Origin of the sequence: Faecalibacterium sp. OF04-11AC (assembly GCF_003460645.1) — a bacterium.
Classification (GTDB): domain Bacteria; phylum Bacillota; class Clostridia; order Oscillospirales; family Ruminococcaceae; genus Faecalibacterium; species Faecalibacterium prausnitzii_I.
This window is the reverse complement of sequence record NZ_QTVP01000004.1, coordinates 56,972-113,374: the sequence shown is the minus strand read 5'-3', so window position 1 is coordinate 113,374 and position 56,403 is coordinate 56,972. Positions and strand designations below refer to the sequence as shown.

Sequence of the window (56,403 nt, the reverse complement as noted above, 5' to 3'; positions counted from 1 at the left end):
AGATCATTGAAGTAGCCCCGCTGGCCTATATGCGCGGCCGGACGCTGGATGATTCGTTCATCATTCTGGATGAGGCACAGAACACCACCCCGGAGCAGATGAAGATGTTTCTGACCCGTATGGGTGTGGGTTCCAAGGTGGTGGTCACCGGCGATGTAACTCAGATCGACCTGCCGGACCGGACCCGCAGCGGCCTTGTGGACGCGCTGCAGGTGCTGAAAGGCGTGGGCGGCATTGCGCAATGTTATTTTACAGAAAAAGATGTCGTGCGCCATCGTCTGGTACAGGAGATCATCAAAGCCTATGAGGCGGCAGCACATCCAGCAAAGCGCTGAGCGTTTGCCTCTCAAAAAGGCAGCATAAAAAGAAAGGAGAGGACGAGTTATGTCCAATAAAGTTTTAATCACAAATTCTCAAAAAGCAGTCAAGGTGCCCTCTGGCCTCCGAATTTTGATCCGCCGTGCCTGCAACGCCGTGCTGGAGTACGAGCACTTTGATGCTCCGGCAGAGATCAGCGTCACGTTTGTAGACAACGCTGCCATTGCAGAGCTGAACAACCAGTATCGCAACAAGCCCATGCCTACGGATGTTCTCAGCTTCCCTCTGGGCGAGAACGGCGTCTACGATGTGGATGAGAACAACGGCTGCAAGATGCTGGGCGATATCGTCATCAGCATGGAGCGTGCACAGGAGCAGGCAACACTGTACGGCCACCCGCTGCAGCGCGAAGTGGCATTCCTGACGGTACATTCCATGCTGCATCTGCTGGGCTATGACCATGAGAACGGCGGCTTGGAAGCGATGCGGATGCGGGAAAAAGAGGAAGCTGTCCTGACCCAGCTGGGCCTGCCCCGCACCGTCAGCTATACGGAATAATGCAAAATAAGACAGGAGTGCTATTTTGAAAAAGGAAACACCCATCCAGGGACATTATGATACTTCGTCCGTCTTTGTGGCGGTCATTGGCCGCCCCAATGTGGGCAAATCCAGCCTGACCAACCTGCTGGTAGGGGAGAAAGTGGCCATTGTGACCTCTAAGCCCCAGACCACCCGCACCCGCATTACGGGTGTTATCACCCGCGGCCCGCTGCAGTATGTCCTGCTGGATACCCCTGGCGTGCACAAGGCACACAATAAGCTGGGCAAGCGGATGGACAAGACTGCCAGCGATTCCATCGCGGATGTGGATGTGTCCATGATGCTGTTTGAGCCCTACGGTGCCCTCAATGAGCCGGAAATGGTGCTGGTGGAGGCGCTGAAAAAGAGCGGCGGCCCTGCCATTGCCGTGATCAACAAGACCGATCTCGTCAAGGCACCGGAAGATCTGGAGGCTCGCAAGGCCGAGCTGAAAGACCTGGGGGTGTTTGACGATATTTATACGGTCAGCGTTAGGCAGAATGACCACTGTGAGGAGCTGTTTGATGCCCTGAGCCGTTACGCGGTGGAGGGTCCTCACTACTTTGATGACGATGCTTATACGGACATGCCGGAAAAAGAGCTGGTGGCAGAGGTCATCCGCGAGAAAGCGCTGCTGTTTATGCGGGACGAGATCCCGCATGGCATTGCCGTGGTGGTCGAACGGTTCAAAGAGCGCCCGGGTACCGACCTTGTGGACATTGACGTCAATATTTACTGCGAGCGGGAGAGCCACAAGGGCATGGTCATTGGCAAGGGCGGTGCCATGCTGAAAAAAATCGCCAGTGCGGCCCGTGCCGACTGCGAGGAATTTCTTGGCTGCCGGGTCAACCTGCAGTGCTGGGTCAAGGTCAAGGCCGATTGGCGGGACAATGAATTTCTGCTGAACAACTTCGGCTTCAAGCAGAACCCGAACAACCGCTGAGAAAGTTTTGCTTTGGGAGGAGGACCTGCCAATGGAACCCATTGTAACGCCGGGACTTGTCCTCAAAGAGACCCGATACAAAGAATCGGACCGGATCATCACAATTTTAACGCCGGGGCTGGGGGTCATCTCCGCCTCGGCACAGAGCAGCCTGCGGCTGAAAAACAAATTGTTCAGCGCCTGCGGGCTTTTTTGCTACTCAGAATTTGTGCTGCTGCCGGGCCGGAATATGTACACTGTCCGGGAAGCGGAAAGTAAAAACGTTTTCCACGGCATCGCTTCCAGCATTGAGGGAATGAGTCTTGCCATGTATATGGCTGAGATGGCCGCAGCCCTTTCCCCAACGGGAGAAGAAGCGGAAAAAGAGCTGCGGCTGCTGCTCAACTGCCTTTATATGCTCAGCGAGAAAAAAGCAGACCTCCGGGTCATCAAGGCCGTGTTTGAGCTGCGCACCATGAGCGAGTGCGGCTTTTTGCCGCAGCTGGTATATTGCAGGGGCTGCGGCACTTACGACGGCCCGGCCTTTTATCTGGACCCGCAGGAGGGCTGTCTGCTTTGTGCCGCCTGTGCACAAAAAGCAGGGAAGACCTGCAATCTGGATGCCGGGGCATTGTTTGCCCTGCGGCATATCTGCCTTGTGGAAGACAAGAAAATTTTTGCATTTAAAATTTCGGTCGGGAGCCTTGCAAAGCTTGCCATTGCAGCGGAGCAGTATGCCCTGACCCATCTGGACAAACCGTTGAAGAGTTACGACTTTTTAAAATCGGTATTACCATAAACAAAGGAATCTACTATGGAAACAAGCTATTTAAAAACACTGGAGCTTGACAAGATCATTGCACGGGCGGCGGAGGGCTGTGTGTGCAAGGAAGCCCGGGAAAAAATGCTGGAACTGGAGCCCCAGTGTGACCCGGATGAGGTTCGCTATGCATTGGAGCAGACGGATGCGATCAACACCCTGCTCATCAAAAACGGTTCGCCCCGGTTTGGTGGGGTAGAGGGTGTCAGCCAGCTGACCACGCGTGCGGTCAAGGGCGGCGTGCTCTCCATGGGCGAACTGCTGATGGTGGCAGGTGCACTGCGTAATTTCCAGAATCTGAGCAGCTGGTACGGCTCCTCGGACCATGACGCACTGCCGACCGATGACCTGTTCTATGCGCTGGCCCCGGAACCAGGCCTGGAACAGCAGATCTCCAGTGCCATTCTGGCTCCGGATGCGATGGCGGATACGGCTTCCCGCACCTTGAACGAGCTGCGCAAGAAGATCCGTGCAACCGAAAACAGCATCCGTGACCGGCTGGAAAGCATGGTCCGCAACATGGATACTTCTAAATACCTGCAGGAGAGCGTGGTTTCCATGCGCAATGGCCGCTACGTTGTCCCGGTCAAGAGCGAGTACCGCGGCGAGGTCAGCGGCGTTATCCATGATGTTTCGTCCACGGGTGCAACTGTCTTTGTGGAGCCGCAGGCAGTCGTGGAAGCCAACGCCCGCATTTTGCAGTACCGTGCCCAGGAAGCACAGGAAATCGAGCGCATTCTGGTGGCCTTTACGGCCCAGGTGGCGGCCATTGAGCCGCAGTTCCAGTACAGCTATCAGGCAATGTTAGACATTGACGTTCTGCTGGCAAAGGCCCGCCTGGCGCTGGATATGAAAGCCTTTAAACCGGCTGTCCGTACGGATACGTCATTCTCCCTTGTCCGGGCGCGGCACCCGCTCATTGACCCGAAAAAATGTGTCCCGGTGGACATTGCGCTGGGTAAGGAGTATGATTCGCTCATCATTACCGGCCCCAATACGGGCGGTAAGACGGTCACGCTGAAAACAGCAGGCCTTTTGTGTGCCATGGCGCAGTGCGGCTTCCTTATCCCGGCTGATGAGCGGAGCGAGGTCTGTGTTTTTGATGAGTTCCTTGTGGACATTGGCGATGAGCAGAGCATTGAGCAGAGCCTTTCCACATTCTCTGGCCACATGAAAAAAATCACCGGCATTCTGGAGCTGGCTATGCCTCACACGCTGGTCCTGCTGGATGAGCTGGGTGCCGGTACGGACCCGGCCGAGGGAGCCGCGTTGGCAGTGGCCATCATTGAAGAGCTGCGCCGCCGTGGTGTGCTCCTGATGGCTACCACCCACTATGCAGAGCTCAAGGTCTTTGCGCTGGAAACGAAAGGCGTTGTCAATGCAAGCTGCGAGTTTGATCTGGAAACGCTGCGCCCCACCTATAAACTGAGCGTTGGCGTGCCGGGCAAATCCAACGCGTTCCTCATCAGTGAAAAGCTGGGCATCCCGGAGCGGGTCATTGAAGCTGCCCAGCAGCATCTTTCGGCGGAGGATAAGCGTCTGGATGCCGTTCTGGGCCAGCTGGACGATTTGAAGCTCCAGCTCAAAGAAAGCCAGAATGAGGTGGAGGAGCTGAAAAATGAGGCTGCCCACCAGCTGGACGCCGCCCGCAAAAAACGCGATGAGCTGATCCAGCAGGGCGAAAACGAGCTGGAAGCAGCCCGTGCCAAAGCCCGCAGACTGGCACAGGACGTGGAAAGCAAAGCCTACGCCCTGACCGACGAGCTGCGCCAGATTCAGAAAGATGAGCGGATGAGCACCCAGCAGAAAGCCCAGCGTGCCCGGGAAATCGCTAAAAAAGAATCGGAAAAGCTGCTGGTCGGCTCTGAGGTGGTGCACAATCCTGTCAAGGAGTTTGTGCCGCTGAAAGAGGTCAAGGTAGGGCAGGAGGTCTGCATTGCAGAGCTGAATCAGCTGGCAACTGTGCTGGCGCTGCCGGACAAGAACAGCGATGTGCTGGTCCGTGCCGGTATCATTAAAACGAAAGTGCCGCTCAAGGGTCTGAAGCAGCCGGAAAAATTGGTCAAGGAGGCAAAGCCCATGACCAAAGCTCAGCAGCGTTACTCGCGCCTGACGGGCGATGCCAACCGCCCCAATGGCCGGGTCGAGCGGGTACAGCGCACCGCAAAAATGGAATGCAATCTGCTGGGCCTGACCGTGGACGAAGCGCTGCCGGAAGTGGATTCGTTCATCGACCGCGCGATTCTGAACGGCCAGACCGTTGTTTATCTGATCCATGGCAACGGTACCGGTGCGCTGCGCACAGCCATCCACAAGCACCTGCGCGGCAACCGGATGGTCAAGAGCTTCCGCCTGGGCCGCTATGGCGAGGGTGAAAGCGGTGTGACTGTAGTAGAGCTCAAGTGACCGGCGATGACAGGACGTTCAAAACATGCCGCTCCGCACAGGCGGAAGAAGAACCGCAAGGGCCTTTCTATTGGGACGGTCGTTTCGCTTCTGGTTTGTCTGCTCTGTTTCAGCGCGGCGTTTTTCCTCTGGAAAGCAGCACTGGCAGGCCCAAAACTGAACCGTGAGGCAGGGGAGGAAGAAGACTTCCGCCCAGTGGTTGGTGACCCGCCGTACCGGATCGCTGTAGATGCGGGCCATGGAGGATCAGACCCGGGCGCACAGGGCATTGTGACCGAAAGCGAAATGACAGCTCAAACAGCGCAGGATCTGCTGGCATGGCTGGAAGCGGACTCAAACTATATTCCGCTGATATCCCGTGAAAGCTACGGTGTAACGGCCAAGCCCAGCGAACGGGCTGCGGCCATCCATGCGCAAAATCCAGACCTGATGTTATCCATTCATGGAAACTCTGCGCCGGAGGGTTCGACTGCTTCCGGATTTGAGTGCTATCCGTCTGTTCCTGGAAGAACCTGGCACAAAGAAAGCTATTACTTTGCCAGACAGCTGGCCGAAAAAATGCAGCAGGCGGGAGCAACGCTGCGCGGCCATGGCGGCATCCGGTACATTTATTATCAGGGCGAGGCGAAACAGCTGGTGGAATCGAACCACACCGAGGTACGGGAAGAACGGAGCTTTACATTGCTGGAAGATGTTGATTGTCCGGCCGTCTTGGCAGAACAGTGCTTTGTGACCAGCGAGGAAGACGTGGCGCAGTTTGGCAGTGAAACAGGCTGCAAGAAAACTGCACGGGCCTACTATGAAGCCATCTGTGCCTATTTTGATACAGAGCCTTTACCGGAAGCATTTGAAACCCGGCACAACGGATAAATAAAACCAAACATGAGTCCCAGGACAAATTGCTGTACTGCAAAACTGTCGTGGGATTTTTTATTATTGCAAAACGGAAGATGCTATATTGAATTTATTTTAGAAACACAGCCAGACTTTTGAAGCTGAGATACAGAAGAAGAGAGAGGAGTGCCCGATTTTTGTTTGATAAAGTTTCGTATAATGCACGTTATATGAAAATTAGGGGAGTGAAAAATGCCTCTTTTCCGGGTTTTGGGCCTTTCAGGCTCCAGCGTCCAGTTTTCGCCAGTTCAGTCTGCTTGGTGTGCATTTGCGTGTTGTTGTGTTTTACACCTGTTTCATGCGTTTATTTTTATCTGGTTTTATTTTCTCTGGCTGCTGTTTGTGTTTGCTTTTTATTCTTATATTGCAGCTAAATCAAAAAGCGTTCCATCGGCTTGCAGTGGCTTTCCGTTGGAACGCTTTTCGTCTATTTAATACAAGTTAAATACTTGTATCTTAACTTTAATGCTGCAATCATTTACAGCTTATTACGGACACATGATTGCCGGATTTGAGTTTGCTGCTCTGGAAACCGCTTGTTTTTCAAGCCGTCCTGGTAAACCCGCTAACATGGTCTTTGTTGGTGTTGGACCATGGGTTCAGTCATTCTCCGGTTTATCCAGCATCCCGGAAACATCCACCCGGAAACCATCCTGCGCGGCTCCGTCAAAGGCTTCCATTGGGCCGGAGGGCATCTCTGCAGAGTCTTCTTCTGGAGGCAAAGTTTCCCTGTTCTCCCCTGTTTTTGCTTCTGTTGTATCCAACGTTTTCTTTTTCGGCTCCACATTGCCGAGCGGATTCTGCTCAATGGCGGCACGCACCTGAAATTCTTGTAGATGCGTGTAAATTTGAGTAGTGCCAACACTGCTATGGCCCAAAAGCTGCTTGAGGGTCAGAATATCCACATTCCCGGTCTGATACATCAGCGTGGCAGCAGTATGGCGCAATTTATGGGTGGAAAAGCCCTTGAGCCCGGCCGCTTTCATGGCTCCGGTGATGAGCTGCTCTACCCTGCGGTTGGAGATGCGTTCTTTGCGCCGCCGGGTGATGAACACGGCACGTTCTTTGGGGCTCAGGCCCTCCATTGTATTGCGCTTGCTTAAATAGAGCTGCAAGGCCTCAATGCAGGCATCATTCAAGTAGACCATCCGCTCTTTATGGCCCTTGCCGAAAAGCCGGATCTGACGCTGTTCCAGATCAATGTCATCCAGATCCATCCCGACAAGCTCGGCCAGACGCATTCCGCAGTTCAAAAATAGAACAGTCATGCAGTAATCCCGTTCCGGGAAATCGCTCTGGGTCTGGGTGCTTTCCAACAGGTCCATGGACTGTTCTGCTGTCAGATATTTGGGCAAAACTTTATCCTGTTTTGGTGGGCGGATGGCTGCTGTGGGGTCCTGTGTGATCTTGTTGACCTGATTGACAAGGTAATCATAGAAGCCGTGCAGACTGGCCAGCCGCCGGGCAGTAGAAGACTTTTTGTTTCCGCATTCCCGGTTTAAAAAATACAGATATTCGTAAATATCTTCTTTGGTCACGCTGGCCCAGAAAGTGGTATCCAACCCCTTTGGGTCAATTTCTTTGATCTCAGCGTCTTCCGGGACAAGTGCGCGGCGGCGCTTCATAAAGCGGCTGAAATTGCGCAGATCACAATAATAATTGAATGCCGTATGGGGCTTTTGCCTGCAATGACTTCCAGATACCGCACATACTCCACGATATCCTGCGAGGCATCATCGAAAGGTTTGTGCTTTTCGGGGTTCTTTTCGTTCAAATAAATGGACATTGGCTTCCTCTTTTATAAGCGGTCAGATTTCAGTGCATGGATGGCATCCGAGATATAAGCGACACCAACCAGTTTCATGCCGGGATAATCAGCGGCGTTCAGGTGAGGCAGACTGTGCTTTGGGATGACAGCCCGCTCAAAACCGATGCGTTCCGCTTCCCGCAGACGCTGTTCGAGATTGGGAACACTGCGAACCTCACCGCCGAGTCCGACTTCCCCAATGGCAATCAGCTTATCGCTGACCGGGCAGTCCAGCAGAGACGATACCATGCTTAGACAGACAGCCAGGTCGCAGGCAGTGTCCCGCAGGGCAATGCCGCCTACGATGTTGATATAAACGTCCAGATTGCCGAAGAAATACCCGGCACGTTTTTCCAGCACGGCGATCAGCAGATTCATGCGGTTATAGTCGTAGCCGCTGCAGGCACGGCGCGGAGCCGGAAAATTTGTTTTGGTGGCAAGGGCTTGAATCTCGCTCAGGATGGGACGGCTGCCCTCCATGGTACATGCTACACAGTTGCCGGAAACGCCCAGCGGACGGCCCTCCAGCAGCATCTGCGAGGGGTTTTCGATCTCTTCCAGCCCCTGCCCGGTCATATCAAACATGCCGAGCTCATTGGTAGAGCCATAACGGTTTTTGGCTGCCCGCAGGATACGGTACGGGAGCATCTTGTCCCCCTCAAAGTAGAGCACGGTATCCACAATGTGCTCCATGACTTTAGGGCCTGCAATGGCACCGTCCTTGTTGACGTGGCCAACGATGAACATGGGAATCTCCTGCTTTTTGGCCACCGCCAGCAGCCGGGCGGCACTCTCTTTTACCTGGCTGACCGTGCCGGAAGAAGAAGAGATATCCATGCAACGCATGGTTTGAATGGAATCGATGACGACCAATTCCGGCTTTTCTTTCTCGATCAGGCCGCAGATCTCATCCACGTCGTTTTCTGCGGCGAGATAAATATTTTCCTGGGGTACTTTCAGGCGGGCTGCCCGCAGTTTGACTTGGCGCACGGATTCCTCGCCGGTAATATACAGCACGGTGTGCTGGTTGGAGATGGCACCGCAGAGCTGCAGCAGCATGGTGGACTTGCCGACACCCGGCTCACCACTCAGCAGAACCACGCCGCCCAGTACGATACCGCCGCCCAGCACCCGATCAAGCTCTGAAATGCCGGTCAGGATACGGCTTTTCTCTTCCGTTGTGCTGATATCCGCCAGCCGCTTTGCCGTCAGCGAGGTGACACCCTCCTGCCGGGCAGGTGCGGCGCTTTTTCCGCCGGAAAGCCCGGCTTTGGGTGTTTCGGCAACCACATCTTCGTTCATGGTATTCCAGCTGCCGCAGCTGGGGCAGCGCCCCATCCAGCGGGGGCTTGTCTCCCCGCAGTTGGAACAGACATATACCGTTTTCAACTTCGGTTCTTTCATAAGAAGACTCCTGTGATTTCATTCGAGATACTTTGCATTTATCATACCACATTGCGCCGGTGCCTGCAAGGAACCGTTACGGAAATGCGGCCAGCTGACTGCCCAAATAAGCAAGACAGGTAGCGGCTCCGCAGAGCGGAAGCATCGCTGCGGCGGTCAGTGCAAATTGTCCCAATAGCAGCTGGGCATGGGCAGAGGGGCTCCTCCCCCGCCCAAGAGAAAAAGCATGGAGTCTTCCGCTGACTTCCAGTGCGCAGGAGCCAAACCAGCAAAGTGCACCTGCAGCCAGTGCCGCCGGGATGCTGGAAATAAAAAGAAAGAACAACGCCTGCGGAAGTGGCATGCCGGAAAACAGCTGGAATGTCAATAGCCCTGCTCCAGCGCCATACAGCATGGTAAAAAGATAGATGGGCACAGGCCCGATGGCGGATAACCCCAACAGCAACAGAACGCAGAGGACTCCCAAAATCGTAAGCAGTTCGGTGCCGAACAGCTGTGCAATCTGTGAAGCGCTCTGGACAGCAAACAGGCCGCGCCAACAGCGCAGGTAATAGGAAAGCATGTCCATCTCTGCTGTATCCAGAAGCGCCTGCAGAATTCCCGCTGTAAAGGCTCCTGAGAGATAAGAACCCGCAAGAAGCACGCATCCCTGATGAGGTGCAGAACGCTCTCTGTGGGACGCGGGAGCCGTTCTGGAAAGCACTTCTGTTTCTGGAATGTGTGGAACCGTTGTTTCCGGTGTGCTTTGGACGATAGCGGGCAGCGGTTCTTGTTCCGGAACGGGTGGCAGTGATGGAGGTGGTGTTATGGGGCCTTTTTCGATTGGTTGTATTTCAGGTTCCTGATAAACCCACATAAGGCTGTCCCTCCTTTGAAAGATAAAAGCAGGTGCACCGAGCGATGCACCCGATTTTCAGGAAAAGCTCAGACTCTGCGTTTCCGCTCCGAGCGCAGCATCCCGAGGACGCCGCCGATGCAGCCGAATAGCAGCGTGACCCCGAACCGGACCAGCTGCATTTCCTGCAAAGGACTGCCGGAAAGCAGACCGAAGCAAAGCAGCAGAAAAACGAATAGAGCCCCCTGTACTACCCCACAGAGCAGCCCGCGGCTTTTCTGCCAGAAAGCCATCAGCCAGCCGCTGAACAGGCTGCCCGCACTGACCGCACAGGTCGCCATGGGCCAGGCCGCATTCTGCGAAAGGCCCTGCTGTGCCATCAATGCGGCGAGGCCCGCCATACAGGCCCCGGTGACACAGCAGCCCGCGCCAAATGAGACCAGTGCCCGGCCCGCCGGGAATTTTGCCGGAGAATTACCATTGCCAGACATAAAAACGCGCCTCCCTGCACTTACTGTATGCAGAAAGGCGCGTAAAAAATTCTTGCAGGCTGAAAAATCACTTCTTGGAGGAAGCAGCGTTGTCCATGTTCAGCTTCTCGACAGAGCTGATGGCATTCTTAATGAAGCGGATCTTCACACGGTCAGCGCCAGTCTCCAGAACGAACGTGTCGTCCTTGATGGCAACCACGCGGCCGACAATGCCGCCGATGGTAGTGACCTGATCGCCAATTTCCAGAGCAGCACGCATGGCGGCGTCTTTCTTCTCCTGCTTCTTCTGGGGACGATAGATCATAAAATACAGCAGGACGAGCATCAGCGCCAGCGTGAAGAAGAGGCTGATATAGCTTTCGGTGGTAGTGGTCAGAAAATTCATCGGGAAAATCTCCTCTCAAATTCATATAGGAATATTATATACGTTTATTCGCCCCGTTGCAAGGGGAATTGCTCAAATTCTTGTATCAAGCAGCTTGACATAGTGGTCGTGGAAAGCCGTAAACGTGCCAGCGTCCAGTTCATCGCGGATCCGCTCCATCAGATGGTTGTAGAACCACAGGTTATGCATGACTGCCAGACGCATTCCCAGCAGCTCCTCCGCCTTGAACAGGTGGCGAATATAGGCGCGGGAATAGTTGCGGCAGGCCGGGCAGCCGCAGGTGGGGTCAATGGGGCGCTCATCCCGCTCGTACTTGGCATTTTTGATGTTGATGATGCCGCCCCAGGTGTTCAGGTGGCCGTGGCGGGCATTCCGGCTGGGCATCACGCAGTCAAACAGATCGACACCACGGGCAACCGCCTCAATGATGTTGCCTGGGGTGCCAACGCCCATCAGGTAACGGATCTTATCCTTGGGCATATAGGGCTCTACTTCGCTGATCATCTCGTACATGACCTCGGTGGGCTCACCCACGGCCAGGCCGCCGATGGCATAACCGTCCAGATTCATTTCTGCGATCTGCTTCATATGCTCTACACGCAGGTCCGCATAGGTGCAGCCCTGGTTGATGCCGAACAGAAGCTGGTCAGGATTGGTTGCCTTGCCCTCGTGCTTCAGGCGGGCCAGCTCTTTCTGGCAGCGTGCCAGCCAGCGCACGGTGCGCTCACAGCTTGCTTTGGAATAATCGTGCTGGGCTGGGTTCTCCACGCACTCGTCAAAGGCCATGGCAATGGTAGACCCGAGGTTTGCCTGAATCTGCATACTCTCTTCCGGGCCCATGAAGATGCGGTGGCCGTCCAGATGAGAGGCGAACGTCACGCCCTCTTCGGTGATCTTCCGGAGCTTGGCCAGGCTGAACACCTGGAATCCGCCGCTGTCGGTCAGGATGGGGCCGTTCCAACGGGTAAACTTGTGCAGGCCGCCCATTTCAGCCACCAGCTTATCGCCCGGGCGGAGATGCAGATGGTAGGTGTTGCAAAGCATTACCTGGGTGCCGATCTCCCGCAGATCCTGTGCGGAGAGGCCGCCCTTGATAGCGCCTGCCGTGGCTACATTCTGGAATGCCGGGGTCTGCACCGTGCCGTGCACGGTTTTAAACTCGCCCCGCCGGGCATTGTGCTCCTGCTTGAGGAGCTTGTAGGTCGTCAAAGAAGGCATAAACGTTTCCTTTCTGTGCACGGAAAACAGCCGTGCTCCCTGTGCCGCATGGTGGGCGGCAGTGTGCAGAATATATAAACGTTTCTTGAGTTTTTGATTTCTACAGATTCAATTTTGTTACAGAATCAGCATGGCATCGCCAAAACTAAAGAAACGATATTTTTCTTCTACGGCCACTTTATAGGCCGCCATGGTCTTTTCGTAGCCGTACAGCGCGGACACCAGCATGATGAGGGTGCTCTCCGGCAGGTGGAAGTTGGTGATGAGGCCGTCGATGCAGTTGAACTTGACACCCGGGTACAGGAAGATGGAGGTGTTGCCGCTGCAGGCTTTGATCTCGCCATACTTGGCGGCAACGGCTTCCAGGGTGCGGCAGCTGGTAGTTCCAACCGCAATGACGCGGTGCCCGGCGGCCTTGGTCTCCCGGATGCGCTGGGCGGTTTCCTCGCTGATGGAGTACCATTCGCTGTGCATCTTGTGTCCGTGATCTCGTCTTCCATCACGGGGCGGAATGTGCCCAGACCCACATGGAGGGTCACTTCAGCAATGCCGACCCCCTTGGCCCGGATGGTGTCCATCAGCTCCGGAGTGAAATGCAGGCCGGCTGTGGGCGCTGCGGCACTGCCAAGCTCCTTGGCATACACCGTCTGGTACTGGCTCTGGTCTTCCAGCTGTTTGGTGATATAGGGCGGCAGCGGCATTTTGCCAAACTCATCCAGTTTTTCATAAAGGGTCTCTGTGTCATAATAGAATGTAACGTACTTGTTGCCATCCTCCATGGTTTCATCCACCACAGCGGTCAGGGTGCCGTCACCAAAGCTGACCTTGGTGCCGGGCTGCATCCGCTTGCCGGGCTTTGCCAGGCACTCCCACTGGTCGCCTTTGACCTGACGGAGGAGCAGCAGCTCACAGACAGCGCCGGTGGGCTGCTTGACGCCAACGATGCGGGCAGGCAGGACCTTGGAATTGTTGACGACGAGCAGGTCGCCCGGCTCCAGATATTCGGGCAGGTCGTGGAAGATCCGGTGCTGGATGCTGTCGTCTTTCTGGCTCAGAACCATCAGCCGTGCAGAGTCGCGGGGGTCTGCGGGCTCCTGTGCAATGAGCTCTTTGGGTAAATCATACCAAAAATCTTTTTTTAACATGAATGCATTTGCCTTTCCGATGATTGACACGAATGCCGTATCAATGTTATCATAAAATCTGTATAGACAGTCTTTATTATATTGCATTCGTGTCTGCTTTGCAAGCGGCGCTTGTGTAAATTTGTCTTTTTGAAAGGAAAGGTACTGGAAATGGAAAAACAGTATAGAGTGGGCATTGTTGGTGCAACGGGTATGGTCGGTCAGCGTTTTGTTACGCTGCTGGAGAATCACCCCTGGTTCAAACTGACCACGCTGGCCGCTTCCGGCCGCAGTGCAGGCAAAACCTATGAAGATGCAGTCGGTCCCCGCTGGGCTATGACCAGCCCGATGCCGGAGAGCGTGAAGAAGATGGTGGTGCTGGATGCTTCCAACGTGGAAGAAGTCGCCTCTCAGGTCGATTTTATCTTCTGCGCCGTTAACATGCCCAAAGCCGAGATCAAGGCGCTGGAAGAGGCCTATGCCAAGGCAGAGTGCCCGGTGGTCTCCAACAACAGTGCAAACCGCTTTACCCCGGATGTTCCGATGGTCGTGCCGGAGATCAACGCTGACCATATTGAGATCATCCCGGCACAGCGCAAACGTCTGGGTACCAAGCGCGGTTTTATCGCGGTCAAGTCCAACTGCAGCCTGCAGAGCTATGTGCCTGCCCTGCATCCCCTGATGAAAGACTTTGGCGTCAACAAGGCGCTGGTCTGCACCTATCAGGCCATTTCCGGCGCAGGCAAGACCTTTGACCGGATGCCAGAGATCATCGACAATGTCATCCCCTATATCGGTGGTGAGGAAGAGAAGAGTGAGCGCGAGCCGCTGAAGCTGTGGGGCCACATTGAGGGCAATGAGATCGTCAATGCAGAGAAGCCCACCATCACGGCGCAGTGCTTCCGCGTGCCGGTCTCCGATGGCCACACCGCTGCCGTGTTTGTGAGCTTTGATAAAAAGCCCACCAAAGAGCAGATGCTCGAGGCCTGGGCAAATTTCCGCGGCCCCGCACAGGAGCTCAACCTGCCCAGCGCTCCCAAACAGTTCCTGCACTACTTTGAGGAAGCGGACCGTCCGCAGCCCAAGCTGGACCGCAATACCGAGAACGGTATGGCTGTCTGCATTGGCCGCCTGCGGGAGGACACCCTGTTTGATTACAAGTTTGCCTGCATGAGCCACAACACCCTGCGCGGTGCTGCAGGCGGCGCTGTCCTGCTGGCAGAGCTGCTGGCTGCCAAGGGCTATTTTGACTAATCTGCGCACAATGCGCTGCAAAGGAGTTTTTTAGCATGAAGAATCCTGTCTTTACGGGTGCGGCTGTCGCCATTATCACCCCGATGTATGAGGACGGCAGTGTCAATTTTGACGAGCTGGGCCGTATCATTGAGGATCAGATCGCACGGGGAACGGACGCCGTTGTCATCTGCGGCACCACCGGCGAGTGCTCTACCATGACCGATGAGGAGCAGCTGGCTGCCATCAAATTCACGGTCGATACGGTCAACCACCGCGTCCCCGTCGTGGCAGGTGCAGGTTCCAACGATACCGATCACGGCTGTGCACTGGCGGCAAAATCTGCTGCCTGCGGCGCGGATGCCCTGCTGCTGGTGACCCCGTATTACAACAAGACCAGCCAAGCGGGTTTGGTGGCTCACTTTACCTCCATGGCCGAAGCCGGAGGCATCCCGGTCATCCTGTACAACGTGCCCTCCCGCACGGGCCTGAACATTGCGCCGGAAACGGCTCTGGAGCTGAGCAAGCATCCGCTCATCAACGGCCTGAAAGAGGCTTCCGGCAACATTTCTCAGGTGGCAAAGATCGCGCAGCTCTGCGGCGATGACCTGAACCTCTATTCCGGCAATGATGATCAGGTGGTTCCCCTGCTGTCTCTGGGCGGCAAGGGCGTTATCAGCGTGGTCTCCAACGTCAAGCCGGAGCTGGTACACAACTGCTGCAAGGCATGGTTTGAGGGAGATACGGCAAGGGCCTGCGCCCTGCAGCTGGAAATGCTGCCCCTGTGCGAGGCTCTGTTCTGCGAGGTGAACCCCATCCCGGTCAAGTACGCTATGAATGTACTGGGCTGGAACGCAGGCGAGTGCCGCCTGCCGCTGGTGGAGCCCAGCGATGAGCACAAGACCAAGATCGAACAGGCTCTGGTGGAAGCCGGTCTGATCAAAGAATAACACACGTTGGCAGATGCCCGGCGAGAGGATTCTTCCGGGCATTTTGCCGTATTCTGCATTGCAGGAAAAAGAGGTAAAAACCATGACGGATATTATCATTCAGGGGATTGGCGGCCGGATGGGCCATGTGCTGTGCGACCTGATCGCCCAGAGGGAGGACTGCCGCGTCATTGCCGGCATTGATGTGAAAGACGGCGAGCAGAACGGCATTCCCGTGTATGACAGTCTGGACAAGCTGGAGGGCAAGGGCGATGTCATCATCGATTTCAGCTCCCCTGCTGCCGTGGAAAAGGCCCTGCCTTACTGTGAGGCTCACAAGCTGCCCATCGTGGTCTGCACCACGGGCCTTTCCGAAGAGCTGCAGCTCAAGGTGGTGCAGCTGTCCCGCAGCATCCCGGTGTTCAAGAGCGCCAACATGTCCATGGGCATCAATGTCCTGTCGGAGCTGTGCAAGCGTGCTTCGGCCATCCTGGGCGTGAATTACGACGTGGAGATCGTGGAACAGCATCACCACAACAAGCTGGATGCCCCCAGCGGCACGGCCCTGATGCTGGCAGACGCGATCAATGAGGAGAACGATGGCGCTTACCACTACGTCTATGACCGTTCCTCTGTGCGCCAGAAGCGTGACCCGAAAGAGATCGGCATCAGCTCGGTGCGCGGCGGCAGCATCGTGGGCGACCACGAGGTACTGTTCTGCGGCCCGGACGAGGTCATCACCCTCAAGCACACCGCCTATTCCCGCAGTATTTTTGCAAATGGAGCCATCAATGCGGCTGTTTATCTTGCGAAAAAGGAGCCGGGGCTGTACAATATGAGTGATATGATCGCGGAAATGTGAGCCAGATGTCACATGTTTCTCCGCTGAGGCCCGCAAGGGCAGAATGGAGGGTTTTCTTATGTACGGTGTTTCCAAAATCAGCATCGAGCCAAGCCTCATGATGATCAGCGTGCAGGATGTCGAGTTCAAAGGCAACAGCCTGGCACGCTATTTGCAGATCTTTGCCGACACAGGCGTTGTGGTGGATATGATCAGTCAGAGTGCTCCCCATGGCACCACGATGGATTTCAGCTTTACGGCATCCAGCAGTGACCTGCCGTTGGTGATGAAAGCCATTTCGGCAGCCAATCTGGATAAGGACGCTAAAGCGGCTCCCCTCATCAGCGTGGGCTATTCTAAGCTGAACCTGTTTGGCGAAGAGATGGTCACCAGCTGCGGTGTGGCCGCCCGTGCTCTGAATGCCCTTGCCATGGCAGGCATTGAGGTGCTGCTGATCACCACCAGCGATCTGGATATCTCCCTGCTGGTGCGGGCGGAGAACGAAGATGCCGCCTATGAAGCCCTGAAGAAAGCATACGAACTGTAACTTCCCGGATCTGCTTCATTAAAAATTTTACAGGCAAAAAGAAAGCCCGGAACGGCTTCTCCGTACACGAGAAAACCGTTCCGGGCTTTTTACGATCAAATCGACAGGCCTTGCGGGGCTTATTACAGCGTCACTTTGTGGTAGACCTTTTTCCCCTTTTTGATGACGATGCCCTTTGCCAGCTGTTCAGCGGTAAAGCTGGCCGTGGGAGCCGAAACTTTTTCGCCATCCACCAGGACGCCTCCCTGGGTGACGAGGCGGCGGGCCTCACCGTTGGAGGCAGCTAGACCGGCCTTGACCATCAAGGTCAGGATGCCGATGGAGCCATCGTTCAGGTCCGCGTCCGTCAGCTGGGTGGTGGGCATGTGCTCGGTGTCAGCCTCGCCGCTGAACAGAGCACGGGCGGCGTTCTGGGCCTTGACAGCCTCTTCCTCGCCGTGGACCATCTTGGTCAGCTCATAGGCCAGGATCTCCTTAGCCTCATTCAGGCGCTCGTCTTTCCAGGTGCTCATCTCGTCGATCTGCTCCAGAGGCAGGAACGTCAGCATCCGGATGCACTTCATGACATCGGCATCGCCGACATTGCGCCAGTACTGGTAGAACTCGAACGGGCTGGTCTTGTTGGGGTCGAGCCAGACAGCGTTGCCAGCGGTCTTGCCCATCTTCTTGCCCTGAGAATCGGTCAGCAGGGTGATGGTCATAGCGTAGGCATCTTTCCCCAGCTTACGGCGGATAAGCTCCGTACCGCCCAGCATATTGCTCCACTGATCGTCGCCGCCAAACTGCATATTGCAGCCGTAGTGCTGGAACATGTAGTAGAAGTCGTAGCTCTGCATGATCATGTAGTTGAACTCGAGGAACGACAGGCCTTTCTCCATGCGCTGTTTGTAGCACTCGGCACGGAGCATGTTGTTAACGGAGAAGCAGGCACCCACTTCACGCAGCAGCTCCACGTAGTTCAGGTTCAGCAGCCAGTCGGCGTTGTTCAGCATCAGAGCCTTGCCCTCAGAGAAGTCAATGAAATGTTCCATCTGCTTTTTGAAGCAGGCAGCATTGTGGGCAATGTCCTCCTTGGTGAGCATCTTGCGCATGTCGGTACGGCCGGAGGGGTCGCCGATCATGGTGGTGCCGCCGCCAATCAGGGCGATGGGGCGGTTGCCGGCCATCTGCAGCCGCTTCATCAGGGTCAGGGCCATAAAATGGCCGGCGGTCAGGCTGTCAGCGGTGCAGTCAAAGCCGATGTAGAATGTTGCCTTGCCGTTGTTGATGAGGTCAATGATCTCTTCGTCAGTGATCTGCGCCACCAGGCCGCGGGCTTTGAGTTCTTCGTACAAAGTCATAGAAAAATCCTCCTGTTTCTGGGGCAGAGGGAAAAGAAAACGCCCTCTGCCAAACGTGAAATTTGGCAGAGGGCGAGAAAAATCGCGGTACCACCTCTGTTTGCCGCTCCCTCACGGAAACGGCCTCACGAGTGCACTCCTCAGAGACGGAGAACACTCCTGCGTTTGTAACGCTCGCACGCGGCGCAACCTACTGGAAAATTCGTTCAGCCTGCAGCTCCGGGAGGTATTTCGCCTGCTGTTCTGCACGTCCCTTGCACCAACCGGGGCCTCTCTGGGCAGAACCGTTCAGGGTACTTATTCCCGTCATCGCTTTTCACAAGGGTTAGTTTATCACACGAAAAGCGGGTTGTCAACGCCCATTCCGGGTCTGTTCCAGCATTTCGCGGGCATTGGCACGAGAAAGCTCCGTCACATGGTCGCCGGAGATGAGATGCGCCAGTGCATCCACGCGGCCGTCTTCATCCAGCGGATGGATCTCGGTATAGGTCCGCTCATTGGCGATGTTTTTCTGGATCAGCAGGTGGCAGTCCGCCAGAGCCGCGATCTGTGCCGTGTGGGTGATGCACAGAATCTGATGTCCCTCTGCACTCTGGCGCAGTACCTCACCAATGCGGCTGGCTGCTTTGCCCGAAACGCCGCTGTCGATCTCATCGTAAATGACGGTCGGCACAGCGTCTTTGTCTGCCATGGCGTTTTTGATGGCCAGCGTGATGCGGCTCAGCTCACCGCCCGAGGCGATTTTCGCCAGCGGTTTGGGCGCTTCGCCGGGGTTTGTGGAGATATAAAACTCGATGCTGTCCTGCCCGTGGCTGGCCAGAGGCCCGCGGGCGTGGTGCAGAGTCATCCGCACACCGGGCATGTTAAGGAAGTCCAGTGTCCCAGAGATTCGTTTGTTCAGCTCTTCAAAGGCTTTCAGGCGGGTCTGCGTCAGTGTCTCTGCCTTTTCCCGAGCCAGAACGTACAGCCGATGCTGCTCTGCCTGCAGATGTTCTACCCGCTCCTGGGAAGACTGGATCAGTTCCAGCTCCTCCCGGGCTTTCTGCCCGAACGCGATGATATCCTCGACCGTATCACCATACTTCCGTTTGAGTTTATAAATGAGATCAATGCGCTGCTCGATCTCATCCAGTTCGGCGTCATTGGTCTCATAGGCGTCCAGACGGCCGATCAGGTCTGCAGCAGCGTCTTTTGCATTGTAGTAAAGGTCCAGCAGCTGCCCGGCACTGGTCGAGAGCTCGCCGTCCAGCTGGGCGGCCGCGTCCACGGCATTGGAGGCCTCCCCCAACAGATCGACAGCACCCGGTGTCTCATCGTCACCGGAGAGCAGCGCATAGCATTGCGCGATGCGGTCCCGGATGGTAGAAGCATTGGACAGCACCTTGCGGCGGCTTTCCAGCGTCTGCTCCTCCCCGGCGGTCAGCGCGGCATCTTCGATCTCCTGCACCTGATAGCTCAACAGGTCGATACGGCGCTGTTTTTCACTCTCGTCCGTAATCTGAGCGTCCAGTTCCCGCTTGATCTTGACCAGCTCCCGATAAACGGCATAATACTCCTGATACTCGGTACGATTCTGGGCATAGGCGTCCAGAATGCTCTCGTGGTGGGCCGGGTTCAACAGTCCAACGGAATCGTGCTGGCCGTTGATGTTGATGAGCCCGCCGCACAACTCCCGCAGGATCGCTGCGGTGGCAGGCATCCCGTTGATGCGGCAGGTGCTCTTGCCCTCAGCGGTGATCTCACGGCTCAGGAGCAGTGCTTCAGAGCGCTCATACCCGGCTTTTTCCAGACTGTCCAGCACAGCAGGCGGAACATTTTCAAATGCCGCCCGGATCACCGCCTTTGCAGCACCGGTACGCACCAGATCTTTGGAGGTACGGTTGCCAAGAATGGCGTTGATGGAATCAATGAGAATGGATTTGCCCGCGCCCGTCTCGCCCGTGAGGACGTTGAGACCTTTTTCAAAATGGACATTGGCCTTTTGGATGACGGCCACATTTTCAATTTGCAGGCTGCTTAACATGCTTTGTTCTCCTGCCCTACCCTTTTCTTGTTAGTGCTGCCCGATGTGGTGGGTCAGCTCATTGCAGATGGTTTTGGCATCCCGTTCGGAACGCGCCACAATGAGGAACGTATCATCACCGGAAAGGGTACCGACAACATTCTTCCATTTGAGTGCGTCAAACACCTCACAGGCAGCATTTGCCATGCCGGAGTAGCATTTTACCAGCACTACATGGCCGGCATAGTCTACCCCCAGCACCGACTCGTGAAAGATCGTTTCAAAGCGGCCCTGCATTTTAGGGTTCAGGCTCTCATTGTGGCTGGAAACGTAGCGGTAGCCATCACTGGTGGCTGCTTTGACCAGGCAAAGCTCCCGGATATCCCGGGAGATGGTAGCCTGCGTGACAGCAAAGCCCTCTTCTCGCAGGTGCTCCAGCAATACCTCCTGCCGGCTGATGGGATGCTCCTGAATCAGCCGCAGAATCGTCTGCTGACGCTCGGCTTTCCCTTTGGCGTCTCCGGAAGTGGTTCGGTTCATACGCAATCCCTCTTTCGTTATCGTCTGCTCCGCAGTTTCTGGTCAATGGCCTGGAACTGGTCGGCGTTTCCAAATGTGATGAGCTGTACGATCTGGTTGGACAGGCGGATCTCGGCCGTTGCACCTGCCCGCATAGGGTAGCCGGAGACCCCGTCACAGCTGAGGAAGACCTCATCATCTGCCACCTGCCCGACACAAATGTTGATCTTGCGCTCCTGTGCGAATACCATAGCGGGGCTGGCAAGGCTGTGGGGGCAGATGGGCGTTACCACAATGCCCTTGGTCCGGGAGTCCAGGATAGGCCCGCCTGCGGCCAGCGAATAGGCTGTGGAACCTGTGGGCGTGGCCACAATGACACCGTCGCCCCGGTAATGTTCTACCAGAATATCATCGCAGTAAATGCTGAAATCAATAGCCTGCTGCAAACGGCCCTTGGTCACGACAACATCGTTCAGGGCGTGGCCTTTCCAGTTGTCTTCTCCCAGCACCCGCGCATAGAGCAGCATCCGGCTGTCCAGCGAGTACTCACCCCTGGCAACCGCCGCCAGCTTTGTTTCCATTTCGTCCACCTCACAGGTGGCCAGAAAGCCGCAGCGGCCCAGGTTGACGCCGAGGATGGGCTTTTTGTACTCCAGCGTGAGGTTGGCTTCGTGCAGGATAGTGCCATCGCCGCCAATGGTCAGGATGACGTCTGCCTGCTGCAGGCACTCTTTTTCCGGCAGGTAAGAAACGCCCATGGTGTTGCAGCTGGCCTGCAGTTCTTCCCACATCAGGACATGGGAACCATGGTTGAGCAGGATCTGCGCGGCACGCACAGCAATGACATCCGCCAACTGTTTGTCAGGGTTCGGGGAGATCATAACGGTCATACGGCGTTTCCTCCTGCCAGTTTATTTGTCCAGCGTGGAATGGCTTGCAGCAACCACCTGCTCGGCCACAGAATCATCCAGAACGCCGGGCTGCTCACTCTTCTGTACAAACATCAAGTACTCAATGTTGCCCTCAGGGCCCTTGACGGGGCTGAAATCCAGCCCGCATACTTTGAACCCGTTGGCGGCTGCGTAGCCCATGGCATTGTGCAGCACTTCGCGGTGGGTAGCCGGGTCACGCACGACACCGTTCTTGCCAACTTTCTCGCGGCCAGCCTCAAACTGAGGCTTGACCAGGCAGACACCCATGGCGTCCGGCGTAGTGATAGCCTGTGCCACCGGGAAAATATGATGCAGTGAGATAAACGAGACATCCACGCTGAAAAACTCAATGGGCTCTTCCAGCATATCAGGGGTAACATTGCGGATGTTCGTCCGCTCCATATTCACCACCCGCTCGTCGGTGCGCAGGCTCCAGGCCAGCTGGCCGTAGCCAACATCCACCGCGTAGACCTTGACCGCACCGTTCTGCAGCATACAATCGGTAAAACCGCCGGTCGAGGCACCAATGTCCATACAGACTTTTCCATTCGGGGTCAGCGGGAAGCACTGCATAGCTTTTTCCAACTTCAAGCCGCCGCGGCTGACATAACCGATATCATGGCCACGCACTTCCACTTTGGCATCTTCTTTGATCATTTCACCGGCTTTGTCCACTTTCTGCTCGTTGACAAAGACAACACCTGCCATGATCATGGCTTTGGCGCGCTCACGGCTCTGGATGAGTCCGTGCTGCACCAGATATTGGTCCAATCGAATTTTCAAACCTTGGCCTCTCCTTTCGCTTCCGGGGCCTGTACGGCCTCCCGCACCGCCTGTGCCAGATGCTCCGCATCCAGCCCGGTCACCTGCTTGATCTGGGGCACCGTGGCATGGGGCAGGCAGAGCTGCTCCACCGCTGTGTGAATGTATCTGCCGTTCCATCCGGCGTGCTGCAGGGCCATTTCCAGATGCTCTCCAATGCCGCCGCAGGCGACGCACTCTTCCGCCATCAGAACAACGTCATACCGCATGATCTCGCGGATGAGTTCTTCCGTAAAGGGGAAGATCTTCACAAGCTTGTAAACATCACAGGGGATGTTTTCCGCGCCCAGCAGCTTTGCCGCGTTCAGTACGTCCTCCACTTCGTCCGCATAGCTGACCAGAACGATCTTTGCGCCCGGCGCAGTGTAGAGGTGATCGTACTCCTTACCTGAGCAGCCATACTGCGCCAATGCCTTGCTCTCACCGCCGCGCGGGTAGCGGATGGCGCGGGGGCCCTGCATCTCATTGCTCAGCAGAATGGGGAGCCAGTATTTGAGCTCTGCATAGTTGGAAGGAGAATAGATGGGCATCCCAACCTGGCTGAGGAATGCCGGGTCATAGATGCCCTGATGCGTCTCACCATCGGCCGGGACAAAACCGGCACGGTCAATGGCGAAGACCACATTCTCTTTCAACAGGTTGACGTCATGAATGATCTGATCGTAGGAACGCTGGAGGAATGTGGAATAAATACACACCACCGGGAGCATTCCCTGGCTGGCCAGACCGGCCGCAAAAGTCACAGCGTGCTGTTCTGCCATGCCAACATCAAAAAAGCGCTTGGGGTGCGTATGGTAGAAGAACTGCAGGCCAGTGCCGTATTTCATGGCGGCGGTAATGGCACAGATCTTCTCATTCTCACTTCCCTGCTTATTGAGCAGGTTGCCAAACACGGTCGAGAACGATTCTTTCGGAGCTACCTCCGGGTCCGGGATACTGTGAACCAAATCAAAGGTCGAAACGCCATGGAAGTTGCCGGGGTTTGCCTCTGCCGGGGCGTAGCCCTTGCCCTTTTTGGTCACAACATGGAGGAAATGGGGGCCGGGCTGGCTGCAGATGGCGCGCAGCGCGCGCTCCAGCTCTGCTTCGTTATGGCCGTCAATGGGTCCGAAATAATGAAACCCCATATCCTCAAACATGGTAGAATGGTACATGGCCCGGCGCACCATGCTCTTACCGCCCTGAATGGCGGATTTGATCGGCGGACCGACCACGGGGACCCCATCCAGAAACGTCCGGACGTTCTCTTTTGCATCAATGTAACGGCTCGTGGTGCGCAGATGGCTGAAATACCGTGCCAGCGCACCAACGTTTTTGGAAATGGACATCTTGTTGTCGTTGAGGACCACCAGCAGGTTATCCAGCCCGCCAATGTTGTTCATCCCCTCGTAGACCATGCCGCCCGTGAACGAGCCATCGCCAATGACGGCAACCACATGGCCCGGCTCCCCCCGCAGTTTCCTGGCCCAGGCCATGCCAATAGCCAGGGAGAGCGAGGTGTTGCCGTGACCCGCTACAAAGGCGTCATGGACGCTCTCTTTTGGGTTGGGGAAACCGGAAATGCCATCCAGCTGCCGCAGCTTGGCAAAGCCCTCCCGGCGGCCGGTCAGCAGTTTATGGGTATAGCACTGATGACCGACGTCAAACACGATCTCGTCTTTCGGCGTTTCCAATACGCGGTGCAATGCAACGGTCAGCTCTACCGCACCGAGGTTGGAAGCGAGATGTCCACCTGTTTTGGAAACATGATCCAGCAGAAATGCCCGGATCTCTTCACACAGCTGATTGACCTGCCCGCTCGAAAGCTTTTTCAAATCGCTAGGCTGTGAAATTTTTTCGAGCAAAGGAAAATTCATAGCTCCACGTCCTTCTCATTTTTCTTCCTGAAAATTCTCACACCGGGCTCATCGGGTAAAGGAGCCCTACCGCAACACCGACCAGAACGCCTGCCACCACCTGCAGCGGTGTATGGCCGACCATCTCTTTCAGGTGCATGTTCTGCAAAAACGGCGAATTTTGCTCACTGATGTCGATCCACTGCTCGATCATCTGGTTCAACACTTTGGCCTGCTCGCCGGTCTCATGCCGCACGCCCATGGCGTCGTGCATGGTGATAATGGCGACAACACTTGCAACTGCAAAGATCGAGGAGCCGACTCCCGCGCTGCGTGCCGTTGCGATGACCATTGCACAAACGGTCGCGCTGTGTGCGCTGGGCATACCGCCGTCGCCCCACATCCGCTCCAGCTGAAATTTGCCAAGCAGGATAAAATTGATGATCGTCTTGAGCACCTGGGCTACAAACCAGCCCAGAAGCGATACGGTCAGGATCTCGTTTACCGAGAACAGATCTTTGATCAATTGCATGTTTTGTCCACCTTCTTGTGTATTTCCTCAGCTGCGCCGGACCAGAAGCTCCCTGGCCAGCTCCACCAGGAACGCGCTCTTCTCCCCGAACTCCCGGTGGAGCGAAGCGCAGGTCTCGTCGTTCAATTTCTTGGCCAGCTCCATAGCGCCGTCTGTGCCAAACAGGGTCACAAACGTGGTCTTGCCGTTCTCGCTATCGCTGCCAATGGGCTTGCCCAGCTGCTCCTGTGAGCCGACTACATCCAGCACGTCATCCACGATCTGGAACACCAGGCCGATGCCGTACGCATAGTCTTCCAGCTCTTTGCTCTGCTGTTCCGTTGCCTGTGCGGCGGCGGCACCCATCTGGATGGCAGCATTGATGAGCGCACCCGTCTTGTGGCGGTGGATCAGGCGCAGTTGTTCTTCGGTGGCGGCAAGTGCCTCATATTTGAGGTCCAGCTCCTGGCCGTAGACCATACCGTGGCTGCCAGCCCCCATGCCCAGTGCCTGTGCGGCACAGACACGGATCTCAGCCGAAGCCGGAGCGTGTGCAATGGCGTTGAATGCTTCCGTCAGCAGGACATCGCCGGCCAGCATGGCAGTGGCTTCTCCAAATGCCTTGTGGCAGGAGGGTTTGCCGCGGCGCAGGTCATCGTTGTCCATGCAGGGCAGGTCATCATGGATGAGAGAATAGCAGTGCAGCATCTCGACCGCCGCCGCAAACTGCTCGGCTGCCTCGGCATTGCCATGGAGCATATCGCAGACGGACAGCACCAGTACCGCACGGATGCGCTTGCCGCCGCTCATCAGGCTGTAGCGGGCCGCGCGGCAGACCTCGGATTCCTCCGGCAGGTAGGTATTGCAGGCGGCTTCCAGTGCACGGTTGACCCGGGCAAGATATTCATGATACTGCTTTTCGTAATCCATATGGACTTCCTCCTTCAATCGTCGGCTGCAGCGGGCTTTGCCGCGCTGCGTTTTGCGTCGATCTCGTCGATTTGCAGAGAGGCTTTTTCCAGCGTCGCTCTGCAATATTCCATCAGTGAGGCCGCTTCCGCGTACAGCTTGACCGATTCGGCCAGTGTGGTATCCTCACTTTGCATCTGGGTTAAAATCGTATCCAGACGGGCCATCCCGTCCTCAAAGGTTTTGGGTGCTCTCATCTTGTTCCTCCACGGAGATGACTGTGCAATGTGCAAGTTTTGCAGCTCCCCGCACAGTGACCGTATCTCCTGCACGCAGAGAATCCGCGGTGCAGAGCTTTTTGTTTTTATCGTAGAGCATGGCATAGCCGCGGGCCAGCACCTGATAAGGGCTCAGGGAGCCAGCCAGGGCCGCGGCGTGGCCGAGCTGCTCTTTTTTGTTACGGAGCTTTTGCTGCATCGCCTGCTGAAGCTGCTCCTGCCGTGCAGCAAGGCTCTGCCGCCGAGCGGTCAGCGGAGTGCGTACCGCTTCCGGCGAAAGCGTCTGCTCCGCCTGCATAAGCTCATTATAGCATATTTTCAGCTGGTTTTGCATTATATTCTGAATATTTTGTTCCAGGTTGTATAATTTGCGCGCCAGTTCCGCCCTGTCTGGTACAGCCAGCTCTGCTGCTGCCGAGGGGGTAGGCGCACGCTGATCTGCAACAAAGTCCAGAATCGTGAAATCGATCTCGTGTCCGATGGCACTGATGAGGGGCGTTTTGCAGCGGTAAGCTGCCCGGGCAATGATCTCCGCGTTGAAGACCCAGAGGTCTTCCCGACTGCCGCCGCCACGGGCCACAATGATGGTGTCCACTTCCCCGCTTTTATCCAGCCGGTCGATGGCGGCAGCGATCTCTTTGGCGGCTTCAAAGCCCTGCACGTTGACCGGGCAGAGCAGCAGCCGCACCGCAGGCCAGCGGCGGGAGATGATGTTGCGGATATCCTGCAGCGCAGCTCCCGTTTTGCTGGTAACGATCCCGATGCATTTGGGGTAAGCAGGCAGCGGCTTTTTGTGCTCTGGAGCAAACAGGCCCTCTTGTTCCAGCTTTGCTTTCAGCTGCTCAAAGGCCAGCTGTGCAGAGCCGATGCCATCCGGAAACATATCGTTGACATAGACCTGAAATGCACCATCCCGCTCATAAAGGGTGGCACGGCAGCGGACGATGACTTTCATTCCCTCTTCCGGGCGGAAGCCAAGCCGCCGCGCGTCCGAGCGGAACATGACCGCTTTCACACTGCTGGCCTCATCCCGGAGGGAAAAATAGCAGTGTCCGCTCCGGGAATTCTGCACAAAATTAGCGATCTCACCTCGCAGAGCCAGATCAAACAAAATGTCGTTTGCATCCAGAAGTGTTTTAACATACTGGTTCAGGGCGGAAACCGAGATCACTTCAGCCATAATCCGGCCTCCCGTGCCGCCAGGATCGAAACTCCAATGGCGTTATCGCTGGAGTACTGTCCCGGCACAAAGTAGACCTTGGGCAGACGCTGCTGCACCCAGGCATGGATAATATCACTGCTCATCACGCCGCCGGCGCAGACCACCGGGAGCCCGGGATATTCTTTCTGGGCCGCCTTTGTCATTTTCACAACGGTATCGGCCACGCAGAGCAGGCAGTACTTGCAGACATACTCCGGGCTTTTGCCCTCTTTGAGCAGGGCATTGCACTGATTTTCCAGCCCGGAGAGGCTGCATTGCATCCCTCGGACACTGGATCTTGGCTTGATAGGCTCGGTACAGTTTGCCGCAAGGTGAGAAACTTCCGCACCCGCCGGGAAGCCAAAGCCCAGTTTGACACCCACCCGATCCACAGCCTGTCCGGCATAGAGGTCTGTGCTGGTGCCAAGGGTCTCGATGCGTCGGACTTCATCACAGAGCAGCAGGTCGGTGGTGCCGCCGGAAATATGAAACAGCAGCACTTTCTGGCGGAACAGTTTGTCCCCCTCCGCAGCAAAAAGCGCGGCGGCCGCATGGCCCTGCTGGTGTGTCGTATGGATGAGCGGGATGCCCCGGGCCAGCGCAAAGGCCGTGGCCGCGTTGACGCCTGCCAGGAAGCAGGGCATATAACTTCCCTCCACCGGACGCGGTTTCTGGGAGACACCCACCGCTGCGATTTGGGTCAGATCAAACTCATGACCAAGCTCTCCCAGCATTTCCGGGAGTGCTACCGTGTGGTGGAACAACGCATCACTCTGGCGCAGCCCAAGCTGGCCCTCCTTGACCGGGAGAAACCGCTTCTTTGCGCAAACAACCTCTCCGGCTGTATCAAAAACGGCCAGAGAGGTTGCATAGTTGCTTGTGTCGATTCCAAGTGTGTAACAGCTCACAGCTCTTCAGACTCCATCGCATCGGCAGCATCGAGCCCTTTCTCGCGGGCTACTGCACCCAGCAGACCGTTAACGAACTGGTAGTCCTCGTCCGCGCCGTATTTCTTGGTCAGCTCAACCGCCTCGTTGATGACAACGCCAGGCTTTTTCTCGTCGCCGTACAGCATCTCTGCCAGAGCAAGACGCAGCACGGTCAGGCTGACACGGGGCAGACGCTCCATGGTCCAGTTGCGCAGATGGTCACGGATGAGGTCATCCACCTCAGCCGAGTGGCCGTAGTAAGCGCGCAGCAGGCGCTGACCGAACACATCCACAGGATGCTCTTCGTCGCACTCTGCGTGGTTATCGAGTGCTTCTTCCAGAGCGATATCACCAAAGGTCTGAGAAAATGCCAGCAGAAAGGCGTTTTCGCGGGCTTCACGACGGGGCAAAATTTTATCCATAATATTCCTCTCGCAGCAGGGCGTTCCGCAGCCACAGCCGCAGAAGCCCTGCTTTTGTTTTTATTCACATTCTTTGGGGGTTGATCAGTCGATTGCGGCATCCTGTGCCGGAGCAAGGCCCGCGATCACAAGGTCTACACGGCTGACGGTGACGTTCGTCATGTTCTGGACGGCTGTTTTGACGTTTTCCTGCACCTTTTCCGCCACGGAGGGGATGCGCGCGCCGAATGCGACGACGAGATGCAGGGTAATCTCAGCCGTGCCATCCCGCATTTCTACCGTAACAGGAGACTGCACGTTAGCACGCTCCAAAAAGTCTTTTACTTTCCGGTTCTGGCTGCCGCAGGAAACTTCTGCAACGCCCGCTACTTCCAATGCGGCACAACGCGCAATCTTACCCAGGACTTCGGTCGAAATCTGCAGGCTGCCGCCTCTAAGATCCATATTCTGTAATTCCATTCTATGGTCCTCCATCCAAAATGAGCGCAAGCTCATTCTATTTTGTTTTGGTCTGTGCAGAGAATTCTCCCTGCCATTGAATGCTTACTGTTATTATACCATTCTTTCTGCATTTTCACAACACCTTACTTCACTTCTACCACAGTGATATTCTGGGCGGTCACAGAGCTTTTACTCAAAACGATGTCCCGGATCTGTGCCACCTGCGCGGCGGTCAGAGCGTCGCCGGAGGTCATGACGGTCAGATCAGCCCGGCCGGACTGCAAAAAGCACAGGCAGTCCGCGAAGCCTTTGGCTTTGACCAGCGTTTCGATCTCATTTTCCGCATTGAGGTCTTCCAGGTTTCCGGTCAGTTGCCGCGCGTAGGATTTCTTTTCCTCGGCGGAGAGGTTGGAGCTTTTGAGCGTTTTCTGGATGGTATCCAGTGCGGCATCGTGGGCTTTTTCCCGCTTGAGGCGGGCTTCTTCAAAAAATTTGGAGCCGGAGTCGTTTGCCACGCTGACAAGCTGTGCCTCGCCGTAATTCTTGTTGGCACTGGAAACCGCTTCTGCTTCCGTCATCAACCCATCCGTGATGGGAGAAGCCGCAACAGCCTCCTCTTCTGTCTCGACCACAGCGGCTGAAACATTGACAGCATCTTCATTCAGGCTGACTCCGGTGCGGGAATATTGCCAGTTAAGGTAAACTGCTACCACCAGAGCGGCGGCCAATGTAATGGCAGTGGCCTTGCGGGTCGTACTTTTTGCAGTGGCTCTCATGTTCGTTCCTCCTTGCAAATACAAATCGCAAATACAAATCAGTTTCGGGTACGGCGCTGCTCCACACAGACGCGGTTGGACGGAACATCCAGCAGGGCACCTACCAGCTCTGTGATGCGGGAGGCGACCCGGACATCTCCGCCGCCCTCGCAGACGACCGCCACACCGCAGATGGTCGGTAGATAAACAGTTTGTTCCAGTGCGGTCCCGTCGTCCAGCAGCACATGGGTCTGCTGCGTCTGGGTCTGTCCCGAGAGCGTGTCCAAGGCATAAACGGTCTCCTCCCCGCTTTCCAGTGTGAGCATCACAGTGGTCTTTCCTGCTCCCTGTACCTGCTCGATCAGCTCTGTCAGCTGCTGCTCCAGCTGTGTTTTGTAAGTACCCTCCTCCGGAGATACAGCCTGCGGTGCCGCCGGGGCTTTTGCCGGGAACAACTCTGAAAGCAAAATGAGCGCCATGGCGATGCAGCCCAGAACCAATGCAAGCCGTGCACGGTTTTGCTTTTTCAGCAGGGTTTGCAGCCACTTCCTCAGTTCCGAAAGTTCTGGCTTCATGGTGTTTCCTCCCCCGCTGCAGCGATCCGGATCTGTTTCGGCAGCAGCTGAAGCTTTTCCTGCAAAAAGGCACCTGCCTGCTGCCGTTCTTCCGCGGTACAGTTTGCCGGGAGCGTCATTTGTGCGGAACAAATAGCGACAACCGAATCGGTCTCTTTCAGCATCACGGCTACCGAAGCTTCTCTCCCGGTTTTCGTGCACCACTGTTCCGCGAGTGTCTGTTCCAGCTGCGCCTGCGTCTGCGCTAAAATGGCCGTTTCGGGCGATGCAATGGAAACCGGCTCCTGCACTGGAACTAAAAGCGCCCGGAGCTGCACATGGGCTTGCGGCACGGTGCGGGCAAACACTACTAGAATATATAGCCCTGCCACGGCTTTTATGCACCGCCGGGCCCATGTGCTGCCCGCCAGTTGCGTGGTCAGCTCTGCACAGATACAGGCGATACAGAAAATCGCCACGGCCCGTTCCAACGGCTGCATTTACCCACCTCCCGCAAGAAACAAAAATACCGTTCCCATTATAAATAATCCAAAGAAAAGCGCGGTTGCTGCCGCCATACAACGGACCGCTTCGGCAAAGCAATCCAGTAAGGCCTTACAGCGGATGTTCCCTGTCAGGCTGCAAAACAGGCTGCATCCGAACAAAAGAGCCAGCTGGAGCATCATGCCGAGATACAGCGGGAAAAATTCCGCCCCAAGAAACGCAATGGCCGCAAGGCCGAGGCCGCTTTTCAAGAGCTGGATTCCTGCGAGAAACGCTTCTGAAACATCGCTTAAAGTCTGCCCTACAATGGGGACGCTCCCGGCCAGAAGCTGGCCTGTGCGGAGCGCGGCACGGTCCAGCTGCAATGCTGTAACCCGCTGCAACCCCAGCAAAAGTGCCAGAAACTTCCCCGCCCAATGAAGTGCCTGGCGCAGCAAAGCGCCTGTGCTTTGGCAGAAAGCGGCAAGCCCGTGATCTGTGCTGATGCAGCAGGCCATGCTGAGAGCCAGATAGCATTGCAGCAAGGGCCGGACAAATGCTGTCAGGCACTGCGCCAGAAAGCAGAGGATCGTCAGAAAAAATCCGCTGGCCGCGCTGCCTGCTGCCGTTTCCCCACCCATGGTCAGGACTCCGGCATAGACCGGGAGAAACCCCAGCAAAAAGCCGCGCCACTCTCCCATCTGTGCACAGAGCTGTTCCGCAAGCGTGAGGAGCTTGCTCCAGAGGAGAACACCGCACCCACCTGCCGCGATCAGATCAAGCAGTTCGCCGTTGGTGGTCTCACTTGTCAGAAAAGACAAAAGCGCAGCAAGGAGCAAAAATAACAGCGCATCCGTGCTGCCGCGCAGTGTCTCCTGCAAGGCAGCTGCCATGGAACCGTGGAAGAGCTTTTTTAAGGCGTCGAGCGGGGCATCCGCAAAATCCGAAATGCTTACCGGGCTTTGTTCGAGGTAAGGCTGCCACTGTTCTGCCCCGGGGATGCCGGATAGAGTTGTTTCGTCCAGAGCCAGTGCCGCCGGGGTAATGATGCAGAGGCTTGTCCAGACCAGAAAAAGGGCAAAAAGAAGCTTTTTGAATCCATGTTGTTTCATCCAAGAACACTCCAGATCCGTTGTCCGATCTCTTCCAGCAGCGGCCACGCCGCCGCCAGCACCAAAAGCCGCCCAGCCAGCGCAGCGCACCATGCCAGCGATTCCGCTCCGGCTTCCTCGCAGAGCGTCCGTGCGTAGTCGGTCAGCAGAACGATGCCCGTACAGCGCAGCAGACAGCCGTATGCATCTCCGCCGGCGCGTTGCTCCAACCGGACAAGCCCGGAAAGAACACTTTGCGCGGCACTCCCGACCCGGGCCAGCAAAATCAGGCCGCGGCCATGGAAACCAGCAGTGAAAAAGTCGGGGCGCTTTTCTGGAACAGTGCATACAAAACTGCCGCCAGCACGGCAATGGCAAGGCTGGAAAGAGCAAGGCTCATAGTGCGAATAAAGATTTTATGGTGACAAACAATGCGCTGATCTGCTTGACCAGAATGGACAAGACTACCACGAGCCCGGCCAATGTCGTCATCATGGCCTGATCTTCCCGGCCGGAACGGATCAGCAACTGGTTGAGCACCGCTACGATGATGCCGATGGCCGCAATTTTGAAAATGAGATCAATTTCCATTGCCCGGTTTCCTCCCTGTATTTGAAACGAAGTTTTGCGCTTTAAAAAAGGAGAATGGCTGCCGTAAGTCCAAGAAGTATCCCGAGTTTCGGGGCAAGCACCAGGCGGCTCTGTGCGGCTTTTTCCTGCTGCTGCAAAAGCTGCGGAAGCGCTCTTGATAAAATGCCAGCCTGCTGCACGCCTGTTCTGCTTCCGTATGGCCAAGGGCGGAAAAGCACTCCGCAAAGCAGGCGGCTTCCTGCGGAGAGAAACTCTGCGGTGGAATGGCTGTCTGAATCATTTTGGCGGAGCAGAAGAGTTTGTGCTCACGCTGTAACTTTTTCGCCAGCATGTTCAGGTCAGCCCGGCGGAATGTGATCTCCTGCTCGATCTCCTCCAGGAGCGCAATGGTTTGCCGGAGTGCTTCCAGATGCTCCTGCGTGCGGATGCAGACGGCATCCCCTGCGCACCAGCCGCACACCACCAAAAAGAATGTGCCCACCAGCCGTAAAGCCGTCATAATATCCGCACCGCGGCAACCTGACCCGGATGATCCCGGCCACGAAGCAGCACGGCAGCCTGCAACGCCCCGCAGGCTCGGAACTCCTGCAGCTGTGGACGGCAGAATGCTTCTTCCCAGCTAGAGGCATGGAGAGTGGCAATAATAGCGGCACCACTGAACATTCCCTGTTCCAGCGCCCGGACTTCTTCCGTGCCGCCAAGCTCGTCCAGCAGGATAAACTGGGGCGAGAGGGTGCGCAAAGCCATCTGGACAGCCATTGCCTTGGGCAGGCCTGAAATTTCATCAACGGCCATGGTTTTCTGCTCGTAAGGAACGGTGGCTCCCGGGCAGATTTCCCGGCGTTCATCAATGACGCAGACGGTTTTGTCCCGTGCGGCCAGTGCCTGCGCTATGCTGCGCAAAAGGGTGGTTTTGCCACTGTCCGGCTCGCCGATCAAAAGCACCCCCGTCAGCCTTTGTTCCAGCAGGCTGCGCAGTTCTTCTGGTAAAGTGATCCATTTCCACCGGGCAATGCGGAGGTTGACTGAGTGGAGCTGCTGCAAAACCGCGCCCTGTGTTGGATGCAGAAAAAAGCGTCCGCCAAGACCTGCCCGGCAGCCATTTGGCAGGGTGACATACCCTTGGGCGACTTCCGCCTGATGGGTGTGGACGGAGCCATCGCAGAGCGTGAGGAAAATCTCATCCATCTGCAGCTGGGTCAACACGATTTGCCGGAGCGCCGGGACGCAGGCCGACGTGCAGAGAACGCCGGAAATGGTCATCTGCACCGGACAGCCCACCCGCAGCCGAATCTCATGGACCTGCTCTGCCAGTTCAACCGGGAGTTCTGCCAGCGGCCGGGAAAGCCAGCTGGGCAGAGACTGAATCGCGCGGTAATACTCGTCCATTTTTATTTCCCCTTTCCGGACGATTTTGGATTTTTAGTCCTCTTGTCCTCACTGTATGGCGGCAGGCTTGCATTTAGAACCGCAGCAAAAAAGCAGCCCCACGGTGGAGCACTTTCCACGGTAAGGCTGCTTGCAAGATTTGATTTGAATTTTAATTTTCCAGCATGGCAAGGAATTCCGCTTCTGTCAGGACGGTCACCCCCAGGGATCGCGCCTTGGTCAGTTTGGAACCGGCTGCCGCACCCGCTACGACATAAGAAGTCTTTTTGGAAACAGAGCCGCTGGCCTTGCCGCCGTTCTTCACGATAAGAGCTTCCGCCTCGTTACGGGAAAGAGTTTCCAGTGTGCCGGTGACCACCAGTGTTTTCCCGGCCAGCTTGTCACCCTTGGGTTCCCCTTTCCACTGCATGTTAACGCCCGCGTCGGCCAAGCGGTGGATAAGATCGGTGGTTCCGTCCTTGGCGAAGAACTCCACTACGCTCTGGGCCATCACACCGCCAAAGCCGTCGATCTCGCTGATGCTTTCGATGGTGGCTTCCCGGATGGCCTGCATGGAGCCAAAATGTTCTGCCAGCAAAGCGGCGGCCTTATCCCCGATGTTGCGGATGCCAAAGCCAAAGAGGAGCTTGTCCAGATTGTTCTGCTTGGAGCGCTCGATGGCCTGCAGCAGATTGGCGGCACTCTTTTCCTTGAATTTTTCCAGTGTCAGCAGCTGCTCCATCGTCAGAGTATAAATATCTGCCGCTGAGTGGACAAGACCTTTTTCAACCAATTGGGTGGCAACTGCCGTGCCAAGGCCATCAATATCCATGGCATCACGGGATGCAAAATGAATGAGGTTGCGCAGAGCCTGGGCCGGGCATTCCGGGTTGACACAGCGCAGGGCGGCTTCATCTTCCAGATGAACGACCGGTGCCCCGCAGGAGGGGCAGATCTCCGGCATCTGATAAGGCTCTGCATCCTCTGCATGACTGGTCACACCGATGACTTCCGGAATGATATCGCCCGCCTTACGCACCTGAATGGTGTCGCCAATGCAGAGGCCAAACTGTTTGATGAAATCCTCGTTGTGCAGAGTGGCGCGGGCAACGGTGGTGCCGGCGAGGAAAACCGGGTCAAAACAGGCGGTGGGCGTCAACACACCGGTGCGGCCAACCGCCACATCAATGCTGCGCAGAACCGTTTCCTTGACCTCCGGTGGGTACTTGAACGCAATGGCCCAGCGCGGGAATTTATTGGTGGAGCCCATCAAATCGCGCTGTGCGAAATTGTTGACCTTGATGACCGCGCCGTCCATATCAAAATCGAGCTTGGAACGATTCTGGCCGATCTGTTCGATCTCCGCGATGGCATCCTCAATATCATGAACGACGTGGTAGCGCGGCGAGACCGGGAGGCCCAGACTCTTGAGGTAATCCAGACTTTCGGCGTGGGTGGTCAGCTCCTTGCCGCGAATCTGCTGAACATTGAAGATAAAGATGGAAAGGCCACGGCTCCCGGTGATCTTTGCGTCTTTCTGGCGCAGAGATCCGGCGGCTGCGTTCCGCGGGTTTTTGAACGGAGCAGCACCCTGCAGCTCCTGCTCTGCGCAGAGCTTCTGAAATGCTTCGTGGGGCATGTACACCTCACCACGCACCTCCAGAAACTCTGGAGCTCCCTCCAAATGCTTCGGGATGCGGCGGATGGCTTTGACATTGGCCGTTACATCTTCACCGACAACACCATCGCCACGGGTAGAAGCCCGAACCAGCTCGCCGTTTTCATATTCCAGGCTACAGGAAAGACCATCAATTTTGATCTCGACCACATATTCCGGGATGACACCGGCTTCCTGGACGCGATGGTCAAAGTCGCGCAGTTCGTCATAGGAAAACGCATCCAGCAGGCTTTCCATTTTGACCGCATGGGTCACCTTGGCAAAGCGCCCGCTGGGTGTACCACCCACATGCTGCGTAGGAGAAGCGGGCGTGACCAGCTCCGGATAGGCAGCCTCCAACTCTTTCAGCTCTCGTGTCAGGGCATCGTATTCAAAATCTTCCAGCTCCGGGGCATCCTGATCGTAATAGAGGCGGTTGTTTTTTTCAATGACCGTGCGCAGCTCCTGCACACGCTGCTTTGCCTGTTCCAGTTCCAACATGGTGTCCTTCTCCCTTTGAAAATACTCTCTTTTACCAGTGTATTATACCACAACCGGCCCTCTTTTTCAGCCCCAAGACAGAAGAAAAACGTTCTGCATCGCGGTGCCGATTTTTTGAAGTTGCAGACAAAACTACTCAATTATTGCGTGAAATTGGTGTTTCAATACAACCTGTATTTTTCGCGTTCTGGATGTCGGATTTGAGCTCTGATTGTTGATTTAAAATCAATAACTGAAAAATACAAATTGTTATATTCGAATTATATAGCGATATACCGATATTATTTTTGATAGAATCGGGCATGGATTTTTGTATCCATCTTGCAATCGCAGCTTCAAGACAACAAAAAAAGAACCCCAGAAAGGCTCTGGAGTTCTTCAAGTTCGTATTCTTCTGAATGAAATATCAGATGGAAATGGTATTGCAAACGTCAATCAGCACAGGATCAAGGCTCTTGGTCATTTCGAGAGCTTCATCCACGGGGTAATCCACGAGGTGTTCACCTTTCATACCGACGATGCGGTTGTATTTGCCCTGTTCCAGCAGGCAGACTGCATGATAACCCATCGCAGAAGCGTTCACGCGGTCACGCAGAGTGGGAGAACCGCCGCGCTGGACGTGGCCCAGAATGGTGGCGCGGGTGTCAATGCCGGTGCGGGCCTGGATCTCGTTGGCGATCTCCTGCGAGTGGCCAATGCCCTCTGCCACGATGACGATGAAGTGGCGCTTACCGGTGCGCTGGGTCTCCACGATCTTATCCAGAATATCGTGCTGCATATCGAACTCTTTTTCCGGCAGCAGAACCGCCATAGCGCCGGAAGCAATGGCGACGTTCAGTGCAATGTAACCGGCGTTGCGGCCCATGACCTCGACCACACTGCAGCGATCATGGCTCTGGGTGGTATCGCGCAGCTTGTCGATCATCTCCAGTGCGGTATTCATAGCGGTATCGTAACCGATGGTGTAATCGGTGCAGGCAATGTCGTTGTCGATGGTGCCGGGCAGGCCGATCATCGGGATGCCGCGGTGTGCCAGCTCACGGGCACCACGGTAAGAGCCGTCACCACCAATGACGACCAGAGCATCGATGCCGAGCTCACGGCACTTTGCAGCGCCCTTATCCTGACCCTCTTTGGTCTTGAACTCCAGGCAGCGGGCAGTATACAGGATGGTACCACCTGCCGAGATGATGTTCGAGACACTGCGCAGGTTCATCTCAAAGCACTCGCCGTTCAGCAGGCCGTTGTAGCCACGCTGAATGCCGATCATACGGAAACCCTTGTGCAGGCCGGTACGAACCACGGCGCGAACCGCGGCGTTCATGCCAGGAGCGTCACCGCCACTGGTCAGAACGCCAATCGTCTTGATTTGCTTTTCCATAGAGAGATTCCCTCCAATTTGTTTCTTTCACGCATCATGCCGAACGACGTCTCCCATTCTGTTGGACGCCGCCCAATGCTTCCTCTTACGATTGCTTGCCTCGTTTATTATATCACAAACCCAGCTTTTTGAAAACTCTTAGCACATCCCGTTTTGTGTATAAAGCGTGCACAGAGATGTTATTTTGTTGCAACATTGCGTGCTCCCACCACCCGCTTGAGCTCCTGGAAGAAGAGTGGATGGCCGGAGGTGTACAGGCGGCGGGGAGCGGCCAGCTTCTGCTTGGTATCCTCCAGATAGAAGATGACCGGCATGTCGCCATCAAAGATCTCCAGCAGATTGATGACCTTGGCGTACTCCGGGCAGGTGCGGGAGGGCAGGCGGATGTAGAGCCGCTGCGTGGCGTCCCGCATGAGGTTTGGTTTATTGGCCTGTGGGTGTTTGGGGTCGTAGCCTTCAATGGGTAGGATGCTCTCTGCCATCAGCTTAGCAGGCTCATCTTCCCGCACCGAGAGGCGGCCCTCGATGACGACGACCGCGTTTTCTTTGATGGAGTCCCGGAACGTATCCAGCACCCGCGGGAAAACGATGACTTCCATGGTACCCGTCAGGTCTTCCACGCTGGTAAACGCCATCATGGTATTGGATTTTGTTGTCATCATCCGGTTTTTGACAATGGTGCAGACGATGCGCACATGAGAGTTATCCAGTACATGGGCATCCTCCCCGGTCAGCGCTTTGATGGCGTGGGAGGCGAACCGCGCCGACTGTTCCCGGTAAGCGTCCAGCGGGTGGCCGGACAGGTACAGGCCGCTGACTTCTTTTTCCTGCTGAAGCAGCTCTGTATGGCTGTACTCCGGGAATGCTTTGATCTCATAGCTGTCGGCATTTTCGCTTCCAGCGGCGTTCAGACCGCTCATAACCGAGAACAGGTCCAGCTGGCCGTCCAAATTGCGCTTGTTGTCACTTTCCACGCTCTTGATAATGCCGTCTACGGCTTCCACCAGACTGTGGCGGTTGACGCCCATGCGGTCGAACGCACCAGCTTTGATGAGGCTCTCCACCGCCCGGCGGTTCAGCTCATTGCCATACATCCGCTTGCAGAAATCGTACAGGCTGGTATAGGGTTTTCCCTGCCGTTTCTCCACGACCTGCTCAATGAGGTTTCGGCCGACATTTTTCACGGCATTCAAGCCAAAGCGAATCTGCCCGTTGGCATCGGCTGTAAAACCGCCGCCCGAGACATTGACATCCGGCGGCAGCACTTTGATGCCCAGCCGGGCGCACTCGCCAGAATACTCGATGACCTTATCGGTATTGTCCAGCACACTGGTGAGCAAAGCGGCCATAAACTCGCTGGGATAATGGCACTTGAGATACGCGGTCTGGAATGCCACATAGGCATAGCAGGCCGCATGGCTCTTGTTGAATGCGTAGGACGCAAAGCTGGACATCTCATCATAAATTTCGTTGGCCACTTTTTCGGAGATGCCGTTTGCCACGCAGCCGGGGCACTGGTTGCCGGGGTCGGTGCAGCCATGGACGAAATGCTCCCGTTCGGCCTCCATCACGGCGTGCTTCTTTTTACTCATGGCACGGCGGACATTATCTGCCTGGCCGAATGAGAAACCAGCCAGCTCCCGGAAAATCTGCATGACCTGTTCCTGATAGACGATGCAGCCGTTGGTCACATCCAGGATATGCGCCAGCTGGGGCGTTTTATAGCTGATTTTATCCGGCTCATGGCGGTTGCGCAGGTATGTCGGGATGGAATCCATGGGGCCGGGGCGGTACAGACTGATCAGAGCGATGACATCTTCCAGGTTCTGCGGTTGCAGACCCATCAGGACCTGTTTCATGCCCGAAGATTCGAGCTGGAATACACCCTCCGTCTCACCCCGGGAGAGCATCTGGTAGGTCTCCGGGTCATCATAATCCAGCTTTGCGATCGCGAACGTTGGATCCTTTTTCTGAACAGCAAGCTCTGCATCCCGGATGACGGTTAGGGTGCGCAGACCCAGGAAGTCCATCTTTAACAGACCCATCTCTTCAATTTCCGTCATATTGAACTGGGTCACAGGCAGGCCGTCGTTGGTCGCCAGAGGCAGATAGTAGTCTGTCGGCTCCGGGGTGATGACAACACCGGCCGCATGGGTAGAGGCATGGCGGGGCATTCCCTCCACTTTCAAGGCAGTATCGATGAGCTCCGTTACCTGCGGGTCCGTATCGTACATCCGCTTGAGCTCCGGGGAGACTTCCAACGCGCGTTTCAGCGTCATTTTCAGTTCCATCGGGACCTGCTTTGCCACCACGTCCACACTCTGATACGGCATTCCCAGCACACGACCCACGTCGCGGATGGCGTTGCGGGCTGCCATCGTGCCGAACGTGACGATCTGGGCCACGTGGTCGGCACCATACTTGCGGTTGACATAGTCAATGACTTCCTGCCGCCGCTCGTAGCAGAAATCCACATCGAAATCGGGCATACTGACGCGCTCCGGGTTCAGGAAACGCTCAAAGATCAGATTGTAACGGATGGGGTCGATATCCGTAATGCCGACGCTGTATGCGGCAATACTGCCCGCGCCGGAACCACGGCCCGGGCCTACCGGGATGCCCTGGCTCTTGGCGTAGTTGACGTAATCCCAGACGATGAGGTAGTAATTGGTATAGCCCATCGTTTTGATGACGCCAATTTCATAGCTCAGGCGGTCCTTGTTGGCCTGCGGGACATCGGGGCCGTAGCGGCGCTCCAGGCCCTCCCAGCAGAGCTTTTCAAAAAAATCCTGGTTGTCCATTCCCCCCGGGGCCTTATAATAAGGAATCTTGGTGTGGCCAAAATCAAAATCAAAATTGCACTGATCGGCGATGATCCGCGTATTCGAGCAGGCTTCCGGTACCATGGCAAACAGATCGTACATTTCGTCTGTCGTTTTGACATAGAATTCATCGGTCTGGAACTCCATGCGGTCCGCATCCTGCATGGTCTTGCCCGTCTGGATGCAGAGCAGAATGGCCTGCATCTTGGCGTCTTCCTTGCGCAGATAGTGGGAGTCGTTGGTTGCCGCCATGGGAATCCCCGTCTCCCGGGCCAGCTTGATGAGCTGGGGCAGTACGATATTGTCCTCTTCCAGCCCGTGGTCCTGTAACTCGATGTAGTAGTTGCCGACACCGAACAGCTCCTGATACCACAGAGCCGAAGATTTGGCGCGCTCATAATCGCCCGCCAGAATCGCCTGCGGGATCTCGCCTGCCAGACAGGCAGAGAGACAGATCAGCCCCTCGTGGTACTGCTCCAAGAGCTGTTTGTCCACACGGGGCTTGGAGTAGAAGCCCTCGACAAAAGCAGCCGACACCATTTTGCAGAGGTTTTTGTAACCGGTCTCGTTCTTGCAGAGCAAAATCAGATGGTTGTTGCCATCAATTTTATTTACCTTATCAAAGCGGGTACGAGTGGCCACATAGACCTCACAGCCGATGATGGGCTTGATACCCGCCTTTTTTGCAGCCTTGTAAAACTGCACACAGCCGTACATAACGCCGTGGTCGGTGCAGGCAATGGCAGTCTGACCGCACTCTTTTACGCGGTCCATCAGCTGGTCAATGCGGCAGGCACCATCCAGCAGACTGTATTCTGTATGAATATGCAGGTGGACAAAGTCTCTCCCCTGTTTGTTATTCTCGCTCGGTTCCGTCATGCTTTCACCTCCTCGGCTTCCTGTTCCAGACGCTGACGCAGCGTATCGGCCAGCGACTCCAGTTTCTTCATCCGGTGCGAAAGGCCGGATTTGCTGACAGCCGGGTCAAAGCAGGCACAGAGTGCTGTCAACGAAAGATCCGGATAGGCCAGCCGTTTAGCGGCAGCATCCTGCAACACCTCCGGCAATGTTTCCAAGGCGTTCTGCTCTTTCAAAAAGCGGATGGCTTTCAGCGTCTGTGCATTGGCGCGGGCCGTCTTGCTGAGGTTTGCGGTATCGCAGTTGGTGTGGCGGTTGATCTGGTTGCGCACCTGTTTGACCGCTTTTTGCGCTTTGATCTGTGCTGCCGCATTCGCTGCCCCCATAAAGGCCAGAATGCGCTCCACATTGGCGCTGTTCTTGACATAGATGAGGTTAACACCGTTTCGGCGAGTACGATGCGGTGCAAATTCATGCTCCGCCAGCAACGCTTCGAAATCCTTGGCCAGATTGGTGCGGCTGGTCAAAAACTCAATATTATATTCTTTTTGTGGATCTATCACCGTTCCACTGCACAAAAAAGCCGACCCGATGTATGCGCTGACACAGGTCTGGCAGCGTATCAGCTCCGGGTCGATCTGCAAGCTCGTTTCTGAGCCAGTGGTGCCAAAAAGCTCATGCATCCGTGTCACCTGTTCCGGCGCACGGATGCCAAACTCATATACCACCCCGCTGGGGCGGATTTTTTCGGTGATGGTTCCCTGAACACCGCAGCGGGCAAACAACTGCTCTGCCACCTGTGCGGTCAGGGCCTGCTCGGTCTGCAGCACCAGCCCCTTTGCATCAAAATACTTGGCAAAGCAGGCAAAGCCATAGGCCGCCGCGCGAACACAGCAATCCTTTTGCAGGCTGCGCCGCGCGATTTCTTCCCGCGCCTGGGACGCAAAACTCATATTGTTTTATCCTTTTCTGTTCTTTAAAACAAGGGCACAGGCTCAGCGGGCAGAATCCCGATGCTGGATGCTGGGCTGATAGCCTTTTTCTTCGCAAAATTCCGCGATCTTCCGAGCAAAGGTAATGGAGCGGTGTTTGCCGCCCGTGCAGCCCACCGCGATGGTCAGCTGGCTTTTGCCCTCCTTGACATAGAGCGGCAGGGCGTAATCCAGAAAATTCTCATACCGGCGCAAAAGCTCCTGTGCCTCCGGATGCCCCATAACAAAATCGACGACCTCCTGGTCAAGTCCGGTCTTGTGCTTGAGTTCCGGCACATAGAACGGATTGGGCAGGCAGCGAACGTCCAGCACAAGGTCTGCTTCCGGCGGGATGCCAAACTTGAAGCCGAAAGACAGGATATTCAGACGCATGGCGCTCTTGGCTCCCCCGTTCTTCAAGAACAGGTCGCAGACGCGTTCTTTGTTCTGCGCCGTTGAGAGCAGGGCGGTGTTGATGGTGTAGTTTGCCCGTTCTTTCAGCGGCTGCAAGATCTGACGTTCTTTTGCAAATGCCTCCCGGGTGGAGATTCCTTCCGCAATGCTGATGGGGTGACGGCGGCGGGTCTCGCTGTAACGGCGCATCAACACATCATCCGGCGCGTCCAGAAACAGGATCTCATAGGAGATCCCCTGCTGATCCAGCTGCTCCAACCCCTGCTCGATTTCCTCTTTGCTGCGGCATCCGCGGACATCCATGGATAAGGCCACCCGCTTGAGCTGGTTATCGCCCGCTTTGGAAAAGGCCATGATACTGGGCAAAAGCCCTGCCGGGATGTTATCAATGCAGAAAAAGCCGATATCCTCCAGCGCATTCATGGCCACCGATTTTCCCGCGCCGGAAAGCCCGCTGACGATGAGAAGATCCATAGTTGTTCCTCTTTCCTTTATGCCCTTACGACCCGAATCTCTTTTTCAAGGTCATAGCCTGTTTTCTCTTTGACGATGGACCTCACTTCATCACAAAGTGCCAGTACATCGGCACAAGTTGCGCCACCCAAGTTGACCACAAAACCGCAGTGCTTTTCGCTGACGGCAGCCCCGCCGTGGCGGTAGCCCCGCAGACCGCACTGGTCGATGAGGGCCGCGGCGAAAGCCCCTGCCGGCCGCTTAAAGGTACTGCCAGCGCTGGGTTTGTCCAACGGCTGTTTGTCGATCCGTTTTTGCATCAATTCGTCCATCCTGGCCTTGATGGATGCAGCGTCTCCTTTTTTCAGGCGGAACGTTGCGCTCAGAATGCAGCCGCCGTTCTCCTCAAAAATGCTATGCCGGTACGATAAATCCAACTCAGCGGCTGGCACTTCGACGATATTTCCGTCCGCAGCCAAATACTCCACGGAGGTCAGGACATCTTTCATCTCGCCGCCGTAAGCGCCTGCATTCATATAGATCGCACCACCCACCGTGCCGGGAATGCCGTAGGCAAACTCTAAACCGGTGCAGCTGTGGTTCAGTGCAAAATTGCAAAGAGTCGAAAGCTTCATCCCGGCCCCGACCGTCACGTTGCAATAAACTACACCGGACTCTTCGCCGGGAATGTTCTCTTTCATCCCAATGCCGGTTTTCATGGCCGTCAGATCCAGAACAGCCCCCCGGAAGCCTGCATCCTCAAACAGAATGTTGCTGCCGTTACCCAGCAGATAATAGCGAGCTCCCTGCTCCTTGCAAAAAGCCACCGCCCTGCACAGCTGGATTTCGTCGCATGGTTTTATAAATATGTCTGCCGGACCACCGATACGGAACGTACAGTGGTCGGCCAACAGCTCGTTTCGGGTACAAGCAATGCCCGCCGCATCCAGTGCGGCGCACAAAGGTTCAAACATAGTGCTCCTCCATGGGAAAATCGTTAATCCAGCGTTTCGTCCAGACCCAGACGGATCAGCAGCTCCTTGGCGGCATTGTAACCCATCTTCTTCTGGCGGTTGTTGATGGCTGCCGTTTCCAGCACGACAGCCATATTACGGCCAGGCGAAACCGGGATGCTGGTACTGGGAATGCTCACACCCAGAATATCACAATACTCGCTTTCGAGGCCGGTACGCTGGTAGTTCTTGGTGGGGTCCCAGGGCTCCAGCTGCACCACAAGGTCGAGGCTCTCGCTCACTTTAACAGCACCCACACCAAAAATACGGGCCACATTGACAATGCCAATGCCGCGCAGCTCAATAAAGTGGCGAATGTTTTCCGGTGCCGTGCCCATGATCTGGCGGTTGGAAACTTTGCGCAGTTCCACGGCGTCATCCGCTACGAGACGATGGCCGCGCTTGACCAGCTCAATGGCCAGCTCGCTCTTTCCAATGCCGCTGTCACCCAGAATAAGAATGCCCTCGCCGTACACTTCCACCAGCACACCGTGGCGGGTGATGCGGGGGGCAAGTTCCAGATTCAGCACACTGATGAGGCTGCCCATCAATGTGCAGGTCGTCTCATTGGAACGCAGCAGCGCCACACCGTGTTTTTTTGCCAGTTCCAGCATCTCGGGAAACGGCTCCAGTTCTTCACTGCGGCCCACGATAACAGCAGGCGGCTGCTGCCGGAACAGCTGATCCAGACGCTCCCGACGCTTTTCCTCCGGGAGGCCCGCCAGAAAGTTCATCTCCGCCAAGCCCATGATCTGCAGACGCAACTTATCAAAATAATCATAGTAACCCGCCAGGAACAGGCCCGGACGGTTGACCTCTGCAATTTCAACACTGATGTTTTCCAGATCCTGCGGCGTGTAAACCACGTCCATACTGACTTTCTCCGTCAGCTTTTTGAGCGAAACGGTGAAGTTCCCCATCGTTTTTCCTCCTGTAGGCTCTTTTCATCTGATGCACTGGTTCAAAATGGGGGCATCGCACCCCATCTTGTCTGTCAAAAACAACATTGGTGCATCTAAAAGCGAAACAAGCCATCTGCCAATAAGTGGAAAGCATAATAAAGCATAATATAGTATGCTTACGAGAGTTCTAGTACACTATATTATAGCAAACCAGCATAAAAAATAAAAGACCCCTGACAACCTTTCTAAGTGCGGATCACATCGCTGGCCCGTAAGCGCGGGTAGATCTTGGAGTTACAACATCCCATTTTCTTCTGCTTCCCGCTCCATCAAAAATCCAGAGAATCTTTTCCTGAATTGCTTCATTTGCTTGCATCCGCTGCCGATTCCTTTATAATAAAGGTAGGCACCTCACGGATGTGTTGTATCCTTTACATGAGTTTTACATTTGGCTGATTTCCGATTTTACATTTCATCTTTATACTCATAGTGTAGGAAAATAACACGTCAAATCAAAGTGAGGAACACGAAATGACTATTTTCAATGTCTTTTCCTTGTTCGGCGGCCTGGCCCTGTTCTTGTTCGGCATGGACATTATGGGCAAGGCGCTGGAGAAGCAGGCAGGCGGCCAGCTACAGAAGATCCTGAGCAAGCTGACCGATAGCCCCATCAAGGGATTTTTCCTGGGCCTGTGCGTAACCGCGATCATTCAGTCTTCCAGTGCCACCACCGTTATGGTGGTCGGCTTTGTCAACAGCGGCATCATGGAGCTGCACCAGGCCATTGGCGTGATTATGGGCAGCAACGTGGGCACCACTGTTACCAGCTGGATTTTAAGCCTTTCCGGCCTGCAGGGCGACAGCCTGCTCATCCAGATGCTCAAACCCACTTCGTTCAGTCCGGTGCTGGCATTTATCGGCATCCTGCTGTATATGGGCAAAAACGAAAAGCGCAAGGGCATTGGCACCATCATGATCGGCTTTGCCATCCTGATGACCGGCATGACCACGATGTCCAACGCGGTGGCTCCCCTGCAGGACGAAGCCTGGTTCACCAACCTCTTTGTCCGCTTCTCCAACCCCATTCTGGGCGTGCTGGTGGGTGCCATTGTTACCGGCGTCATCCAGTCCTCCAGTGCCAGTGTCGGCATCCTGCAGGCCTTGAGCGCCACGGGCGTTATCACTTACGGCAGTGCCATCCCCATCATCATGGGCCAGAATATTGGTACTTGCGTCACTGCACTGCTCTCCTCGGTGGGTGCCAACAAGAATGCCCGCCGGGCTGCTATGGTCCATCTGTACTTCAACATCATCGGCGTCATGCTGTTCCTGATCATTTTCTATGGTTTGAACAGCGTGCTGCACTTCACCTTTGTCAATGACACCATCGCGGCCTGGGGCATTGCCGTGGTCCACTCCACGTTCAACATTGCTGCCACTGTGGTTCTGCTCCCCTTTGCAGGTCTGCTTGAAAAGCTGGCCATCCTGACCATCCCGGACGACACTCAGAAAGAGAGCTTTGCCTTGCTGGATGAGCGTCTGCTCAATACGCCTGCCATGGCTGTGGAGCGTGCCCGTGCCGCAACCGCCGAGATGGCTGAGCTTGCCCGCGTGGGTGTGTTCCAGGCCATGAGCCTGACGCACAAATGGGACGACACTCTGGCCGAAAAGGTCAAAGAGGAAGAAAGCAAAGTTGATAAGTATGAGGACGCCCTCGGCACTTATCTGGTCAAGCTTTCCGGCCGGGAGCTGAACCACGCTGACAGCCAGAGCGTCAACACCCTGCTCCACACCATCAGCGATTTTGAGCGCATCAGCGACCATTCGGTCAACCTGCTCAAATCTGCCGATGAGATGCACACCAAGAACGTACAATTCTCCCAGGATGCCCAGGAAGAGCTGCAGGTGCTGGAAGACGCTGTGCAGGACACGCTGAACCGCACCACGGAAGCTTTCCGCAAGGGCGACCTGCATCTGGCCAGTAAGGTCGAGCCGTTGGAGCAGGTGGTGGATGAGCTGGTGCGTGCCATCAAGGCCCGCCATATTGCCCGCCTGCAGGCCGGCAGCTGCTCCATTGAATACGGTTTTGTGCTGGATGATCTGCTGACCAACTATGAGCGTGTCTGCGACCACTGCAGTAATGTGGCCGTGGCACAGATCGAGGTCGCGCAGGACAGCTTTGATACTCACGCATACCTCAACGACCTGCGCAGCGGCAACGCTGCCAAGGAGAGCGAAGTGTTCCAGCGCCGTCTGGACCGCTACCGCGAGCGTTATATTTTCCCGGAAAATGAAACCACCCCAACGGAGGAAAAACAGGGATGATCTATATTGTAGAGGACGATGCCGCCATCCGCGAGCTGGAACAGTATGCACTGCAGTCCAGTGGCTATCAGGTCAACAGCTTCCCCTCGTCAGAGCCGTTCTGGCAGGCAATGCGCACGGCGGAGCCGGAGCTAGTGATCCTGGATGTGATGCTGCCGGGCGAAGATGGCTTTTCCATCCTGAAAAAGCTGCGCAACACCCCCTCCCTGCGGAGGCTGCCCATCATCATGGTCACGGCCAAATCCAGTGAGCTGGACACCGTGCGCGGGCTGGATTGCGGTGCGGACGATTATATCACCAAGCCTTTTGGCATCATGGAGTTCCTGAGCCGGGTGCGGGCAGCCCTCCGCCGCTCGGAGCCCGAGACTCATACCAGCGTCTACAGCTTCCATGAGATCCTGCTGGACAACGCCCGCCACAGCGTGACGGTCAGCGGCGTCAATGTAGACCTGACCTACAAGGAGTACAGCCTGCTGCGGCTTCTGCTGGAGCACACCAACCTGGTCGTGACCCGTGAGACCATCCTGCAGGTGGTCTGGGGCACGGACATTTCGGTGGAGAGCCGCACCGTGGACATGCACATCCGCACCCTGCGCAAAAAGCTGGGTGACGCGGGCAAATACATCTGTACTGTCCGCAAGGTGGGCTACAAGCTGGCGGACAGTGAGGAGGAACCCGAAGAATGAAACCACGCAGTATGGAAGAAAAAATCGGCTATCGGCTGTTCCTGATGGGATTTGTGGGCCTGTTATGCACGGCAGCACTCTGTATTTTTGTATTCCATAAGGCGTTCCGCACACAGGTCTGGACGGCAATGGAGCACGAAGCGGATCTGGTATCCGCCGGGTATCGTCTTTCCGGTGACCCGCGGCAGCTCAGTGCATACAGCACCAGCAGCCTGCGCATCACGCTCATTGACCCGGACGGCAATGTTCTGTTTGAATCCGCCACGGCACAGCCGCTGGAAAATCATCTCACCCGCCCGGAGATCCAGCAGGCCATGCAAAGCGGGGTCGGGCGCGACTGCCGCGATTCCCAGACCACCGGATATGAAACCTATTACTACGCTCTCCTGCTCCCCAGCGGCGAGATCCTGCGCGTAGCGCAGGATTCTGAGACGACCTGGTCTATCTACGATGATGCCATCCCCGCCATCATCCTGAGCTGTGTGCTGATGATGGCCGCGGCTGCACTCATGGCCGGGCTGCTGACCAAAAGCCTTGTGCAGCCGGTGCTGAAGATGACGGATGATCTTGACCGCATCCAGGACAATGTGCCCTACAAAGAGCTCATTCCTTTTGCAGAGAGCATCCATTCGGACCGCCTGCTGCGGGAGAACAATGAAAAAATGCGGCAGGAGTTTACGGCCAATGTCAGTCATGAGCTCAAAACGCCGCTTACCAGCATCTCCGGCTATGCAGAGCTCATTGAAACAGGCATTGCACAGCCCAAAGACATCCCGGATTTTGCCCGGAAGATCCATGTGGAAGCATCCCGGATGATCCAGCTGGTCAACGATATCTTGCAGCTGTCCAATCTGGACAATGTCAGTGAGGCCGGTACGCCCCTCACGATGGAGACGGTTGATCTGCTGGAGGTCGCCAGAGAGTGCGTGGAGCGGCAGAAAGTCAACGCCAAGCGTTCCTTTATCTCCCTCACCTACCTGGGCGAGAGTGCTCCCGTGCTGGGCAGCCGCAGCCTGCTGGACGAGCTGTGCCAGAACCTGTGCGACAACGCCATCCGCTACAACCGCCCCGGCGGCAAAGTCCAGATCATTACCGCCTGTACCCGGGACGGCCACTGCTCCCTCACCGTGAAAGACAACGGCATCGGCATCCCGGAAGAAGCGCAATCCAGTGTGTTTGAGCGCTTTTACCGGGTGGATAAGAGCCGGAGCAAAGCCACCGGCGGCACCGGCCTGGGGCTGGCCATCGTCAAGCACATTGCCCGGATCCACAACGCCCGCATCAAGCTGGAAAGCGAGATCGGCGAGGGCACGACCATTACCGTGCTGTTTGAGACGGCACATTAAAATTCATCCCAGAAATATTACGTCTGCCTGCACTACCGGGCAGGCGTTTTTTGCTGTCAGAAACGCTGTTTTTCGTCCATCCCGCAGCGCGCACGCTCCCCAGCGAGAGGATATCCGCCCCGGCATCCCAGCAGCGCTGGACGGTCTCAACGCATAGTGCTTCCAGTTTCCGGCACTGCGTTTCTGTAGGCGTGGCAGATGCCGCTTTTTTCTGGAATGTCAGCTGGACGGTAAAGCCATCCCCTGCTGCCTGCACCCCCAGCACACCGCGGCGGATAGCGATGGGCGTTTCCTCCACTATAAACGTATGCTCCTGCCCATATTCCAGCAGCACACGGGCCATCTCGGTTTCTTCTTCAGTCAGGCTGAAGATGCCCGTCTCCGTCAGCAGCAGCGCTTCTTTTTGGAGCGTTATGCTCCCCTCTTTCAGCTGTACCACCGGGAGCAGCAGTCCTTTCCCCCGCTCATACAGGTGTGGTGCACACTCTGCCGTATCCTTGGCGCATTGGAGCAGCTGCTCCGGGAAACGCTCTTCCTCTTCTGCCGGGCCAGAAGCTCCTCACAGCCGGGCGTCACCGCCAGCACCCGGGTGGCCAGCCGGAGGTCCGCCCGTTCACAAAAGAGCGGCTCACAGGCGGAAAGCTCCCCCCGCAGGCTGCCGGTATTCAAAAACAGATACTCACACAGGCGGTAGCTGGGCCGCTGAGGCAGATGCTCCTCCGCCGCAAAGAGGGCCTGCTCCAGCGTTTTGCCGGTCCCGGCACAAAGCTGCACGGAAGCAGCCGCATCCGAGGAGTCAGCCGCAGCCTCCGGGAATTGATAGAGCAGTGCCACATTCCACTGCTCAGGTGTCTGTTCCAGCAGCAGCGCCCGAACAATGCTTTTTTCGGTGTTTTCACTCCGCAGGAAAACGCCGCACCAGCAGAGCAGCAACCCCAGCAGCAAAAGCCGCAGTGTGGCCCGGCGGCTCATGGGCTTACCTCACAGACACTTCGGCCGCAGAACTTCTCCCAGAGCAGCCGGAGGATGTGGACCAGCACACAGATGCGGAAGAACATTGCGGCCAGCCAGAGAAGCAGAAAAACCGCGTCGAACCGGGAAAAGGCCCCCAGTGTCCAGGAACGTAGCAGCTCATAGCCGGGCAGGCCGCTCCCCTGCCGTGCGCCAAATAAAAGCGCCATTCCAAAGCAGAACGCTGCCTGCACCCCAAAGCTGCCCAGCGGCATCCAGACCGCCTTGCGCCACTGCCGCTGCGGGCAAAGAAAGGTCAGTGCGAAATATTCCGGGTAGAGTATCTGCCCAAAATCTGCCCCTGTAAAACGGTACGATGCCGGAAATAAATTCTGCCAGTGCAGCTGCCCGGCAAGCCCCGCTGCACAGAGCAGAGCCCCCAGCCCTGCCAGCCACCAGAGTACCCGGGAGGAGCGGTCCAATACAGCCTCCGGCAGCGCCCAGCCTGCCCAGAGCAGCAGCGGCAGAACGCTGAGCGCCGCCATGGAAGAAAACTGGCTCCAGCAGACTTCCTGTGCTGTGCGGACAGTTCGTATCAGCTCCACTGCAAACCAGAGTCCGGACACTCCGCAGCCCAGACGGGAGAAGACACCTTTTCCAGAGAAAAGCTCCCGGGCCTGAAACTCCGCTGCCAACAGTGCGGAAAGCAAACAGAGCCCCAGCGCTGCCGGGAACCCCCACAGGAGAAAGCTCCAGGCAGAAAGTTCTTCTGTTTTGAGGAAATTGGACGCCAGGCTGGAAGCAGCCAGTCCTAAAAACAGAGTCTGCGGAGCAAAACCGCCGTTCACTGCAGGTTGATTCATTCCGGTTTCCTCCTTTGCCAGATCGTAAATGGGTTGCGGGACAAGACACGGTAGTTGCGCCGGATGACCCCGTCACTCGAGAATGAGATATCGTTCAGATACGGAACTCCCAGCGCCGAAACCTGTGTCAGCCCAAAGAGAACAAACAGCCCGGCACTGACCAGCCCCACCGGGCCCGCAAGACCGGCTGCCAGCACCACCAGAAGCCGCAGCAGCGTGGCCGGCTCATAAAGAGAGGGCGTAATAAAAATCGCCACGGACGTAATGCCCGCCACCAGCAGCACCGGGGTACTCATCAGGCCTGCAGCAATGGCGGCGTCTCCCACAATGAGCGCCGCCACCAGACTGACCGAATGCCCCAGTGTTTGGGGCATCCGCAGCCCGGCCTCCCGGATGATCTCTAAGATCAGGATGATCATAACCATTTCGGCAAACAGCGGCAGCGGCGTGGCTTTTTCGGCCGCCTCGATTTTAAAGAGCAATATCGGCGGAAGCAGCTCTGGCAGATACACGGCGGTGCAGACGAAAGCCCCCGGCAGGAAAATGCTCAGGTAAAAGGCTCCATATTTCAAAATACGCAGGAAAGACGAAAAAAAGGCCGTGGTGGCATAATCGTCCAGACAATCAAAGTTTTCGCAAAAAGGGTGGGCAAAATCATGGCAGAGGGGCTGCCATTGACCAGAACAATGATTTTCCCCTCGCAGAGTTTTGCCGCTGCCACCGCCGGGCGCTCGGTATAGCTGACTGGAGAAAACAGCCGGAAGCGGCATGGAAAGAGCCAGGGCACAAAATAGCTGGAATCCAGCAGCAGCTCCGGCTTTGCCTGCGCCAGGATCTTCCGTACCTGCGCAAGCGCTCCGGGACTGACTTTCCCCTTGCAGTAGCAAAGCGCGTACTCGGTTTTCATCTCACAGTCCGCCTGCGTTACTTCCTGCACCAGCTGTTCGGTTCGGATGAGCCGCCGCAGCAGGCTCAGGTTGACCCGCAGCAGATCCGCAAACCCCTCCCGGGAGCCCCGGAGATTCCCCTCCCCTGCCGGTTCTTCCACCGAGCGAAACTTGAAGCTCTGGACCGAGAACGCGATGCCCTGTGCACAGCCATCCAGCAGCAGAACGGCCATCCCGGCTGTCAGCCGCCTGGTCAGATCGTCCAGTGTCTCTACGGGGCTGCTCTCCGCCGGGAGGCCGGAATGGTGCAGCAGTAAATCAAAGACGGCACTCCCGCCCGGCGTTTCATCCAGTGCGGGAGTGCGGCGGCTGACAGCGTCCAGCAAAAGCTCCCAGAGCGATTCCAGGCTGGCCATCCCGTCAAAAAGCACCAGCGCCCCGCGGCAGTGGTAAAGCTCGACCTCCTTGGAATAAAAATCCGCCGAGCTGCCAAACATTTCGTTAAGCAGGGCGAGATTCTCCGTTAGTTTCGGTGAAAGCTGCGGCAAAATACCCCCTCCTTTCTCCAAGCAGTATGCCCCGCCCTGCCAACGATATTCCAAGCCAATGGAGGGCCCCGCCTTGAAACTGTTAATCTTCCGCACCATTTTAATTTATCTCTGCGTGCTGTTTTCCATGCGGCTGATGGGTAAGCGCCAGCTGGGAGAGCTGCAGCCGGAGGAGCTTGTCTCCACCATCCTCATCTCCAATCTGGCCTCCATCTCCATTGAATCCGAAGAAGTGCCTGTTACCGCCAGCCTCATCCCGCTTTTTCTGATCGCCGCGCTGGAACTGCTGGGGTCTGTGCTCAGTTTCCGGAGCCAGTGGTTTTTCAACCTGATGTCCGGGCGGCCCAAGACCGTGATCCTGGATGGGCAAATCGACCAGAACGCTTTACGGATGCTTCGGCTGACTGTGACCGATCTGATGGAAGCCCTGCGCGGAAAGGACATTTTTGACCCCCGGGATGTTTCCTATGCCGTCATTGAGACGAACGGCAATCTTTCCGTCGCCCTGCGGCCGGAACGGGAACCGGCCCGGCTGGCCGATCTGCAGCTGAAGACCACCCAGACCAACGCCACCATCCCCTTTGTCCTGGACGGGCAGGTTCTGGAAGACAACCTCCACTGGTGCGGTAAGAATCATGCCTGGCTGGAACGCACCGCAGAGGCTAACACCGTCCTGATCTCTGAAATTTTACTGCTTGTGGGCAATGAGACAGAGGACTATTTCCTGCTCAAAAAAGAGAGCCGCCACTCCGGCAGCTCCCGCAAAAAGGATGCGTGAGGTCTATGAGACGAATTTACGCCTGTATTGCCATTGTGGCCGTGCTGTTGATGGCAGCTTTTTACAGCAGCTGGAAAGTACAGCACTTTGCCGAGGAGATTTTTTCTGACATTGACACCGCCATGGAAGCCGTCCGGGATGAGGATTTCACAACCGCCCGCAAGGCATTGGCCCATGGGGCTGACCTGTGTGACCAGATGCGGATGCACATGAACCACCTGCTCCGCACCGAGGATTTTACAGAGCTGGAAGCCTCCCTCCGCGCGGCAGACGGCCACCTGGAAATGAACGCCGCCGAGGAGGCTTTTGGGGAGCTGCGCCGGGCACAGGTCCAGGTGGAAACGATGGAATGGCTGGCCCAGCGGATCATCTGAACAGGCAAATAAAAAAGCCGTACCGGCTCCGGAACAAATTGTCCGGAAACCGACACGACTTTTACTGTATTTGCGTCTTATTTCTTGCGGTCGCCCATCAGTTTTTTCAGTTCATTAAAAAAGCTCTCGACATCCGCAAACTGCTGGTAGACCGAGGCAAAGCGGACATAAGCCACTTCGTCGATCTTTTTCAGTTCCTGCATCGTCAGCTCTCCAATGCGGACGCTGGTCACCTCGCGGTCATAGGAGCTCATCAGGCTCTGCTCAATGCTACTGACAGCACGCTCCAGCGTCTCGTAACTGACGGGGCGCTTGGCGCAGGCCCGCAGCATGGCGTTGAGCAGCTTCTGGCGGTCGAACGGCTCACGGGAGTTGTCTTTTTTGATGACGATGAGGGGCACCGTTTCCACTACCTCATAGGTGGTAAAGCGCATGTGGCAGCGCAGGCATTCCCGGCGGCGGCGAATGCGCTCTCCGTCTTCGGTCGGGCGGGAATCGATCACCTTGGATTCTTCATCCCCGCAATAAGGACATTTCATAGTAGTTCCTCCTGAATTCGGCCTTTTTCGCCGGAAATGGGAAATGGCTGTGGGCCATCAGTTCTTGTCCGCCTTTTTGCGCTCGCTCCAGACGACCCATGCGGAAGTGGAAACACAGAGCGAGGTGTACACACCGCTGATCATACCCATCATCAGCGGGAATGCAAAGGTGAAGATGCTGTCCAGGCCATACAGCTTGGAGATGATGCACATAACGCCCAGCGCCATCACCGTTGTCACCGTGGTGATGACGGTACGGCGGGCCGACTGGTTGACGGAGTGGTTGACCAGCTCTTCAAAGGTAGATTTCTTGCCCATCAGGCTGCGGTTTTCGCGGATACGGTCATAGACCACAACGGTATCGTTGATGGAGTAGCCCAGGATGGTGAGCATGGCGGCAATAAAGTTGCCATCCAGCGGGGTGCGCAGGAGCACAAAGGTGCCAAACACCACCATCAGGTCGTTGAGCAGGGCCAGCACGGCCATCATGCCGCCCGTCAGGCCGCCGATCTTCTTGAAGCGGAACGCGATGTACAGCAGGATCAGCACCAGTGCAAACATCACAGCCACCAGACTCTTCTGGAGGAACTTGGTGCCCATTGCCGCGCTCACGTTGCTCAGAGAGAGCTGGGCAAAGGCATTGCCCGGGTACTGCTCGTTCAGAGAATCCAGCAGGTTCTGCACCTCGTCGGTGGTCACGGTCTCGGTGCCGGGCATCGAGATCTTCAGCGTCTGCTCCCCGGTGGCAACGTTCTCGCCGGTCTGCAGGGTCAGGTCATTGCTGCCCAGTGCGGCGGAAGCCGTCTTCTGAACAGCAGAGAGGTCAAAGCTGTCCTCGTAGCTCAGGGTGATCATTGCACCGCCCGTGAACTCGGTGTCCAGCCGGACGCCCAGCACCACGGCGCAGAGGACGATGGCTGCCATCAGGCAGGCGGAAATGGTCAGGAAGCGCTTGCGCAGGGAGACAAAGTTGATGGGCTTCTTCTCTGCCGGTGCGTTTTTGTCTGCACCATACAGCCACGGGTTGCGCAGCGCCTTGATGGACGCGGCGCCACGGATCATCACGCGGGTAGCGAACACGCCAAACACAAAGTTGAGCAGAACGCCTGTGAGCAGCGTGTAGCCAAATGCGTAGATGGTGCCAGCCGTAGAGGGGCCAAAGGCAAAGAACACAAAGTGCAGTGCCTTGGCAAACAGACCATCCGAGGGGCCAAAGGCACCCATCAGCACGATGGCGACGATGACGATGGTCACGTTGCCGTCAATGATGGGAGTCAGGCCGCGGGCAAAACCGCTCTTGAGGGCACCGTCCAGCGATTTGCCGCTGCGCAGTTCCTCCTTGATGCGCTCTGCCGTAATGACATTGGCGTCCACGCCCATGCCGATGGCCAGGATAATGCCCGCGATACCGGGCAGGGTGAGCGTAAAGCTCTCAAACACCGGGAAGTAACCGGAAACAAACGCCAGCGTTGCCGCCACCTGTCCGGCCAGCGCGATGCAGGCCAGGAAGCCCGGCAGACGGTAGAGGGCCGTCATCAGCACCACGATGAGGGCAAAGGCAATAAGGCCTGCCAGCACCATGGCGCTGAGGCTGTTCTCGCCCAGGCTGGGGCTGACGGTAGAATAGCTGTCCACCGTCAGAGCGAAAGGCAGCGAGCCGGAGTTGATCTGGCGGGCCATCTTGACGACATCCTCTTGGGTGAACGGGTTGGATGCCGAGCTGGTGATGATGGCCTGTCCATCGGTGATGGCGGCATTGACGGACGCCGTGCTGACATTCTCATCGTCCAGCCAGATGCTGATGGTGCCGCCGGACTGGTACAGCCGGGTGGTAGCATCGCCGAACGCTTGGCACCCTCGTCCGTAAACTTGAGCGCGACATAGTATTCCGAGCTGCTGCCGCTGACAGGGCCGTACTGGGCCGCTGCACTCTCCACCATGGAGCCGTCCAGGATGAGCTCGCCGTCGGCACTGCTCCCCTCCCGGAACGTCAGGTAGGCGGTGGTGCCGATTTCCTCAATGGCGGCTTCCGGGTCGAAATTCGTCTCACCGGACTGCCACGGGAACTCGAGGATGAGGCTGTCGGAATTATTATCCACATACAGCTCATAGTCGGTCACATTGAGGGCCACCAGACGGTTCTCGATGACGAGCTGGGCTGCTTCCAGCTGGTCGTCGGTCGCGTCATAGTCATCGGACGGGACAAAGGTCACATTGACACCGCCCTTGATGTCCACACCAAAGCGGATGTCCTTTGCGCCTTTGAGGTAGGGAGTGGTCACATCACCATACTTGACCGCGACGCCAAAGAATGCCGTATAGACAAACGCCGCGATCAGCAAAACGGTGACGATCAACTGCCATGCTTTGCCTTTTGTCTTCATAAAAATCGGGAAAC

Annotated in this window: 55 protein-coding genes, 3 pseudogenes and 1 other annotated feature (1 of these 59 running past the window's edge); of the genes and pseudogenes, 15 read left to right on the top strand and 43 right to left on the bottom strand. The window is 56.3% G+C overall.

The genetic code is table 11. The annotated features are described in order from the left end of the window. The 6 genes and pseudogenes from DXA70_RS03380 to DXA70_RS03355 form a co-directional block, all read left to right on the top strand. A pseudogene (locus DXA70_RS03380) lies at positions 1-335 on the top strand (PhoH family protein) (it extends 627 nt beyond the left edge of the window). A gap of 49 nt (positions 336-384) precedes the next feature. Continuing rightward, positions 385-876 carry an rRNA maturation RNase YbeY gene (gene ybeY, locus DXA70_RS03375; RefSeq protein ID WP_022257198.1) on the top strand — a complete coding sequence of 164 codons (492 nt, stop codon included), beginning with the start codon at positions 385-387 and terminating at the stop codon, positions 874-876. 25 nt (positions 877-901) lie between these two features. Then, positions 902-1,840, top strand: coding sequence for a GTPase Era (gene era, locus DXA70_RS03370; protein ID WP_243001041.1), 939 nt, complete (start codon positions 902-904; stop codon positions 1,838-1,840). 31 nt (positions 1,841-1,871) lie between these two features. After that, positions 1,872-2,618, top strand: a complete 747-nt coding sequence (gene recO / locus DXA70_RS03365; RefSeq protein ID WP_022257196.1) for a DNA repair protein RecO — start codon at positions 1,872-1,874, stop codon at positions 2,616-2,618. Between the two features lie 15 nt (positions 2,619-2,633). Then, the gene (locus DXA70_RS03360; protein WP_022257195.1) at positions 2,634-5,045 is read left to right on the top strand and encodes an endonuclease MutS2; all 2,412 of its coding nucleotides are present in this window, start codon (positions 2,634-2,636) and stop codon (positions 5,043-5,045) included. 6 nt (positions 5,046-5,051) lie between these two features. Further along, a complete protein-coding gene (locus DXA70_RS03355) occupies positions 5,052-5,915 on the top strand; it encodes an N-acetylmuramoyl-L-alanine amidase (protein ID WP_128117618.1) in 864 nt (287 codons plus the stop codon). A 623-nt stretch (positions 5,916-6,538) separates the two neighbouring features. Here the strand turns inward: DXA70_RS03355 and DXA70_RS03350 are convergent. From DXA70_RS03350 to queA, 8 genes and pseudogenes are all read right to left on the bottom strand, one after another. After that, positions 6,539-7,564, bottom strand: coding sequence for a tyrosine-type recombinase/integrase (locus DXA70_RS03350; protein WP_243001039.1), 1,026 nt, complete (start codon positions 7,562-7,564; stop codon positions 6,539-6,541). Then, the gene (locus DXA70_RS14060; protein WP_243001038.1) at positions 7,561-7,725 is read right to left on the bottom strand and encodes a hypothetical protein; all 165 of its coding nucleotides are present in this window, start codon (positions 7,723-7,725) and stop codon (positions 7,561-7,563) included. The genes DXA70_RS03350 and DXA70_RS14060 overlap by 4 nt, the downstream gene beginning before the upstream one ends. Positions 7,726-7,737: 12 nt before the next feature. Continuing rightward, positions 7,738-9,150 carry a DNA repair protein RadA gene (radA, locus tag DXA70_RS03345; RefSeq protein WP_112114885.1) on the bottom strand — a complete coding sequence of 471 codons (1,413 nt, stop codon included), beginning with the start codon at positions 9,148-9,150 and terminating at the stop codon, positions 7,738-7,740. A 76-nt stretch (positions 9,151-9,226) separates the two neighbouring features. Beyond that, on the bottom strand, positions 9,227-10,006 hold the full coding sequence (locus tag DXA70_RS03340) for a hypothetical protein (protein ID WP_128117617.1): 780 nt from the start codon (positions 10,004-10,006) through the stop codon (positions 9,227-9,229). A 68-nt stretch (positions 10,007-10,074) separates the two neighbouring features. Next, entirely contained in the window at positions 10,075-10,476 is a 402-nt protein-coding gene (locus DXA70_RS03335; protein WP_128117616.1) for a TIGR04086 family membrane protein, read from the bottom strand. Positions 10,477-10,543: 67 nt separating this feature from the next. Beyond that, the gene (yajC, locus tag DXA70_RS03330) at positions 10,544-10,861 is read right to left on the bottom strand and encodes a preprotein translocase subunit YajC (RefSeq protein WP_022257189.1); all 318 of its coding nucleotides are present in this window, start codon (positions 10,859-10,861) and stop codon (positions 10,544-10,546) included. 72 nt (positions 10,862-10,933) lie between these two features. Next, positions 10,934-12,079, bottom strand: coding sequence for a tRNA guanosine(34) transglycosylase Tgt (gene tgt / locus DXA70_RS03325; RefSeq protein WP_128117615.1), 1,146 nt, complete (start codon positions 12,077-12,079; stop codon positions 10,934-10,936). A 117-nt stretch (positions 12,080-12,196) separates the two neighbouring features. Continuing rightward, positions 12,197-13,224: pseudogene (gene queA / locus DXA70_RS03320) on the bottom strand (tRNA preQ1(34) S-adenosylmethionine ribosyltransferase-isomerase QueA). A 150-nt stretch (positions 13,225-13,374) separates the two neighbouring features. Between queA and asd the strand changes: the two are divergent. From asd to DXA70_RS03300, 4 genes are all read left to right on the top strand, one after another. Then, positions 13,375-14,457, top strand: coding sequence for an aspartate-semialdehyde dehydrogenase (gene asd / locus DXA70_RS03315; protein ID WP_022257186.1), 1,083 nt, complete (start codon positions 13,375-13,377; stop codon positions 14,455-14,457). A 35-nt stretch (positions 14,458-14,492) separates the two neighbouring features. Then, positions 14,493-15,386 carry a 4-hydroxy-tetrahydrodipicolinate synthase gene (gene dapA / locus DXA70_RS03310; RefSeq protein ID WP_128117614.1) on the top strand — a complete coding sequence of 298 codons (894 nt, stop codon included), beginning with the start codon at positions 14,493-14,495 and terminating at the stop codon, positions 15,384-15,386. An 82-nt stretch (positions 15,387-15,468) separates the two neighbouring features. Then, entirely contained in the window at positions 15,469-16,227 is a 759-nt protein-coding gene (dapB, locus tag DXA70_RS03305) for a 4-hydroxy-tetrahydrodipicolinate reductase (protein ID WP_128117613.1), read from the top strand. 58 nt (positions 16,228-16,285) lie between these two features. Further along, positions 16,286-16,753: an ACT domain-containing protein gene (locus DXA70_RS03300; protein WP_112114879.1), complete on the top strand. Its 468-nt coding sequence runs from the start codon at positions 16,286-16,288 to the stop codon at positions 16,751-16,753. A gap of 122 nt (positions 16,754-16,875) precedes the next feature. Here the strand turns inward: DXA70_RS03300 and tyrS are convergent, their stop codons facing one another. The 28 genes from tyrS to hprK form a co-directional block, all read right to left on the bottom strand. Continuing rightward, a complete protein-coding gene (gene tyrS / locus DXA70_RS03295) occupies positions 16,876-18,093 on the bottom strand; it encodes a tyrosine--tRNA ligase (RefSeq protein ID WP_022257182.1) in 1,218 nt (405 codons plus the stop codon). A 65-nt stretch (positions 18,094-18,158) separates the two neighbouring features. Continuing rightward, positions 18,159-18,412 (bottom strand) — a binding site (T-box leader). 33 nt (positions 18,413-18,445) lie between these two features. Next, positions 18,446-20,116, bottom strand: a complete 1,671-nt coding sequence (gene recN / locus DXA70_RS03290) for a DNA repair protein RecN (RefSeq protein WP_128117612.1) — start codon at positions 20,114-20,116, stop codon at positions 18,446-18,448. 30 nt (positions 20,117-20,146) lie between these two features. Next, positions 20,147-20,635: an arginine repressor gene (locus DXA70_RS03285; RefSeq protein WP_022257180.1), complete on the bottom strand. Its 489-nt coding sequence runs from the start codon at positions 20,633-20,635 to the stop codon at positions 20,147-20,149. 17 nt (positions 20,636-20,652) lie between these two features. Next, entirely contained in the window at positions 20,653-21,504 is an 852-nt protein-coding gene (locus DXA70_RS03280; protein WP_128117611.1) for an NAD(+)/NADH kinase, read from the bottom strand. A 21-nt stretch (positions 21,505-21,525) separates the two neighbouring features. Further along, the gene (locus tag DXA70_RS03275) at positions 21,526-22,329 is read right to left on the bottom strand and encodes a TlyA family RNA methyltransferase (protein WP_022257178.1); all 804 of its coding nucleotides are present in this window, start codon (positions 22,327-22,329) and stop codon (positions 21,526-21,528) included. Continuing rightward, positions 22,326-24,224, bottom strand: a complete 1,899-nt coding sequence (gene dxs / locus DXA70_RS03270; protein ID WP_128117610.1) for a 1-deoxy-D-xylulose-5-phosphate synthase — start codon at positions 24,222-24,224, stop codon at positions 22,326-22,328. The genes DXA70_RS03275 and dxs overlap by 4 nt, the downstream gene beginning before the upstream one ends. A 37-nt stretch (positions 24,225-24,261) precedes the next feature. Next, complete coding sequence (locus tag DXA70_RS03265) at positions 24,262-24,735, bottom strand: divergent PAP2 family protein (protein WP_022257176.1); 474 nt, start codon at positions 24,733-24,735, stop codon at positions 24,262-24,264. 27 nt (positions 24,736-24,762) lie between these two features. Further along, on the bottom strand, positions 24,763-25,644 hold the full coding sequence (locus tag DXA70_RS03260) for a polyprenyl synthetase family protein (protein WP_128117609.1): 882 nt from the start codon (positions 25,642-25,644) through the stop codon (positions 24,763-24,765). Positions 25,645-25,658: 14 nt separating this feature from the next. Then, positions 25,659-25,880, bottom strand: a complete 222-nt coding sequence (gene xseB, locus DXA70_RS03255) for an exodeoxyribonuclease VII small subunit (protein WP_022257174.1) — start codon at positions 25,878-25,880, stop codon at positions 25,659-25,661. Then, positions 25,858-27,081, bottom strand: coding sequence for an exodeoxyribonuclease VII large subunit (gene xseA, locus DXA70_RS03250; protein WP_128117608.1), 1,224 nt, complete (start codon positions 27,079-27,081; stop codon positions 25,858-25,860). Before xseA ends, xseB begins: the two co-directional genes overlap by 23 nt. Continuing rightward, positions 27,069-28,010 (bottom strand): glycoprotease, encoded by a 942-nt coding sequence (locus DXA70_RS03245; protein WP_128117607.1) that lies wholly within the window; start codon positions 28,008-28,010, stop codon positions 27,069-27,071. The genes xseA and DXA70_RS03245 overlap by 13 nt, the downstream gene beginning before the upstream one ends. After that, positions 28,007-28,453 (bottom strand): transcription antitermination factor NusB, encoded by a 447-nt coding sequence (gene nusB / locus DXA70_RS03240; RefSeq protein WP_022257171.1) that lies wholly within the window; start codon positions 28,451-28,453, stop codon positions 28,007-28,009. The genes DXA70_RS03245 and nusB overlap by 4 nt, the downstream gene beginning before the upstream one ends. A gap of 84 nt (positions 28,454-28,537) precedes the next feature. Continuing rightward, the gene (locus DXA70_RS03235) at positions 28,538-28,927 is read right to left on the bottom strand and encodes an Asp23/Gls24 family envelope stress response protein (RefSeq protein ID WP_112114990.1); all 390 of its coding nucleotides are present in this window, start codon (positions 28,925-28,927) and stop codon (positions 28,538-28,540) included. A 110-nt stretch (positions 28,928-29,037) separates the two neighbouring features. Next, positions 29,038-29,670 (bottom strand): SpoIIIAH-like family protein, encoded by a 633-nt coding sequence (locus DXA70_RS03230; RefSeq protein ID WP_128117606.1) that lies wholly within the window; start codon positions 29,668-29,670, stop codon positions 29,038-29,040. A gap of 38 nt (positions 29,671-29,708) precedes the next feature. Continuing rightward, the gene (locus tag DXA70_RS03225) at positions 29,709-30,224 is read right to left on the bottom strand and encodes a stage III sporulation protein AG (protein ID WP_128117605.1); all 516 of its coding nucleotides are present in this window, start codon (positions 30,222-30,224) and stop codon (positions 29,709-29,711) included. Then, the gene (locus DXA70_RS03220) at positions 30,221-30,703 is read right to left on the bottom strand and encodes a hypothetical protein (protein WP_158565128.1); all 483 of its coding nucleotides are present in this window, start codon (positions 30,701-30,703) and stop codon (positions 30,221-30,223) included. Before DXA70_RS03220 ends, DXA70_RS03225 begins: the two co-directional genes overlap by 4 nt. Continuing rightward, the gene (locus tag DXA70_RS03215; RefSeq protein ID WP_243001037.1) at positions 30,704-31,567 is read right to left on the bottom strand and encodes a stage III sporulation protein AE; all 864 of its coding nucleotides are present in this window, start codon (positions 31,565-31,567) and stop codon (positions 30,704-30,706) included. Between the two features lie 227 nt (positions 31,568-31,794). Next, a complete protein-coding gene (locus DXA70_RS14055) occupies positions 31,795-32,007 on the bottom strand; it encodes a SpoIIIAC/SpoIIIAD family protein (RefSeq protein WP_243001036.1) in 213 nt (70 codons plus the stop codon). A gap of 166 nt (positions 32,008-32,173) precedes the next feature. Beyond that, positions 32,174-32,368 (bottom strand): stage III sporulation protein AC, encoded by a 195-nt coding sequence (gene spoIIIAC, locus DXA70_RS03205; protein WP_022257164.1) that lies wholly within the window; start codon positions 32,366-32,368, stop codon positions 32,174-32,176. After that, complete coding sequence (locus DXA70_RS03200; protein ID WP_128117602.1) at positions 32,358-32,849, bottom strand: hypothetical protein; 492 nt, start codon at positions 32,847-32,849, stop codon at positions 32,358-32,360. The genes spoIIIAC and DXA70_RS03200 overlap by 11 nt, the downstream gene beginning before the upstream one ends. A gap of 14 nt (positions 32,850-32,863) precedes the next feature. Further along, the gene (locus DXA70_RS03195; RefSeq protein ID WP_128117601.1) at positions 32,864-33,757 is read right to left on the bottom strand and encodes an ATPase, T2SS/T4P/T4SS family; all 894 of its coding nucleotides are present in this window, start codon (positions 33,755-33,757) and stop codon (positions 32,864-32,866) included. 151 nt (positions 33,758-33,908) lie between these two features. After that, entirely contained in the window at positions 33,909-35,894 is a 1,986-nt protein-coding gene (gene ligA / locus DXA70_RS03190) for an NAD-dependent DNA ligase LigA (RefSeq protein WP_128117600.1), read from the bottom strand. 406 nt (positions 35,895-36,300) lie between these two features. After that, complete coding sequence (gene pfkA / locus DXA70_RS03185) at positions 36,301-37,275, bottom strand: 6-phosphofructokinase (RefSeq protein ID WP_022257160.1); 975 nt, start codon at positions 37,273-37,275, stop codon at positions 36,301-36,303. Between the two features lie 179 nt (positions 37,276-37,454). Next, the gene (locus DXA70_RS03180; protein WP_128117599.1) at positions 37,455-40,976 is read right to left on the bottom strand and encodes a DNA polymerase III subunit alpha; all 3,522 of its coding nucleotides are present in this window, start codon (positions 40,974-40,976) and stop codon (positions 37,455-37,457) included. Next, positions 40,973-41,908, bottom strand: coding sequence for a DNA-binding protein WhiA (gene whiA, locus DXA70_RS03175; RefSeq protein ID WP_022257158.1), 936 nt, complete (start codon positions 41,906-41,908; stop codon positions 40,973-40,975). The genes DXA70_RS03180 and whiA overlap by 4 nt, the downstream gene beginning before the upstream one ends. Before the next feature lie 42 nt (positions 41,909-41,950). After that, positions 41,951-42,814 (bottom strand): RNase adapter RapZ, encoded by an 864-nt coding sequence (gene rapZ, locus DXA70_RS03170; RefSeq protein ID WP_128117598.1) that lies wholly within the window; start codon positions 42,812-42,814, stop codon positions 41,951-41,953. A gap of 17 nt (positions 42,815-42,831) precedes the next feature. Continuing rightward, positions 42,832-43,767 carry a UDP-N-acetylmuramate dehydrogenase gene (murB, locus tag DXA70_RS03165; RefSeq protein WP_128117597.1) on the bottom strand — a complete coding sequence of 312 codons (936 nt, stop codon included), beginning with the start codon at positions 43,765-43,767 and terminating at the stop codon, positions 42,832-42,834. Positions 43,768-43,790: 23 nt separating this feature from the next. Further along, positions 43,791-44,726: an HPr(Ser) kinase/phosphatase gene (gene hprK / locus DXA70_RS03160; protein ID WP_022257155.1), complete on the bottom strand. Its 936-nt coding sequence runs from the start codon at positions 44,724-44,726 to the stop codon at positions 43,791-43,793. Positions 44,727-45,239: 513 nt separating this feature from the next. Between hprK and DXA70_RS03155 the strand changes: the two genes are divergently transcribed. From DXA70_RS03155 to DXA70_RS03145, 3 genes are read left to right on the top strand one after another with little or no spacing between them, the layout of a single operon-like run. Continuing rightward, positions 45,240-47,033 carry a Na/Pi cotransporter family protein gene (locus DXA70_RS03155; RefSeq protein ID WP_128117596.1) on the top strand — a complete coding sequence of 598 codons (1,794 nt, stop codon included), beginning with the start codon at positions 45,240-45,242 and terminating at the stop codon, positions 47,031-47,033. Next, a complete protein-coding gene (locus DXA70_RS03150) occupies positions 47,030-47,719 on the top strand; it encodes a response regulator transcription factor (protein WP_128117595.1) in 690 nt (229 codons plus the stop codon). Before DXA70_RS03155 ends, DXA70_RS03150 begins: the two co-directional genes overlap by 4 nt. Continuing rightward, positions 47,716-49,065: an ATP-binding protein gene (locus tag DXA70_RS03145; protein WP_128117594.1), complete on the top strand. Its 1,350-nt coding sequence runs from the start codon at positions 47,716-47,718 to the stop codon at positions 49,063-49,065. Before DXA70_RS03150 ends, DXA70_RS03145 begins: the two co-directional genes overlap by 4 nt. Here DXA70_RS03145 and DXA70_RS03140 read toward each other — a convergent pair. From DXA70_RS03140 to DXA70_RS03125, 4 genes and pseudogenes are all read right to left on the bottom strand, one after another. Beyond that, on the bottom strand, positions 49,037-49,504 hold the full coding sequence (locus tag DXA70_RS03140; protein ID WP_128117593.1) for a hypothetical protein: 468 nt from the start codon (positions 49,502-49,504) through the stop codon (positions 49,037-49,039). The two genes, DXA70_RS03145 and DXA70_RS03140, sit on opposite strands and share 29 nt — an antisense overlap. Next, positions 49,492-50,037 (bottom strand): hypothetical protein, encoded by a 546-nt coding sequence (locus DXA70_RS03135; RefSeq protein ID WP_128117592.1) that lies wholly within the window; start codon positions 50,035-50,037, stop codon positions 49,492-49,494. Before DXA70_RS03135 ends, DXA70_RS03140 begins: the two co-directional genes overlap by 13 nt. Next, entirely contained in the window at positions 50,034-50,879 is an 846-nt protein-coding gene (locus tag DXA70_RS03130; protein WP_128117591.1) for a hypothetical protein, read from the bottom strand. Before DXA70_RS03130 ends, DXA70_RS03135 begins: the two co-directional genes overlap by 4 nt. Further along, positions 50,876-52,263: pseudogene (locus tag DXA70_RS03125) on the bottom strand (spore germination protein). Before DXA70_RS03125 ends, DXA70_RS03130 begins: the two are co-directional and overlap by 4 nt. 124 nt (positions 52,264-52,387) lie before the next feature. Here DXA70_RS03125 and DXA70_RS03120 point away from each other — a divergent pair. Next, positions 52,388-53,092: a DUF421 domain-containing protein gene (locus DXA70_RS03120; RefSeq protein ID WP_022257148.1), complete on the top strand. Its 705-nt coding sequence runs from the start codon at positions 52,388-52,390 to the stop codon at positions 53,090-53,092. Between the two features lie 5 nt (positions 53,093-53,097). Continuing rightward, the gene (locus DXA70_RS03115; RefSeq protein ID WP_128117590.1) at positions 53,098-53,466 is read left to right on the top strand and encodes a DUF4363 family protein; all 369 of its coding nucleotides are present in this window, start codon (positions 53,098-53,100) and stop codon (positions 53,464-53,466) included. 77 nt (positions 53,467-53,543) lie between these two features. Here the strand turns inward: DXA70_RS03115 and nrdR are convergent, their stop codons facing one another. Genes nrdR through DXA70_RS14050 form a run of 3 tightly spaced genes read right to left on the bottom strand, consistent with a single transcriptional unit; the run spans position 53,544 to position 56,389 of the window. Beyond that, positions 53,544-54,005, bottom strand: a complete 462-nt coding sequence (gene nrdR / locus DXA70_RS03110) for a transcriptional regulator NrdR (protein ID WP_022257146.1) — start codon at positions 54,003-54,005, stop codon at positions 53,544-53,546. A 57-nt stretch (positions 54,006-54,062) separates the two neighbouring features. Continuing rightward, positions 54,063-55,685, bottom strand: a complete 1,623-nt coding sequence (gene secF, locus DXA70_RS03105; protein WP_243001035.1) for a protein translocase subunit SecF — start codon at positions 55,683-55,685, stop codon at positions 54,063-54,065. Continuing rightward, positions 55,643-56,389: a hypothetical protein gene (locus tag DXA70_RS14050; RefSeq protein ID WP_243001034.1), complete on the bottom strand. Its 747-nt coding sequence runs from the start codon at positions 56,387-56,389 to the stop codon at positions 55,643-55,645. Before DXA70_RS14050 ends, secF begins: the two co-directional genes overlap by 43 nt. Positions 56,390-56,403: the final 14 nt, after the last annotated feature.

What these genes read in the sequence shown, in the direction of transcription:
- ybeY (WP_022257198.1), top strand. Translation starts at nt 385, where the DNA reads ATGTCCAATAAAGTTTTAATCACAAATTCTCAAAAAGCAGTCAAGGTG.
- recO (WP_022257196.1), top strand. Translation starts at nt 1,872, where the DNA reads ATGGAACCCATTGTAACGCCGGGACTTGTCCTCAAAGAGACCCGATAC.
- DXA70_RS03360 (WP_022257195.1), top strand. Translation starts at nt 2,634, where the DNA reads ATGGAAACAAGCTATTTAAAAACACTGGAGCTTGACAAGATCATTGCA.
- DXA70_RS03355 (WP_128117618.1), top strand. Translation starts at nt 5,052, where the DNA reads ATGACAGGACGTTCAAAACATGCCGCTCCGCACAGGCGGAAGAAGAAC.
- DXA70_RS03350 (WP_243001039.1), bottom strand. Translation starts at nt 7,564, where the DNA reads ATGAAGCGCCGCCGCGCACTTGTCCCGGAAGACGCTGAGATCAAAGAA.
- DXA70_RS14060 (WP_243001038.1), bottom strand. Translation starts at nt 7,725, where the DNA reads ATGTCCATTTATTTGAACGAAAAGAACCCCGAAAAGCACAAACCTTTC.
- radA (WP_112114885.1), bottom strand. Translation starts at nt 9,150, where the DNA reads ATGAAAGAACCGAAGTTGAAAACGGTATATGTCTGTTCCAACTGCGGG.
- DXA70_RS03340 (WP_128117617.1), bottom strand. Translation starts at nt 10,006, where the DNA reads ATGTGGGTTTATCAGGAACCTGAAATACAACCAATCGAAAAAGGCCCC.
- DXA70_RS03335 (WP_128117616.1), bottom strand. Translation starts at nt 10,476, where the DNA reads ATGTCTGGCAATGGTAATTCTCCGGCAAAATTCCCGGCGGGCCGGGCA.
- yajC (WP_022257189.1), bottom strand. Translation starts at nt 10,861, where the DNA reads ATGAATTTTCTGACCACTACCACCGAAAGCTATATCAGCCTCTTCTTC.
- tgt (WP_128117615.1), bottom strand. Translation starts at nt 12,079, where the DNA reads ATGCCTTCTTTGACGACCTACAAGCTCCTCAAGCAGGAGCACAATGCC.
- asd (WP_022257186.1), top strand. Translation starts at nt 13,375, where the DNA reads ATGGAAAAACAGTATAGAGTGGGCATTGTTGGTGCAACGGGTATGGTC.
- dapA (WP_128117614.1), top strand. Translation starts at nt 14,493, where the DNA reads ATGAAGAATCCTGTCTTTACGGGTGCGGCTGTCGCCATTATCACCCCG.
- dapB (WP_128117613.1), top strand. Translation starts at nt 15,469, where the DNA reads ATGACGGATATTATCATTCAGGGGATTGGCGGCCGGATGGGCCATGTG.
- DXA70_RS03300 (WP_112114879.1), top strand. Translation starts at nt 16,286, where the DNA reads ATGTACGGTGTTTCCAAAATCAGCATCGAGCCAAGCCTCATGATGATC.
- tyrS (WP_022257182.1), bottom strand. Translation starts at nt 18,093, where the DNA reads ATGACTTTGTACGAAGAACTCAAAGCCCGCGGCCTGGTGGCGCAGATC.
- recN (WP_128117612.1), bottom strand. Translation starts at nt 20,116, where the DNA reads ATGTTAAGCAGCCTGCAAATTGAAAATGTGGCCGTCATCCAAAAGGCC.
- DXA70_RS03285 (WP_022257180.1), bottom strand. Translation starts at nt 20,635, where the DNA reads ATGAACCGAACCACTTCCGGAGACGCCAAAGGGAAAGCCGAGCGTCAG.
- DXA70_RS03280 (WP_128117611.1), bottom strand. Translation starts at nt 21,504, where the DNA reads ATGACCGTTATGATCTCCCCGAACCCTGACAAACAGTTGGCGGATGTC.
- dxs (WP_128117610.1), bottom strand. Translation starts at nt 24,224, where the DNA reads ATGAATTTTCCTTTGCTCGAAAAAATTTCACAGCCTAGCGATTTGAAA.
- DXA70_RS03265 (WP_022257176.1), bottom strand. Translation starts at nt 24,735, where the DNA reads ATGCAATTGATCAAAGATCTGTTCTCGGTAAACGAGATCCTGACCGTA.
- DXA70_RS03260 (WP_128117609.1), bottom strand. Translation starts at nt 25,644, where the DNA reads ATGGATTACGAAAAGCAGTATCATGAATATCTTGCCCGGGTCAACCGT.
- xseB (WP_022257174.1), bottom strand. Translation starts at nt 25,880, where the DNA reads ATGAGAGCACCCAAAACCTTTGAGGACGGGATGGCCCGTCTGGATACG.
- xseA (WP_128117608.1), bottom strand. Translation starts at nt 27,081, where the DNA reads ATGGCTGAAGTGATCTCGGTTTCCGCCCTGAACCAGTATGTTAAAACA.
- nusB (WP_022257171.1), bottom strand. Translation starts at nt 28,453, where the DNA reads ATGGATAAAATTTTGCCCCGTCGTGAAGCCCGCGAAAACGCCTTTCTG.
- DXA70_RS03235 (WP_112114990.1), bottom strand. Translation starts at nt 28,927, where the DNA reads ATGGAGGACCATAGAATGGAATTACAGAATATGGATCTTAGAGGCGGC.
- DXA70_RS03230 (WP_128117606.1), bottom strand. Translation starts at nt 29,670, where the DNA reads ATGAGAGCCACTGCAAAAAGTACGACCCGCAAGGCCACTGCCATTACA.
- DXA70_RS03225 (WP_128117605.1), bottom strand. Translation starts at nt 30,224, where the DNA reads ATGAAGCCAGAACTTTCGGAACTGAGGAAGTGGCTGCAAACCCTGCTG.
- DXA70_RS03220 (WP_158565128.1), bottom strand. Translation starts at nt 30,703, where the DNA reads ATGCAGCCGTTGGAACGGGCCGTGGCGATTTTCTGTATCGCCTGTATC.
- spoIIIAC (WP_022257164.1), bottom strand. Translation starts at nt 32,368, where the DNA reads ATGGAAATTGATCTCATTTTCAAAATTGCGGCCATCGGCATCATCGTA.
- DXA70_RS03195 (WP_128117601.1), bottom strand. Translation starts at nt 33,757, where the DNA reads ATGGACGAGTATTACCGCGCGATTCAGTCTCTGCCCAGCTGGCTTTCC.
- ligA (WP_128117600.1), bottom strand. Translation starts at nt 35,894, where the DNA reads ATGTTGGAACTGGAACAGGCAAAGCAGCGTGTGCAGGAGCTGCGCACG.
- pfkA (WP_022257160.1), bottom strand. Translation starts at nt 37,275, where the DNA reads ATGGAAAAGCAAATCAAGACGATTGGCGTTCTGACCAGTGGCGGTGAC.
- DXA70_RS03180 (WP_128117599.1), bottom strand. Translation starts at nt 40,976, where the DNA reads ATGACGGAACCGAGCGAGAATAACAAACAGGGGAGAGACTTTGTCCAC.
- whiA (WP_022257158.1), bottom strand. Translation starts at nt 41,908, where the DNA reads ATGAGTTTTGCGTCCCAGGCGCGGGAAGAAATCGCGCGGCGCAGCCTG.
- rapZ (WP_128117598.1), bottom strand. Translation starts at nt 42,814, where the DNA reads ATGGATCTTCTCATCGTCAGCGGGCTTTCCGGCGCGGGAAAATCGGTG.
- murB (WP_128117597.1), bottom strand. Translation starts at nt 43,767, where the DNA reads ATGTTTGAACCTTTGTGCGCCGCACTGGATGCGGCGGGCATTGCTTGT.
- hprK (WP_022257155.1), bottom strand. Translation starts at nt 44,726, where the DNA reads ATGGGGAACTTCACCGTTTCGCTCAAAAAGCTGACGGAGAAAGTCAGT.
- DXA70_RS03155 (WP_128117596.1), top strand. Translation starts at nt 45,240, where the DNA reads ATGACTATTTTCAATGTCTTTTCCTTGTTCGGCGGCCTGGCCCTGTTC.
- DXA70_RS03150 (WP_128117595.1), top strand. Translation starts at nt 47,030, where the DNA reads ATGATCTATATTGTAGAGGACGATGCCGCCATCCGCGAGCTGGAACAG.
- DXA70_RS03145 (WP_128117594.1), top strand. Translation starts at nt 47,716, where the DNA reads ATGAAACCACGCAGTATGGAAGAAAAAATCGGCTATCGGCTGTTCCTG.
- DXA70_RS03135 (WP_128117592.1), bottom strand. Translation starts at nt 50,037, where the DNA reads ATGAGCCGCCGGGCCACACTGCGGCTTTTGCTGCTGGGGTTGCTGCTC.
- DXA70_RS03130 (WP_128117591.1), bottom strand. Translation starts at nt 50,879, where the DNA reads ATGAATCAACCTGCAGTGAACGGCGGTTTTGCTCCGCAGACTCTGTTT.
- DXA70_RS03115 (WP_128117590.1), top strand. Translation starts at nt 53,098, where the DNA reads ATGAGACGAATTTACGCCTGTATTGCCATTGTGGCCGTGCTGTTGATG.
- nrdR (WP_022257146.1), bottom strand. Translation starts at nt 54,005, where the DNA reads ATGAAATGTCCTTATTGCGGGGATGAAGAATCCAAGGTGATCGATTCC.
- secF (WP_243001035.1), bottom strand. Translation starts at nt 55,685, where the DNA reads ATGGCCCGCCAGATCAACTCCGGCTCGCTGCCTTTCGCTCTGACGGTG.
- DXA70_RS14050 (WP_243001034.1), bottom strand. Translation starts at nt 56,389, where the DNA reads ATGAAGACAAAAGGCAAAGCATGGCAGTTGATCGTCACCGTTTTGCTG.